This window comes from Propionivibrio sp. (assembly GCF_049316945.1).
Lineage (GTDB): Bacteria > Pseudomonadota > Gammaproteobacteria > Burkholderiales > Rhodocyclaceae > Propionivibrio.
This window is the reverse complement of the sequence record NZ_JBMOJE010000027.1, coordinates 1-46,769: the sequence shown is the minus strand read 5'-3', so window position 1 is coordinate 46,769 and position 46,769 is coordinate 1. Positions and strand designations below refer to the sequence as shown.

The following is a 46,769-nucleotide window of genomic DNA, read 5'->3' as shown; positions in this document are numbered from 1 at the left end:
TCATGGAAGAGGCTTGCGAGATCGCCAAGCTGCGCCTGTTTCTGGCCATGGTGTCGTCGGTGCGCAAGGTTGAGGACCTGGAGCCGCTGCCCAACATCGATTTCAATATCGTGCCAGGCAATTCGCTGGTGGGCTTGATGCGGGTGGACGAACACGAATTCAACAGCAAACAGGACGACCTCTTCAAGCCGCCTTTTCGCGAACTCCTGGCCAACAAAAACCGCAAGCTCGATACCTATCGCCACGCAACGGAAGTGCTCGGAAAACAGGTCAATCTGCAATCACTGCGCGACGATATCGACAGCGAAATGCAGTACGCCACGAGTGTGATGAACGAGCTGCTGCGCGACCAGTTCGAAGCGCTTGGCGTCAAGTACGAAGAAGCCCAGTGGGACGCAAAAAAGAAAGACCTGGGCAAGCCCAAAAAGCGCCAGATCGAACGCCGGGACATCGATGCCCAGACCCCTTTCCACTGGGGCTACGTGTTCGACGACATCGTGCAACGGCGTGGTGGCTTTGACATTGTGCTGGCCAACCCGCCGTGGGAAGTGTTCAAGCCGCAGGCTAAAGAGTTTTTCGCCGAATACTCCGCCGTGGTCACCAAGAACAAGATGAGCATCAAGGAGTTTGAGAAGGAGCGGGGCAAACTGCTTCAGAACGTGGAGGTGCGGGATGCCTGGCTGGCCTATGAGAGTCGGTTTCCGTATCTGAACCAATATTTCCGTTCGGCTCCTGAGTACCAGAGTCAGTTCGCCATTGTGGCCGGGCGCAAGGTAGGAGCCGATCTGAACCTTTACAAGTTGTTTACCGAGCGCTGTTTTGCATTGCTACGTTCGTGCGGCCATTGTGGCATTGTCATTCCCAGCGGCATCTATACGGATTTGGGAGCCAAGGGTTTACGAGATTTGCTGTTCGAGCAAACGCAGATCGAAGGCTTGTTCTGCTTCGAAAATCGGAAGACGATCTTTGAAGGGGTGGACAGTCGCTTCAAGTTCATCGTGCTGACTTTTGAGAAATCGGCTAAACCGCGTTTGCAGCAGATTGGGGAACTCAACGCCAGCGCCCCCCCAGATGACCTGCTGGCTCCGCAGACTGTGGAAGAAGCTAATGGTGGCGGGACGCTACGTTTTCCTGCCGCCTTCATGCGGCATGATGTCGCGGAACTAGCCCGCTTTCCTGCCGAGGGCGCGCTCTGGCTTGATGTGGAACTGATTAAGCGCTTGTCCCCCGACAGTCATTCTGTGATGGAATTCAAGTCTGCTGTGGACGTGACTATTGCTCAAAAGTTGTTGCGGTTTCCGTTGCTCGGCGAACACGTAAATGATGCCTGGAATCTCAAGCTACACCGCGAATTGCACATGACGGACGACGCGCCGTTGTTCAGAACGCAGCCCGAGACGGGCGCTTTGCCGTTGGTCGAAGGAAAAATGATTCACCAGTTCGAGTTTGCTCGGCAGGCCTTCAAGTACTGGGTGCCTGAGTGCGGTGGGCGTCAATCATTGATCGGGCGCGGCGATGACGAAGGACAGGCGCTGTCCTACCACCGCTATCGGTTTGCTCATCGTTCCATCGCGCGGTCAACTGATGAGCGCACAATGATTGCCGCCATCTTGCCGCCATGTGTATTCAGCGGGCATTCACTAAATGTTGCATTTGAGCCGGAGAGCGTTACCGAACAGCTCTTCCTGCTGGCGTTCATGAACAGTTTTGTGCTCGATTACTACCTGCGCCAGCAGGTCTCGGCCAATCTGACGATGTTTTTCATCTACCAGTGCCCGATGCCGCGCTTGGACAAATTGGTCCCAAGCTTTGCGGTTATTGTCCAGCGCGCCGCCCGCCTCATCTGCACCACACCCGAATTCGACGACCTCGCCAAAGCCGTGGGTTTGCAAAGTCACCACGAAGGTGCCACCGACCCCACTGAGCGCGCCCGCCTGCGCGCCGAACTCGACGGCCTGGTGGCGCATCTGTATGGACTTACGGAAGAAGAGTTCGCCCATATTCTTTCCACCTTCCCGCTGGTGGCTGATGCCGTCAAGGTGGATGCACATAACGCCTATCGCCGTGTTGCCAACCAACTGATTCAATAAGACTTCGCCAGGATCTTCGTCATGCAAATCAAGTCCATTGCCGTAAATAACTTCAAGGCGCTAAGAACTTCAGGAGCAGTGCGCCTCAAGCCATTGACCGTGATCATTGGCAACAACGGTAGCGGCAAGTCCAGTTTGCTGGAAGCAGTTGAAACCTATGTGCGCATTCTGGACGAAGGGGTGGAAGGCGCCATGAGGCATTGGCAGGGGTTTGAGCACATCTGGCATAAGAGTGCCCAGGCAAAAAAAGCTGGCAACGCACCGCTTGCCAGGCAAGCCAGCCCTATGGAACTGTCGCTGACCCTCAAAGTTGACACGGCCAATGCAAAGCTTTCGCTAGCAGTCAACACAGCAGATAACGGAAACTTTCTTTATATCCAGCAAGAGCGTGGACAGGTAGGTACCACCCGCTTTGAACGCAGTGCTGTTGATCTGAGCGCCAACCAAAGCTCAGGCATCGAGTACTCCAACGATTTGCAGGCCAGTATGGAGGCCGCGCTGAAGAGTGTTGGCAGCGCGAATAGTCTACTTCCCTTTTTGGGAGCCTTCGATCGGGTAACGCGCAGTTTGCGTAGCTCGCTTTTTTTGCGACTCAACCCTGACGCCATTGGTCAATTGCAATCCGTCAATCGCAGTGGGCAGCGAATCCGGTTGGCGAGTGATGGTTCGAATGTAGCCGAGTATTTAATCGACCTGCGCGAACGCTCTCCGTCTGCTTTTGAGCAAATCACCAACGCGTTGCGCTATGTGCTGCCCTACGCTACCGATGTAGAGCCCAAGGTGCTTGACGCGGGCATCATCCGGCGCAGCTATGTGCAGTTGCTAGAGAGCAAGTACGAAATTCCGGGGTGGTTGATGTCCTCCGGCTCGCTGCGCGCGTTGCCACTTATCGCTACGCTGTTGGACCCCGATCCACCTCCGGTGGTGTTTGTCGAAGAAATCGAAAACGGCCTGGATCCCCGCACTGTGGGGCTGGTGGTGGACTTGATGCGCGAAGCAGCCAATAGTGGTCGCTCGCAAATTATTGCCACTACACACTCGCCTTATTTGTTGGACATGCTGGACCTGGACGATGTGCTGCTGTGCGAGCGTGGTAATAAGGGGCCAGAATTTACCTGGCCCGGTAGTCGCTCGGAGATGCAGGCCTGGCGCCAAAATTTCATGCCGGGGCGGCTTTACACCATGAATGCTTTGCAGCGTGAGCCGGAACCCCCTGCTGATGCGCCTGCCGCGACTGTCGGTGAAGCCCCGGCGGGTGGCTGGGGAGGTGACGAATGAAAGTAGCCATTGTGTGCGAGGGCCGCTTGGCCGGGGAAGACGCGCAGGTGTATGAACACTTTGCCAGGCGCATAGTGCCCGGCGCTGCGGTCAAGGCCTTTCCGCAAGGCACTAAGCCTGAGTTGTTCGCCAATGCGGGTGATGTGGCGAAGACCTTGTTTGCCTCGGGCTATTGTCGAGTGCTGATCATTTGGGATATTGAGCCGCGCTGGGGAAAGCCAGATGGCGAATTGCAAGACCGGCAAGACCTGCAGGTGTCTTTGACCAATGCAGGTGTGGATGCCCACCCGTGCTTGTATTTGGTGGCTATTCACAAAGAACTGGAGGCCTGGCTGTTGGCTGATGGTTCTGCACTGTCAGCCGTGCTGTCGCGTCCTGCACACCCGGTCACCATCAAAGACAACAAAAAAGCGGATACAGAAGCCAACCCCAAGAAGAAACTGGAACAACTGTTTGAGAAACACAATGTTCCTTTTGGTCCGCAGCCCGCGCAAGGCGCGTACCAGCCCAAACTGGCTGCAGTACGTATTGCGGAGAAGGTGCCAGCCAACTTCGGTCAGTTGGGAAAGTTGAAGTCTTTTCAGCAGTTTGGTCGTTCGTTAACTCAGGCTTGTTAGACGTGCTGTTATTCCTTTATCCGGTGGCTCTGGATAAAGGAATTAAATATGTCGAAAAATATAATTGAATCAATAAGTTGTCACGAAGTTCTTTATCCGGACAGGGCGATTTGGCATGTTGATCTGGCATCAAACCCTCAAGCGAGTCTTGGCGGCTCTCTGGAGGGCTTGTGTGCGCAATGGCAGGCACAGGGGCGGTTGATCATTGTGCTGGTGCTTGATTGCAGAAACTGAAATCGGCAGTTTCGCAAAGCACATTTTTATCTGCTGAAGGTTTCAGTACAATGGCAGCCTTTTATCGCCTTGCCATTCTGGTAAGGCGGCTGGGAGAGAACAAGTGGCAAGAAAATATTTTGGTACCGATGGTATTCGTGGCCGGGTGGGGCAGTCTCCGATTACGCCGGATTTTGTAATGCGCCTCGGCTATTCGGCGGGCAAGGTGCTGGTCGAAGACGAGTTGGCCCGTGGTCACCTCAAGGCCGGCGAACGCCCGGCGGTGTTGATCGGCAAGGACACCCGAGTCTCCGGTTATATGCTGGAGGCTGCGCTGGAAGCCGGTTTCGCTGCTGCAGGGGTTGATGTTTGCCTGGTTGGGCCGATGCCGACGCCCGCCGTGGCCTACCTGACGCGAGCGCTGCGCTTGACGGCCGGGATCGTCATCTCGGCTTCGCACAATCCCTTCTACGATAACGGAATCAAGTTCTTTTCTGCTTATGGCACCAAGCTGGAGGATGCGCTGGAAGCGAAAATCGAGGCCGGGATCGATGCGCCGCTAGTCTGCGTTCAGTCGGCAGAACTTGGACGCGCACGCCGCATCGATGATGCCGCCGGGCGTTACATCGAGTTTTGCAAGAGCACCTTTCCGAACGATCTGGATCTGCGCGGACTGAAAATCGTCGTCGATTGCGCGCATGGCGCGGCCTACCACATTGCGCCACACGTCTTTCATGAGTTGGGTGCCGAGGTGATAGCCATTGGCGCCGAGCCCAATGGTCTGAATATCAACAAGGAGGTTGGTGCGACGGCTACCGCCGCGTTGAGCAAGGCGGTGCTGGCACACCAGGCTGATCTCGGCATCGCGCTCGATGGCGATGCGGATCGCGTGATGATGGTCGATGCCGAAGGCAGGGTTTATGACGGCGATCAACTGCTCCTGGCGGTGGTGCATAGCCGACTGCGGCATGGGTCGGTGACCGGGGTGGCAGGAACGCTGATGACCAATCTGGCCTTTGAACACGCCTTGGCCGGGCTGGATATTCCTTTTGCACGGGCCGCCGTCGGCGACCGTTATGTGATGGAAATGCTGCGCGACAAGGGCTGGATGTTCGGCGGGGAAAATTCGGGCCACATCCTCTGTCTCGACAAACACACCACCGGTGATGGCATCGTGTCGGCCTTGCAGGTGCTTTCTGCACTGCGCGAGGAGGGCGGCGATTTGAGTTCCTTGCTAAACAAGCTGGTGCTGTATCCGCAGTTATTGATCAATGTGCCGCTGGTCAAGGGCTTTCCATGGAAAGAGAATCCGCTGATTGCCACCGTTCTTCAGGAGGTTGAATTGGCACTGGTGGGTGAGGGCCGGGTGCTGTTGCGCGCCTCGGGAACCGAGCCGCTATTGCGCGTCATGGTCGAAGGCCAGGATGCGGAGAAAGTACGGGCGGCAGCAGAGAAACTCGCGGCGGCTGTGCGTGAAGCCGTTTTATCGTGATGTAACAGAGTTGTAACATTCACCGGATAAACTTGTTTTGTTGTACCTGATTATTCAGACTACCAAGGAGAATGTTGCATGAAGATTTCGAAATTTGCTGCCGTTGCGGCCCTGGCACTGGCTGGTGTTTCTGCCTCCGGACTTGTTCAGGCGCAGGCGCTGGTCAAGGTTGACGGCTCTTCCACTGTATATCCGATTACCGAGGCGGTAGCCGAGGACTTTCAAAAGTCCAAGAAGAACAGCATTCGCGTGACGGTGGGCATTTCCGGCACCGGCGGAGGTTTCAAGAAGTTCTGCCGTGGCGAGACTGACGTTTCCGACGCCTCGCGCCCGATCCTCAAGCAGGAAATTGAGGCTTGCAAGGCGGCAGGTATCGAATATATCGAACTTCCGGTGGCTTACGATGCGCTGACCGTGGTCGTCAATCCGAAAAATGACTGGATCAAGTCATTGACCGTCGCCGAGCTCAAGGCCATGTGGGAGCCGGGCGCGCAGGGCAAGATTACCAGTTGGAAGCAGATCAACCCGGCCTGGCCGGATCGTCCCCTGAAACTGTTCGGCGCCGGCGCCGACTCGGGTACCTTCGATTACTTTACTGAAGCCATCAACGGCAAGTCAAAGTCCAGTCGCGGCGACTTCACTGCCTCAGAAGACGACAACGTTCTGGTTCAGGGCGTGTCGCGCGACATCGGCGCGCTTGGCTTCTTCGGGTTTTCCTACTACGAGGAAAACAAGGACAAGCTGAAGGCCGTGCCGATCGTCGACAAGGAAGGCAAGCCGGCGGTTCTCCCATCGCTCAAGACGGTTATCGACGGCTCATACCAGCCACTGGCCCGCCCGATCTTCATTTATGTCAATGCCAAGTCGGCTGACAAGCCTGAAGTCAAGGAGTTCGTCGAGTATTACATGAAGCACGGCGAGAAACTGACCAAGGAAGTGAAGATCGTTCCGCTACCGGCCAAGGCTTACACCTACAACTTGGAGCACTTTGCCAAACGTGCCAAGGGCAGCAAGTTCGGTGGCGAGAACAAGGTCGGTATCACCATTGAAGAATTGATGAAGCTGGAAGCCAAGTAACAAGACTCCCTGAATGCATCCCCCGGCCAGGCCGGGGGCTCTTCATGCCAGTTACAGGCTATTCTTGAGGGTTTGTTGGTGAATTCATACGCAATAACTGCTGGAAGACTTGACGTTATGCCTGAACCCAGTGATCGACTAAAAAAAGACCTTACACGCCATGTCAAGGAACGGGTGATCGAATCGATCCTCTTTCTCGCGGCGTTTCTTTCGGTTTTTACAACCACGGCGATTGTTTATATTCTGGTCAGAGAATCCTGGGTGTTCTTCCAGCATGTTCCGCTGACTGATTTCCTGTTCGATACGCAGTGGACCCCGCTTTTTGATGATGCCCACTACGGCATCATGGTTCTGCTTTCCGGCACCATTACGAGTTCGATGGTGGCCTTGCTGGTGGCGATCCCTTTGGGCACGATCATCGCCATTTATCTTTCCGAATTCGCACCATTCAGCATTCGGGAAATTGCCAAGCCATTTCTTGAATTGCTCGGGGGAATTCCGACGATCATTTATGGCTACTTTGCCTTGCTGTTCGTGACCCCTTTGCTACAAGAAATATTTCCCGGCCTGCCCGGTTTCAATCTGCTTTCCGCGGGGCTCGTCATGGGGGTGATGATCATTCCCTATGTTGCTTCGCTCTCCGAGGATGCCATGCGCGCCGTGCCCATGGCGTTGCGCGAGGGCTCCTATGCCACCGGCGCCACGCGTTTGCAGACCGCCTTGCGGGTTGTGGTGCCATCGGCCACCTCGGGGATCGCCGCAGCTTACATTCTCGGCATCTCGCGTGCGGTCGGCGAGACGATGATTCTGGCGGTGGCGGCCGGTATGCAGCCCAATCTGACATTCAATCCGTCCGAGCCCGGTGCAACGATTACTTCATTCATTGTTCAGGTGGCGCTCGGTGATCTGCCGCACGGCAGCATCGGCTATCAGACGATCTTTGCTGCCGGTCTGTCGTTGATGCTGCTGACGCTGGTATTCAATCTGATCGGCTTTTACATGCGCAAGAAGTATCGCGAGGTGTATTGATATGAATCAACAGGAATTGCAGGCTCTGCGCTCGATGATTGTTGCGCACAAGCGCTGGGACTTGATGTTCGGTTTGCTCGGCATCCTGGCGCTGATGCTCGCCCTGATGACCTTCGCCGCACTGTTCGCCGATATGGCGATCAATGGTCTGGGGCGAATCAGTATTGATTTCCTGACCTCTTTTCCCTCGCGGCGTGCCGAAAATGCCGGGATACTCTCGGCCTGGGTAGGGTCGGTTTTGGTGATGCTGGTGACCGGATTTGCTGCCGTGCCCTTGGGGGTAGCCGCTGGCGTATATCTCGAAGAGTACGCGCCAAAGAACTGGATCACCGACATCATCGAGATCAACGTCAGCAATCTGGCCGGTGTGCCGTCGATCATTTATGGCTTGCTTGCGCTCGGTCTGTTTGTGTACACCTTCGGCCTCGGGCAAAGCATCCTTACCGCCGGCCTAACCCTGGCGCTACTGATTTTGCCCGTGGTCATTGTTGCCACCCGGGAAGCGATCCGCTCCATTCCCCAGATTATCCGGGAGGGAGCCTACGCCTGTGGAGCAACTACCTGGCAGGTGGTCAGCGACCATATCGTGCCTTATTCCAGCGCCGGTATTCTGACCGGTGTGATTATTGGTATGGCGCGGGCGATTGGTGAAACGGCACCGATCATTACCGTGGGTGCATTGACCTTTATTGCCTTTCTGCCCACGGCCCCTTTTACGGGAGATCCGCCGGCAGGTTTGTTTGACTGGCTGTTTGCTCCTTTTACGGTGATGCCGATCCAGATGTTCAACTGGACGTCACGTCCAGAGGCGGCCTTCTTGAATAACGCGGCAGCAGCCGGTTTCATTCTTGTTCTTATGACATTGGCCATGAACGGCCTGGCCATCTGGTTGCGCTATCGATTGCGCAAGAATATCAATTGGTAAGCATCCAAAGGTGAATTTAATGACTGAGAACAGCATGCACGATACCCATTTACCGCTCAAGGCAGAAGCCAGAAACCTGAGTTTTCATTACGGTAATTTCCAGGCGCTCAAGAACGTGAATATGCCGATCTATGAGAGAAAAGTTACGTCTTTGATCGGGCCGTCAGGGTGCGGAAAATCGACCTATCTTCGCTGCTTTAACCGCATGCACGACCTGTATCCGGGAAATCGCTACGAGGGCGCCATCGATTTTCATCCGGATCGCACTAACCTGCTTTCGCCAAAAGTCGACCCGATCGAAGTTCGTATGCGTATCAGCATGGTCTTTCAGAAACCCAATCCATTTCCGAAATCGATCTACGAAAACGTAGCCTACGGTTTGCGGGTTCGGGGTGAAAGTTCGCGTTCAGTGATCGATGACAAGGTCGAGGCTGCATTGCGTAGCGCGGCCCTGTGGGTTGAGGTCAAAGATCGTCTCAAGGAACTGGGTGCCAACCTTTCGGGTGGTCAGCAGCAACGCCTGTGCATCGCAAGGGCTTTGGCGACTGATCCGGAATTGATGCTGTTCGACGAGCCGACATCGGCACTCGATCCGATCGCCACAGCCAGTATCGAGGAACTCATCACCGAGTTGAAGGAAAAGGTGACGATTCTGATCGTGACGCACAATATGCAGCAAGCCGCCCGCATATCGGACTATACCGCGTACATGTATATCGGTGAGATGGTCGAGTTTGGTGTGACCGATCAGGTGTTCATCAAGCCCAAGAAAAAAGAGACAGAGGACTATATTACCGGTCGTTTTGGGTAGTCAGAACTGGCTGGATTCCTTGCGTGACTACGTGTAACGGCCGGTTCTCTCCGGCCGTTGCTTTATGCTCCCGGAAAAACGCACGCAGGCTTTTTATTGACCGGAGGGGCTCTGTTTGACTATAATTTCGACTTTTTTGGAGGAGGGTGCTATGCGTCAGAAGCTGGTAGCAGGTAATTGGAAGATGCACGGTGGGCTTAAGACCAACTTGCAGTTGCTTCAGGATGTCGTTAATGGCGTTGCTGAATTGCGTGGTATGACGGCAGCGGTTTGCGTCCCTTTCCCCTATTTGGCACAGGCTCAGTCCGTTTTGACTGGAACGTCCCTGGCTTGGGGCGCTCAGAATATGAGCGAGCAGGTACAAGGTGCCTTCACTGGCGAAGTCAGCGCTGCGATGCTGCAGGATTTCGCCTGTCGCTATGTCCTAGTTGGCCACTCAGAGCGTCGTGCAATCTACGGTGAGTCGGATGCCCTGGTGGCTGAGAAGTTTGCCGCTGCACTGGCCGCCGGTTTGTGTCCGGTTCTTTGCGTCGGTGAAACACTGGCCCAGCGTGAAGCCGAGCAGACCGTCGAAGTGGTTTCGGCTCAAATTGATGCTGTTCTGAAGCGCGTTGGCGTTGCCGCCTTCGCTGGTGCAGTGGTTGCCTATGAACCGGTTTGGGCCATTGGTACCGGTCGTACAGCGACATCGGAACAGGCACAGGAAGTACATGCCGCCATTCGTGCGCAGATTGCCCGTGCTGACGCCAAGGTGGCTGAAGGCCTGCAAATTCTGTACGGTGGCAGTGTCAAACCGTCCAATGCGGTTGAGTTGTTTGGCATGCCTGATATCGATGGCGGCCTGATTGGTGGCGCGTCTTTGGTTGCGGCTGACTTCCTCGCCATTTGTCGTGCAGCGGTTCAATAAAGAGGCACCATGGAATATCTGTTACCAACTGTTTTGGTGATTCACATTCTGGCCGCGATCGGTGTCATCGGTCTGGTGCTGGTTCAACACGGCAAGGGCGCTGACATGGGCGCGGCTTTCGGTAGCGGAGCCTCGGGCAGCCTGTTTGGTGCCACGGGGTCGGCCAACTTCCTTAGCCGGACGACAGCTGTTCTGGCCGCCGTGTTTTTTGTGACCAGCCTTTCATTGGCCTACATAGCCTCCAATAAGCCAAAAACGACTGGCAGTGTCATGCAGGATGCGGTAACATCGCAACCTCTTTCAGCACCGGCTGCGGCTGGCTCTGAAAAGGCTGGAAGCCCTGCGAATTCTGGCTCGAAGACAAAAGATATTCCGAAGTAGATTGACTGCAAGAAAGCGGCGAGGGTGTGTTTTCCTCCTTTGAATACCTCGCCGTCTGACCAAGAAGTGCCGACGTGGTGAAATTGGTAGACACGCTATCTTGAGGGGGTAGTGACTTAGGTCGTATGAGTTCGAGTCTCATCGTCGGCACCAAGTGGAGTTATCCGGAATGGATAGCTCTGATCTGAATCTTAGCGATAGCGTGGCGGATTATGCTGGAAAACTATTTCCCGGTATTTGTCTTCATCCTGATTGGTATCGTATTCGGTATCGCTCCGGTCATCAGCGGTCTGGTGGTGGCTCCCCATCGCCCGGATAGCGAAAAGCTTTCGCCTTACGAATGCGGGTTCGAGGCCTTTGAAGATGCCCGCATGAAGTTCGATGTGCGTTATTACCTGATCGCCATCCTGTTTATCCTGTTTGATCTTGAAGTAGCCTTTCTTGTGCCTTGGGCGACGATCTTCAAAGAGATTGTCCTGACCGATTCGGTCAAGTGGTTCGGTTTTTTCGAGATGCTGGTTTTTGTCGCCATATTGGTCGTTGGCTATATCTATGCCTGGGCCAAAGGTGCGCTGGATTGGGAGTGAACAATGGGTATTGATGGCATTCTCCAGGAAGGCTTTATTACAACGACGGCTGACAAGCTGATCAACTACGTTCGCACCGGTTCAATGTGGCCGATGACTTTTGGTCTGGCCTGCTGTGCGATCGAGATGATTCATGCCGGTTGCTCGCGTTACGATCTTGATCGTTTCGGCATTGTTTTTCGCCCCAGTCCGCGACAGTCCGACGTCATCATCGTTGCCGGCACCCTGACCAATAAAATGGCTCCGGCCATGCGCAAGGTATATGACCAGATGGCCGAGCCACGCTGGGTGATTTCCATGGGTTCTTGCGCCAATGGGGGAGGTTACTATCACTACTCGTATTCGGTTGTCCGTGGCTGTGACCGCATCATTCCTGTCGATATCTATGTTCCCGGTTGTCCGCCAACTGCAGAGGCCCTGATTTATGGCCTGATCCAGTTGCAGAACAAGATTCGCCGTACCAGCACTATCGCCCGTTAAACCAACCGAGAGCTCGTCATGTCCGCCAAGCTTGAAGTGCTTAGCCAGAACCTGCAAAAACACCTCGGAGAGCGAATCCGTTCACAGCAGGTCGCCCTTGGCGAAATAACCATCGATGTCGATGTGGCAGATTATCTCGATGTGATGACGATGCTTCGTGATGAGCCAGAATTGCGTTTCGAGCAATTGATGGATCTCTGCGGAGTTGATTTCTCGACCTATGGTAATGGTGATTGGGCCGGCAAGCGTTTCGCTGTTGTCAATCACCTGATTTCAATTACGCACAACTGGCGTGTTCGCGTTTGTTGTTTTGCGCTCGAAGATGATTTCCCCTCGATTCCCTCAATTGTTTCGATCTGGAATTCTGTTAACTGGTTCGAGCGAGAAGCCTTTGATCTGTATGGCATTGTATTCCCGGGGCATACCGATCTGCGCAGGATTCTTACCGACTATGGTTTCATTGGGCATCCCTTCCGCAAGGATTTTCCTATTTCCGGTTATGTCGAAATGCGCTACGACCCCGATCAACGGCGTGTGATTTACCAACCTGTGACCATCGAGCCGCGTGAGATCACTCCGCGAATCGTTCGGGAACAGGGCTACGGGGACGTTGATAATGCCTGATATCCAGAACTACACCCTTAACTTCGGGCCGCAGCATCCAGCCGCGCACGGTGTTTTGCGCATGGTGCTCGAACTTGACGGTGAAGTCGTCATGCGTGCCGATCCGCACATCGGATTGCTGCATCGCGCGACTGAAAAACTCGCAGAAACAAAGACCTGGGTGCAGTCAGTTCCCTACATGGATCGTCTTGATTACATGTCGATGATGTGCAGTGAGCACGCCTACTGCATGGCAATCGAAAAAATGGTCGGTATTGAAGTGCCTATTCGCGCTCAGTACATCCGCGTGATGTTTGATGAAATAACGCGAGTTCTGAACCACTTGTTGTGGATTGGTGCGCACGGGCTTGATGTCGGAGCGATGACCATGGTTCTTTACGCTTTCCGTGAGCGTGAGGATCTGATTGACTGCTATGAAGCCGTATCGGGCGCCCGGATGCATGCCGCTTACTATCGGCCGGGTGGTGTCTATCGTGATCTGCCTGACCGCATGCCGCAATATCGCGAGTCGAAGTGGAAAAGTGCGGCTGAAGTCAGGAAGATCAATGAGGTACGCAGCGGCTCGTTCCTGGATTTTCTTGAAGATTTTGTCAGCCGGTTTCCGAAGCTTCTCGACGAGTACGAAACCTTGCTCACCGATAACCGTATCTGGAAACAGCGTCTTGTTGACGTGGGCATCGTTACTCCTGAACGCGCCCTGCAATTGGGCTTTACCGGCCCGATGCTGCGTGGTTCCGGGATTGCCTGGGATCTGCGCAAGAAGCAGCCCTACGAAGTTTATGACCGGATCGATTTCGACATTCCGGTTGGCGTGACCGGTGACTGTTATGACCGTTACCTGGTTCGTGTCGAAGAAATGCGCCAGTCGAATCGCATCATCAAGCAGTGTATCGACTGGCTGCGTGTCAATCCTGGTCCGGTTATCAGCGACAACCACAAGGTAGCGCCACCGTCGCGTGCAAACATGAAGTCGAACATGGAGGAGTTGATCCACCACTTCAAGTTGTGCACCGAAGGAATTCACGTGCCTGAAGGCCAGTTCTACTCCGCTGTTGAGCACCCGAAAGGTGAGTTTGGTATCTACGCAATTTCGGATGGCGCGAACAAGCCTTACCGCCTGAAGATCCGTTCGCCAGGTTACGTCCATCTATCAGCAATGGATGAACTGACGCGTGGCCACATGATTGCCGACGTGGTAACAATGGTCGGCACAATAGACATCGTTTTTGGCGAGATTGACCGCTGATGCTCACTACAGAATCCCTGAAGAGAATTGATCGAGAGATCGCCAAGTATCCGGCTGAGCAGAAACAGTCGGCGGTGATGGCGGCGCTGGCGATTGCCCAGGAAGAGCAGGGCTGGTTGCCGAGTGAGGCGATCGAGTTTGTCGCCAACTATCTTGGCATGGCGCCGATGGCAGCCTACGAGGTAGCCAGCTTTTACAATATGTATGACCTGAAGCCGGTTGGGAGATACAAGCTGACAGTCTGTACCAACCTGCCGTGCATGCTATCCGGCGGTGTTGATGCAGGTGAGTACCTCAAGCAGAAACTGGGTGTCGGTTTCAATGAGACGACCCCCGATGGCAAGATCACCCTCAAGGAGGGCGAGTGCATGGGCGCTTGCGGCGATGCACCGGTGATGCTGGTCAATAACCGTCGCATGTGCAGTTGCATGCTGCCTGAGCAAATCGACAAACTGCTGGCGGAGCTCGAATAATGGCGATCCTCGGTGCAATCAATCCGATGCTCTCCATCGGCCTCAACGGGGATAGCGCATGGCGGCTGGAAGACTACGTCAAGCGTGGCGGCTATGCGGCCCTGAAAAAAATTATCGCCGAGAAAACACCCCAGGAAGTGGTGATCAACGAAGTCAAAAAATCGGTACTGCGCGGTCGTGGCGGTGCTGGCTTTCCGACCGGGCTGAAGTGGAGTTTCATGCCACGCTCATTTCCTGGCGACAAATATGTTGTCTGCAATTCCGACGAAGGCGAGCCTGGTACCTTCAAGGATCGTGACATCCTGCTTTTCAATCCGCACTCGGTCATCGAGGGCATGACCATCGCCGCCTATGCCATGGGTGCCTCACGCGGCTACAACTACATTCACGGCGAAATCTGGGAAGTCTACACACGCTTTGAAGAAGCTTTGGATGAGGCGCGAGCGGCCGGTCTGCTTGGCAAGAACATCCTGGGTTCCGACTTCGACTTCGATCTTTTTGCACATCACGGTTACGGCGCCTATATCTGCGGCGAAGAAACCGCGCTCCTCGAATCGATTGAAGGTAAAAAGGGACAGCCACGATTCAAACCGCCATTTCCGGCCAGCTTCGGCCTTTATGGCAAGCCAACAACAATCAACAACACCGAGACCTTCAGCGCCATTCCGTTCATCATGAACCTGGGCGGCGAAGCCTACCTTGAAGCCGGCAAGGCCAATAACGGCGGCACCAAGCTGTTCTCGATTTCCGGTCATGTTAACAAGCCGGGTAACTATGAAATTCCGCTGGGTACGCCATTTTCGACATTGCTTGAAATGGCCGGCGGCATGCGCGGCGGTCGCAAGCTCAAGGGCTGCATCCCCGGCGGTTCGTCTTCACCGGTGCTGCCTGGCGACATCATCATGGACTGCACGCTGGACTATGATTCCATCAGCAAGGCCGGATCGATGCTCGGTTCTGGTGCAGTCATCGTCATGGATGAGTCGACCTGCATGGTGAAGGCGCTAGAGCGGCTTTCCTTCTTCTACTACGAAGAGTCCTGCGGGCAATGCACGCCATGTCGCGAAGGTACCAACTGGCTGTACAAGATTGTCCATCGCATCGAGAACGGGCAGGGACGTCCGGATGATCTGGATCTGCTCAGCAGTGTCACCACCAACATCATGGGCCGCACCATTTGCGCGCTTGGCGATGCCGCATCGATGCCAGTGCAGAGCTTCGTCAAGCATTTCCGTGACGAGTTTGCGTACCACATTGAACATAAGAAGTGTCTGGTTCCGCCCGATGTTCAGCGCGCGGGCAGTGGCTTCTTCAAGGCAACGGTCTAAGGTAGCCATATGCTAGATATTGAAATCGACGGCAAACAGGCGCAGGTGCCAGCGGGTAGCACCATCATGGATGCTGCCCAGCTTGTTGGCGCTTATATTCCTCATTTTTGTTACCACAAGAAACTTTCGATCTCCGCCAACTGCCGGATGTGCCTGGTGCAGGTCGAAAAGGCACCAAAGCCATTACCCGCTTGCGCGACGCCAGTCACCAGCGGCATGAAAGTTTTCACCCACTCGGAACTTGCCATCACTGCCCAGAAGGGTGTGATGGAATTTCTCCTGATCAACCACCCGCTTGACTGCCCGATCTGCGACCAGGGCGGTGAGTGTCAGTTGCAGGATCTGGCGGTGGGCTACGGTGGCAGTGCTTCACGCTACCAGGAAGCAAAGCGCGTCGTTTTTCACAAGGATATTGGTCCGCTGGTTTCAATGCAGGAAATGTCGCGTTGCATCCATTGCACACGTTGCGTCCGTTTTGGTCAGGAAATCGCCGGCGTGATGGAACTTGGCATGGCCAACCGCAATATGCATTCAGAGATTCAGACCTTCGTTGGCCGAACGGTTGATTCCGAACTGTCTGGCAACATGATTGACCTTTGCCCGGTTGGTGCACTGACTTCGAAACCGTTCCGTTACTCCGCACGCAGTTGGGAGCTTTCGCGTCGCAAGTCGGTTAGCCCGCACGACAGCATTGGCTCGAATCTGACGGTTCAGGTCAAGAACAACCGCGTCATGCGCGTTCTGCCACGCGAGAATGAAGATGTAAACGAGTGCTGGATATCGGACAAGGATCGTTTCTCCTATGAAGCGCTGAATTCCAGCGAGCGTTTGCAGAAACCGATGATCCGTGTCGACGGTGCCTTGCGTGAAGTCGAATGGAATGTCGCGTTGGACTATGTCTCGCACGCACTCAAGGATATTGCCAAGACGCATGGTGGTGAGGCCATCGCTGCGCTGGGCTCGCCGCACGCAACGCTTGAAGAACTCTATCTGCTCCAGAAACTGACCCGTGGCCTGGGTTCAGGCAGCGTTGATTTTCGTCCACGCCGCCGTGATTTTTCGTCCGATGGCAAACTGGCGGGTACGCCGTGGCTTGGTCTCAAGCTTTCGGAAATCAAGGATCTTGACGCGGTCCTGGTGGTTGGCAGTTTCCTGCGCAAGGATCATCCGCTGTTTACCCAACGGCTGCGTCAGCTTGCCAAGAAGTCGGGCGAGGTCAGCCTGATCTCTGTAACCGGTGACGATCCGCTGATCAGACTGCACGCACGAGTTACGGTTTCTCCGGCTGATCTGACTGTTGCACTGGCTGGTATTGTAAAAGCTGCGGCTCAGATCAAGAACGTCGAGCTTCCCGCAGGTCTGGAATCAGTCGAACCCTGCGCAACGAGCCAGGCGATTGCCCAAAGTCTACTGGCTGGTGAGAAGCGCGCTATCTTCCTCGGCAATGTTGCCGAGCAAAATGCTCAAGCTACGCAGCTTCATGCTTTGGCTGCTGAACTCGCCAGGCTTACAGGTGCCAGCTTCGGCTTCATCGGAGAAGCGGCAAACAGCGTCGGTGGCTATGTTGCCAAGGCTTTGCCGACGGCTCTCAACGCGTACGAAATGTTCGGACAACCGCGCAAGGCCTATGTCCTGCTTGGTGTCGAGCCAGAGCTTGACTGCTATAACCCGCAACAGGCAGTTTCTGCACTCAAGCAGGCGGCACTGGTTGTCATGCTGACGCCGTTCAAGCACGAGGCAGCCCTTGATTACGCAGATGTTTTGTTGCCAGTTGCGCCTTTTACCGAGACCTCTGGTTCCTTTGTGAATACAGAAGGTCGTATCCAGAGTTTTAATGGCGTCTGTCGACCGCTTGGCGATGCACGCCCAAGTTGGAAGGTGCTACGTGTTCTGGGTAATATGCTGGCGATTCCTGGCTTTGATTACGAATCGAGCGAGCAGGTACGTGACGAGATCGTTCAGCCGGACACCTGCTTTGTTGAAGGCCTTGATAATGGCATCAGCGGTCAGTCATTTTCCTTCGGCGTTGCCGATAGCAGCCTGCAGCGAATCGCAGATGTGCCGATTTACTCTGCCGATCTACTGGTGCGTCGCGCCGCAGCCTTGCAGCAGACCCACGATGCAGCGACACCGACCGCGCGCATGAATGCTTCAACGCTGGCGTTGGCGGGTATCGCAGACGGTTCCCAAGTGCGTGTCAAACAGGGAGCGGGTGAAGCATTATTGACGGCCAGGGTAGATGAGAGCGTGCCGGCGGGTTGTGTTCGGGTTGCGGCAGCCCACGCTGCGACTGCCGCTCTCGGTGACATGTTCGGTACGATTAACGTGGAGCGTGCATGATGGTGGATGCGCTGCAGCAACTGTTGCCGGGCTTTTTGATCCCGTATCTTAATATTCTGATGCAATTTGGGCAGGACACCTTTGGTTCGGCGTGGCAGGACATTCTGACCGTGGTGTGGACTGTGGTCAAAGTGATGCTCATCATTGCGCCACTGCTGCTCATTGTTGCCTACCTGACTTTCTGGGAACGAAAAGTCATTGGCTGGATGCAAGTGCGGATTGGCCCGAATCGCGTTGGTCCGTGGGGCCTGATTCAGCCGATTGCGGACGGCCTCAAACTGCTGTTCAAAGAGATTGTCATTCCGTCTGGAGCGGATAAATCTGTATTCCTGCTGGCCCCTGCCTTTGCCTTTGCTCCCGCGCTGATTGCTTGGGCAGTCATCCCATTCAACGACACGATGGTGCTGGCCAATGTCAACGCCAGCCTGCTCTACATAATGGCAGTTACCTCAATCGGTGTTTACGGCATCATCCTTGCAGGCTGGGCTTCCAACTCCAAATATGCATTTCTGGGCGGCATGCGCTCTGCCGCGCAGTTGATTTCCTATGAAATTGCAATGGGTCTTGCTTTGGTAGTCGTGTTGATGGTCTCGAACAGTCTTAATCTGGGCGATATTGTCAGAGGCCAGGGGCAGGGCAGGTTTGCCGAGATGGGGTTGGGATTTTTGTCATGGAACTGGTTGCCGCTGTTGCCGATGTTCGTGGTCTATCTGGTTTCCATCGTTGCCGAAACCAACCGCGCACCTTTTGACATGGCCGAAGGCGAATCCGAGATTGTCGGCTTCCATGTCGAGTATTCAGGGATGGCCTTCGCGGTATTCTCTCTTGCCGAATACTCCGCCATGATCTTGTGTGCGACCTTGACATCACTGCTATTCCTTGGTGGCTGGTTGTCGCCGGTCTGGTTCTTGCCGGACAGCATTTTCTGGTTGTTCGCGAAAATATCAGCGATATTGTTCTTCTTCCTGTGGATCCGCGCCACCTTCCCGCGTTATCGCTACGACCAGATCATGCGTCTTGGCTGGAAAGTGTTCATACCTGTGTGTCTCATCTGGTTGGTGTTTGTCGCTTGCTGGATGATGTCGCCTTGGAACATCTGGAAGTGAAAGGCTAATCATGGGAACAATGAAAGATATTTTTAACAGTCTCCTGCTCAAGGAGTTGTTCAAGGGAATGTCGGTAACCGGGCGCTATATGTTTGCCCGCAAGATCACCGTCCAGTATCCCGAAGAAAAGACGCCACAAAGCTTCCGTTTTCGTGGTTTGCATGCCTTGCGCCGTTATCCGAACGGTGAGGAACGGTGTATTGGCTGCAAACTCTGTGAGGCTGTTTGCCCGGCGATGGCCATTGTTATCGAATCCGAGCAACGTGATGATGGTTCGCGCCGCACGACACGTTACGATATTGATTTGACCAAGTGTATCTTCTGCGGTTTTTGTGAAGAAGCCTGTCCGGTTGATGCAATTGTCGAGACGCGTATTTTCGAGTATCACGGCGAGAAGCGCGGTGATCTTTACTACACCAAGCCAATGTTGCTGGCCAACGGCGATCAGTATGAATCACAGATCGCCGAAGACCGTGAACTTGACTCGAAATACCGCTAACAGGCGCTGATACGATGGAATTCAAGACCTTCGTTTTTTATTTTCTTTCCACGATACTGGTTTACGCCAGTTTGCGTGTCGTGACCTTGCGCAATCCGGTTCACGCCGCGCTCCATCTCATCCTTGCCTTTGTCAGTGCGAGCGGTGTGTGGGTGTTGTTGCAGGCAGAATTTCTCGCCATTGCACTGGTCCTCGTCTATGTTGGCGCGGTGATGGTTCTCTTCCTGTTTGTTGTCATGATGCTCGATATCAACATTGATCGACTGCGTGAAGGTTTCTGGAGTTACCTGCCACTGGGTTCGATCGTCGCGCTGCTGATGGTTGCTGAAATGAGCCTGGTTCTTGGGGGCAGCTATTTCGATCTGTTCGAGAACAACGTTCCGCAAGCGGCGGCTGGATACAGCAATGTCCAGGCGGTAGCCCGCCTGTTGTTTACCGAGTACGTTTATCCGTTTGAGTTGGCTTCGGTCATCCTCCTTGTAGCTATTGTTGCTGCATCGGCGCTTACACTGCGCGGCAAGCGGAAGAGCAAATCGGTTGATCCGTCGCAGCAAGTTTTTGTAAAGGCGAAAGATCGCGTACGCGTGCTGAAAATGCCCTCCGAAAAGCCTGGCTGACAGCGGTGTGCATTGAGTAATTGAATTCGAGTTTTAAGAATACGACGTGGTGGTGCATGGCACCACCATTTGCAGAAGGAACCAGGGAGGCACCTTGCTTACACTGTCCCATTTTTTGATATTAGGCGCGATTCTGTTTGCCATCAGCATCGTCGGCATTTTCCTTAACCGGAAAAATCTGATCATCATCCTGATGTCGATCGAGTTGATGCTGCTCGCGGTGAACATGAATTTCATCGCCTTCTCGCATTACATGCAGGATCTGGCCGGGCAGATTTTCGTCTTCTTCATTTTGACCGTTGCCGCTGCAGAATCTGCGATTGGCCTGGCGATACTCGTCGTGCTGTTCCGTAACCTGAAGACCATCCACGTGGATGATCTGGACAGCCTGAAGGGTTGAACATGGAAATGCAAAATCTCTACTTGCTGGTTCCCTTGGCACCGCTCTTCGGGGCGGCTATTGCCGGGCTTTTCTGCCGCGTCATCCCGCGCTGGGTAGCGCATACCGCTGCCATTTCGGGCGTGGCGATTGCCTTCATCGCTTCGGTAATCATCTTCAAGGATGTGATGGCCGGCAACACCTTCAACGGGTCGGTATATCAATGGCTGGCCTCCGGTGACTACACTTTTGAAGTTGGCTTCCTGATCGACCAGCTTACGGTAACGATGATGCTGGTCGTTACCTTCGTTTCGCTGATGGTGCACATTTATACCATCGGCTACATGCAGGACGATCCAGGCTACAACCGCTTTTTCAGCTACATCGCCTTGTTCACCTTCTCGATGCTGATGCTGGTAATGAGCAACAATTTCATGCAGTTGTTCTTTGGCTGGGAGGCAGTGGGCCTGGTCTCCTACCTGCTGATCGGATTCTGGTACACCCGCCCGACCGCTATTCTTGCCAACATGAAGGCATTTCTGGTCAACCGTGTTGGTGACTTCGGTTTCATTCTCGGTATCGGTCTGGTTCTGGCCCACTTCGGATCGCTCGATTACAAGACGGTGTTCGAGAATGCTCCCGCGCTGGCCGATGCCACAATCACGCTGGTTTCCGGTTATGACTGGGGCACGGTTTCACTGATGAGTGCCACCTGCATCCTGCTGTTCATCGGTGCGATGGGCAAGTCGGCACAGGTTCCATTGCATGTCTGGTTGCCGGATTCGATGGAAGGTCCGACGCCAATCTCTGCACTGATCCACGCAGCGACCATGGTTACCGCCGGTATTTTCATGGTCGCGCGCATGTCGCCGCTGTTTGAACTCTCTGATACGGCGCTTTCTTTCGTCATAATTATCGGATCAATCACTGCATTGTTCATGGGCTTTCTCGGTGTTATCCAGAACGATATCAAGCGTGTGGTGGCCTATTCGACGCTTTCTCAACTCGGTTACATGACGGTTGCTTTGGGGGTTTCGGCCTATTCGGTGGCCATCTTCCACCTGATGACCCACGCTTTCTTCAAGGCGTTGCTGTTCCTCGGGGCCGGCTCGGTGATTATCGGCATGCATCATGACCAGGACATCCGCAACATGGGCGGCCTGCGCAAATACATGCCGATTACCTGGCTCACTTCGCTGATTGGCTCGCTGGCTCTGATTGGAACTCCCTTCTTTGCCGGTTTCTACTCGAAAGACTCGATCATTGAAGCGGTAGCCCTGTCACACATTACCGGGTCCGGCTTTGCTTACTTCTCGGTCATGGCCGGCGTATTCATTACCGCCTTCTATTCGTTCCGTATGTATTTTCTGGTGTTCCATGGTGAGGAGCGTTTTGGCAAGACGCATGAAGTTGCCCATGAGGTCCATGCCAAGCACGATGACCAGACCGTCCATGACGATCACCACACTGACGATACTCATGAAGAGCACCATGGGCTAGCGCCTGGCCAGAAGCCGCATGAGACACCCTGGGTTGTGACCCTGCCGCTGGTGTTGCTGGCGATCCCCTCGGTCATTATTGGCTACATGACTATCGAGCCGATGTTGTATGGCAATTACTTCAAGAACGCCATTTTCGTCAATGCTGAAGCGCATCCGGTTATGGAAGAATTGGCGCATCATTTCCATGGTGCCTTGGCCATGGCCCTCCACTCCGTCAATACGCCGGTATTCTGGCTGGCCTTTGCCGGTGTCGCCTTGTCGTGGATCTTCTATCTGAAGCTTCCAGCCATTCCGACAGCGATCAAGGCGGCTTGCGGACCTATCTACACCTTGCTCGAAAACAAGTACTACTTTGACAAGTTCAACGAGGTGGTTTTTGCCGGAGGCGCACGTCTGCTTGGCAGGGGGCTTTGGAAAGGCGGCGATGTCGCTGTGATCGATGGCCTTATCGTCGGAGGTTCTGTACGTCTGGTTGGCTTGATCTCGATGATGGCTCGCCTGTTCCAGTCGGGACACATTTACCACTACGCCTTCACGATGATCTTCGGTGTTTGCGCGTTACTTTCTTTCTGGCTCTTGCGCGCCTGAACTGGATAAAGACTAGGAACGATATGTCAGGTATGCCGCTTCTCTCACTCGCCATCTGGGTCCCGATTCTTTCCGGCTTCGTCGTGCTGGCTACCGGATCGGATCGTAATGCCCCGCTGGCTCGAATGCTCGCCTTGCTTGGCGCGGTTGCCGGGTTGCTGGTCACGATTCCGCTCTATACCGGTTTTGACATGACTACACCGGCGATGCAGTTCGTCGAGCTGTCGCCATGGATTCCACGCTTCAACATCAACTACAACTTGGGCGTTGACGGAATCTCGATGCTGTTCGTGATGCTCAACAGTTTCATCACGGTCATTGTTGTGCTCGCCGGATGGCAAGTCATAAACAACAAGATTGCCCAGTACAACGCCGCGTTCCTGATCATGTCAGGTCTGTTGAACGGCATCTTTGCCTCGCTCGACGGAATGTTGTTCTACGTGTTCTTCGAGGCTTCTCTGATACCGCTCTACCTGATCATCGGTGTCTGGGGTGGGCCAAATCGCGTTTATGCGGCATTCAAGTTTTTCCTCTTTACGCTGATGGGTTCGCTGCTTTTCCTGATTTCCTTGATCTATCTGTTTGTTCAGTCGGGCGGGAGTTTCTCGATTCTTGATTGGCATCAGATGCCGATCGGCTTGGTCCCACAGATCTGGATCTTCTTTGCCTTCCTGGTGGCCTTTGCCGTCAAGGTGCCGATGTGGCCGGTGCATACCTGGTTGCCGGATGCGCACGTAGAGGCACCGACCGGTGGTTCGATCGTGCTGGCTGCCATTGCGCTGAAGCTTGGTGCCTACGGCTTTCTGCGTTTTTCGCTGCCGATCGCACCCGATGCGTCGCATGAACTTTCCGGCCTGATTGTCGGCATGTCGCTGATCGCCATTGTCTACATCGGTCTGGTTGCACTGGTTCAGGAAGACATGAAAAAGTTGGTGGCCTACTCGTCGATTGCCCACATGGGCTTTGTGACACTCGGCTTCTTCATGTTCAGCGCGCTTGGTCTTGAAGGCGCCCTGGTGCAGATGATCTCGCACGGTTTTATTGCCGGCGCCATGTTCTATTGCATCGGGGTCATGTATGACCGTGTGCATTCGCGACAGATTGTCGATTATGGTGGCGTGGTCAATACCATGCCCAAGTTCGCTGCTTTCTTCATGCTGTTCGCCATGGCTAACGCCGGTCTGCCGGGGACTTCCGGCTTCGTTGGCGAGTTCATGGTCATTCTGGCAGCCGTCAAGTTCAACTTCTGGGTGGCGTTCGCCGCAGCCTCGACGATGATTGTTGGCGCCGCCTACACGCTGTGGATGTATAAGCGCGTGGTGTTTGGTGCAGTAGCCAATCACCATGTGGCGGAGCTCACCGATATCAATGCGCGTGAGTTCCTGATTCTGGCTCTGCTCGCCATTGGCGCGCTGGGCATGGGCATCTACCCGCAACCATTCACTGAAGTCATGCACAGCTCGGTCAACGAGTTGCTGCGTCACATCGCCGTAAGCAAGATCCTATAATTGGTATCCGCTATGACGCTTGCCGAAATGCAATTTGTACTGCCCGATCTGCGCCTTGCCAGCGCGGAGATATTCTTGCTGGCGATGGCCTGCGTGATCCTGATCGTTGATCTATTCGTCAAGGACAAGAAGCGCACGGTGACCTTCGTGCTGACTCAGTTGACGCTGGTCGGAGCGGCAATTGCCACGTTTTTCATGAGTACCGGTCAGATCCTCTATACCTTCAGCAATATGTACGTCTCCGACTTGATGGGAGACATGCTGAAGCTCCTGCTTTATCTTACCGTGATGGTTGTGCTGTTCTACTCGCGTAGTTACATCCAGGATCGTCCGCAGATGGCCAAGGGCGAGTATTACACCCTGACCTTGTTTGCCACGCTGGGCATGATGGTGATGATTTCAGCGAATCATTTCCTGACGGTTTATATCGGTATTGAACTGCTGTCGTTGTCGCTCTACGCCATGGTAGCGCTGAATCGCGATTCGATTCCCGCGACCGAGGCCGCGATGAAGTATTTTGTTCTCGGTGCGCTGGCTTCAGGTTTGTTGCTCTACGGCATGTCGATGATCTATGGCGCGACTGGCACTCTTGAGATCACGGCGGTCGCTGAGCGCCTGTTCAACGGTCAGGCCGACAAGACAATCCTCGGTTTCGGTGTCGTTTTCCTGGTTTCCGGTATTGCCTTCAAGCTGGGCGTCGTGCCTTTCCACATGTGGATTCCTGATGTCTATCATGGTGCCCCGACGTCGGTTACGCTGTTCATCGCCAGCGCGCCCAAGCTTGCTGCTTTTGCTATAGTCATCCGCATGCTGGTCAACGGGCTGATCGTTGTCTCGCAAGACTGGCAGACGATGCTGATCATTCTTTCAGTCCTATCCATGGCTGTTGGTAATTTTGCCGCCATCGCACAAACCAATCTCAAACGCATGCTTGCCTATTCAGCCATATCGCACATGGGCTTCATGCTGCTTGGCCTGGTGACCGGTGTCGTGGGTGGCGATGCACGCTTCGCACTCAATGCCTACAGCTCGTCGATGTTCTACGTCATCACCTACGTGCTGACCAGTGCCGGCACTTTCGGAATGATTCTGCTGCTTTCCCGATCCGGCTTCGAATCGGACGAAATCAGTGACTTCGCGGGTCTGAACAAGCGCAGTCCGTGGTTTGCCGCCATGATGATGATGATGATGTTCTCCATGGCCGGTGTGCCGTTCTTTGTCGGTTTCTTTGCCAAGTTCTCGGTCTTGCAGGCCGTCGTGGTCGCCGGGCATCTGTGGCTGGCCATCGCCGCCGTGTTTTTCTCGCTGGTCGGTGCCTATTACTACCTGCGCGTGGTCAAGGTCATGTATTTCGATCCGCCGGCAAACATGGCGCGCATCCAGATGCCGATCGACGTGAAGGTTCTCTTGTCGGCCAATGGTTTGGCGGTAGCGCTGATCGGCATTTTCCCTAACACCTTGATGTGGCTGTGCGCGGTTTCATTGTCGCGTTCGATCTCGTTCTAAACGGTAGTAATTTGATGCATTGGACGCCCCGCTGGTCGGGGCGTTTGCATTGGGGGCCAGGATGAAAAACAAACAAACGCACGACCATGCACACCTGCAAGAGACTCAGATCGATAGCACGCAGGTGTATCGCGGAAAGTTGCTTGACGTCCGCTTTGACCGTATTCAGTTACCTGATGGGCACGAAAGTACGCGGGAGTATGTTCTGCACCAGGGTGCGGTGGTCATCATTCCTCTGCTTGATAGTGGCGAATTGATTTTCGAAAGACAGTTTCGTTATCCGCTAGGCAAGGCTTTTCTTGAGTTGCCGGCCGGGAAGATCGAACCAGGTGAAGACATCCTCAATACCGCTACCAGGGAATTGCTTGAGGAGACGGGGCACAGTGCAAGCGAGTGGCGCTATCTGGGGGTGATGCATCCTTGCATCGGCTATTCCAACGAGCGTATCGAGATCTACCTCGCACGAGGACTGCAACTCGAATCAGGCCAGCAACTTGATCATGGTGAGTTTCTTGATGTGTTGAACCTGAGCCTGGATGATGCTTTGCATGCGATTCGTAGTGGCGAAATCACTGACGGCAAGACCATCACCGCCCTGTTCTGGGCAGAAAAGGTATTGTCTTCCGGCTGGTAATCCCGAGTTGTTATCACCCTGGAAAAAGCAGTTCGTCCACGAAAAACACCAAAAGCACGAAAAAAATCAAGGAGATAATAAGCTGAAGATCGCCACCCAAAGGGTGAATAGAGAAAATACATCAAGCTGTTGTTTTTGTTCGTGTCTTTCGTGATTTTCGTGGATAGACTGAAATTGTTAGGATTACAGATCCTGATTGTGGCAAGAATCATGGCAAGTGAGAGCGGCCACCTTACCGACTGTGCAATTCAACGATGTTTGCCGCTTCGCCAAAGACGGCCCTCACCGTCGGCACCAGATGTTCGTGGTGCGTCAGAAAAATCACTTGAGTCGTTTCTGACAGTTTAGCCAAGGCTTCGATCCCGGCTCGGGCGCGGTCGTCGTCGTAGTTGATGAACAGGTCGTCGGCGATGAAGGGCAGCGCGTGCGCTTGGCCAATGTGCATCTCAAGGGCAGCCAGGCGTAATGCCAAATACAGCTGGTCGCGCGTACCGTCGCTCATGCCGGCGATGCCGACTGTCTTGCCGCCCGGGCGCATGCCATCGAGGGTTGGCGGATCACATTCGAAATCGACGACCAGTTTGATGAAGGAGCCGCGAGTGAGCCCGGAGAATATCTCACTCGCCCGCGCCAGCATTGGACCCTGTCTGGTTTCGCGGTAGCGGTCGATAGCCCAGCGTAACAACCGGCCTGCGGTATGCACCTTGATGTAGCGCTCGACGGCGTCGGCCATCCTGGCCAGTGCGTCCTGGCGGGCCGATTCGGCGCGAGCGGCGTCGTCCTTGCCAGCAATCTTGCCGAGTGCTGCCTTGGCCGTCGCCAGGTTGGCTGCGAGTTCGGCCTGATGATTGCGGGCGGATTCGAGTTCTCTGGTAATTTCGCCAAGCTGCACGGCGATCTGCGGGATGTCGGCGCTCTCGATTTCAGTGTTCAGTTGAGTCAGGCTGAGTCCATCACCGCCGGCTTCGGCCGCACGCCGCGCCGCCTCGGCAGCTGTTGTCAGCGATCGGTGTGAATCGGAGCGCACAATCGCTTCGTGCAGTTCCCCGCGCGTCGTGGAGCCAGATGTGCTCAGCAGCGCAGCAATACTGGCTTCGGCCGCGTCGATGCGCTCCTGCCCTTCGGCCACCTGTTTCTCGAAGCGGCGGCAGTCATTGGTCAGGCGCTCGGCTTCCTTCTTGTCATCGCGCGCCTTTGCCAGTCGGTTCGACAGTTCCAGCGCGACATCGGCTGCGCCTCGGCCATGAAGTTCAAGGGCCATGACCTGGACGAGAGCCAGCGCCTCTCGCTCGAAATCTTCGAGATCCTGGCGCATCGTTTCTATGCGCGTTTTGCGGATTTCGCGGATAGTCTTCAGCTTGTCATCGATCACTTCGAACAGCGTCAGCGCCCCTTCGGTGGCGCCGACCTCGGCGTCGGCCGCAAGGCCGGCTTTGGTGAGCAGTGCGGTCCATGACGCTTGCCATGTGTTTCGTGCCAACTGAGCATTTGAAGATTTCTCGCTGAGGCCGGCCAGCGCTGCTTCGGCATGGTCGCGTTGCCGGTGCAGTTCTTCCCGGCGAGCCTCGGTCGTCGTCGCGCCATCAATGAGTGTGCGGGCGGTTTTGATCAGCACATCCAGTCCGGCGCCTTCGGCCGGGGGGCGACCGGCAATGATCAGGGCACCATGCAGCCTGCTTCTCGCGGCCTCAATTGTGGCATTGAGATGCGCGGACTCGGCGAGTGTCTGTTCGGCTGTTTCAATGGCGGTGATTACCTCGGCGTGAGCCAGGCGCCATTCTTCATAGGCCAGTAGCGGCATATCCGGGAATCCGAGAGCAACTGCCTGGGCGGCCCAGTCACGCTCAACAGCGGCGATTTCATCGTCAATGGTCGAAAGTTGCTTGCCGGTAGTGTCGAGTTGCAGGCGCTGGCGTGCCAGCGTGTCGATTCTGGCTTGCAGATCGGCGGCTTCCTGGGCCATGTCGTGGCGCTTGTCGGACAAGCCATCGGCGTTGCGAACATGGTTTTCGTAATCCGCAGAGCAGTTGACAATCGTTGTTGCACCGCTCTTGATCGCCGTCCATACGCCATCGCGTACATTCCGGGCAGCCGCTAGATCATCCTGTGTAACTGCCTGGCGGGAGTGCCGGAACTGTTCGATTTCCAGTTCCAGCGCGGCGATTTCGGTCGTGAGCTCTGCCTTCCTTGCGACCAGAGCACGGCGATCCAGAACCAGCCGGTCAAAATCATTACGCTGTTGCCGGACAGATTCTGCCGCTGGCAACACCAACGTTCGCAGAGCAGATAGATCGAGTCGCCACTGGCCCAGCCTCCTCTCGGCCGAGCGCAGTTGGCGCTGCGCCTTGGTCGTGCGGGTGGCTTCGCGTTCGCGATTCGCTTCGAAATCGCCCAAGCCTTGCGCCGCATCGAGCGCGGCATGCAATTCGGGCGCGGCGTTGAACCGGGTCAGCCCGTCAAGTTGCATCGTGATCCCGGCAATCTCGTGTTTCTTCGCATGCTCGACTTCAGTTGCGGCGGCCAGCGTCTGTTCAATGACTCCATGGCGCTTGATCAGGGCAGCGATGGCGCTGCGTGCTGGCAGGGGCGGCAGACGGGTTTCGATCGTTGCGTCATCGGTAACGGGCCAGCCCAGTTGTCTTGCCGCATCGGCAAGCCCTTTTTGGTGCCCCTCGATTTCGATTTGACGCCGGCCGATGTCGCGCTCGTGAAAACGGGTCTGCTGTGCGCGTTGCGCTAAAGAGATGATCGCCTCGGCATGGTGCAACGCGGCTTCATCGACTGCGAGCTGCCCGAGTGCCACCCGCGCTTCATCGGCAAGCTCGCGGGCAAGCCTCTGTTGCGAGGCTGCAGAGGCAATCCCTGTTTCTGCCGTAGCGAGGGACTGTGCGGCGTCCTGGGGGAGAATCGGCACTTCGCCAAGTGCCGCCAGTTCCTGCGAACTCTCGGCGAACGCATGCACTGAAAGTGCCACGCGACGGATACGTTCAAGGCGGGTTCGTTCGGTTTCCAGGGTATGAAATGCCTGTTTCAGATCGGCCAATTCACGCTCGATGGCCTCGACGCTGCCCCGGGCTTCGGCCCAGTCTTTGGTTTTGACCACCGCCAGCTTAAGCGCGCTATCGGCGGCGGCCAGTTCAGCGGCTGCGGCGTAATAGGCACGTTCGCCGGACTTCCGGCGAGCCCACAGCTTGTCGGCCTCGTTCTCCAGAGCGTCACGCACCGCGCCGAGGCTGCCGATTCCGGCGGCCGACTGAAAGAGTATTCGGCCGACGTCGTTTGACGCTTTGAGTATCTCGTTGCCGCCCGATACCAGCCGGTCGTGGTCGAGGCCGAACATGTGGTCGAAAAAATTGCGGTCGGCATTGCCGAGAAAGCTCGCCAGCGCGGTGTCGGCAAGGACCGCCCCCTGGGCATCGAGCAAGGAGCGGGCCTTCTTTACACGCTGGAAATCGAGCACGTCGCCGGCGTGGGAGATTGCCGCGCCGAGCCGCAGCTCGGCTTTCGGATGCAGAAAGTCATAAGTTGAACGTACTTCGATGCCGAACAGCAGATCGAGAATGGCGTCGCGGATGGTGGACTTGCCAGCCTCGTTAGCGCCGACCAGGAGATGGAAATCACGCTTGGCCACCGGCAAATCGATGCTTGCATCGGTGAATTTTCCGTAGCGGGGCAGGTCAAGTCGATCGATGCGCATGATGTCAGCCGGCCTTGATCAGATAGGCGATAAGGCCTGGCACGACGGACTCGATGATTGCTCCGACCTCGCCGTTGCGGATCGCCTTGAGTTGTGGCAGCGCGTCGCTCAGTTCGTGCGGAGTGATGTCGGCCAGGTAGCGCAGTTCCTCAGTCAGTGCGGCCAGCAGTGCCGGGTCGGCAGGTGCGAGGTCAAGCAGCGATTGAAGATCGGCGATTGCGTCGGCACGAGCGCGGACGGCGGCGGCGTCGAATACCGGGGTGGTTTCCACGCGAACCTTTTCAATCCAGGCGCGGTCGCCGGCCAGCGACGCAGCAAGGGACAATATCTCGGCGCGCAACTGTGCCTCGTTTCCGAACAGATCGCCATGCGCCGTGCTTCGCCCATTGAGAACCACGCGGACTGCCATCGGACGACCATCTTGAGCCGTTTCGAGCAGCGTCGAGAACTTGCGGCTCACACATCTCACGGCCGTGGCGAGATCGTCCGCCGCGCTCACGTCGACCTCGAGGCGATGCCAGCGCAGGACATCGGTGCAGATGCGTTCAACCGAGACGATGCGGTCTTCGTCTGCCGTGACCAGAATTGCGCCCCGTGCACCGGTTTCGCGGATGTGCCGACCCTGCAGATTGCCGGGGAAGACGATCCATGGCTCGGTGTGCAGCACGGCGTGCTCGTGGACGTGACCGAGTGCCCAATAGTCGTAACCCTTGGCCAGTAACTCGGCCAGCGAGCAGGGCGCGTAACTGGCATGCGCGGCGTAACCTTCGAGGGCGGTGTGCAGAACGCCGATATTGAGCCAGCCATCTACTCGCGGCGGATAGTCGGCAGCCAGGTTATCGGTGGTCGCCGCATGCTTGAAACTCTGGCCATGCAGCGCGACCTTGAGATGATCGAGGCGAAGGGTATGTGCCCGATTCGAAGCGAAGGCGGTGACGTTCGCTGGCAGCGACAGTTTCCTGGTCATCTCGCTTTCGGCATCGTGGTTTCCGTAGATGAGGAAGACGGGGATGCTGGCCGCATGCAGTCGGCCCATCTCTCGCGAAAAGAAGACGCCGGTGTTGTAATCCTTCCAGTTGCCGTCATAGAGATCGCCGGCAATGATCACGAAATCGACGGCCTCGTCGATGGCTTCGCCCACCAGATTCGAGAAGGCATCGCGCGTTGCTGTCCGCAACAGGTCGGTCGGCGCATCCTGGTAGGCCGAGAGCCCCGATAACGGGCTGTCGAGATGGATATCGGCAGCATGGATGAACTTCATCGGGCTTCCTTGTTGAGGGCAATAGCAAGCTTGTTGACGCGTATCCACCGGATCAAGGCACACACCGCACTTGACCATCCGATCACAGACCGCCAAATTATTATAGAATTATTCAATCAGATGGGATGAGTCGACAGAACAAGCGCTTCAGGTTTTTTTCAATAATATTCGGCGCTCACAAAAAGCCCCTTCGGCATGATTTCCTGACGTTATGTGGTTGCTGATGCACCATCAGCTTCTTCAGCCCTGGAATGTCAAGAATCCTGATGTGCTTGTGTTGCACCTCGATCAGTCCGCTTTCCTGGAAATGCGAAAAAGCACGACTGACGGTTTCCAGTTTGAGGCCGAGGTAACTACCAATTTCCACGCGGGTCATGCGCAGGTTGAATTCGGCAGGTGAGTAGCCGCGAGCCGTGAAGCGTTGGGAAAGATTGAGCAGGAATGCGGCCAGCCTTTCTTCAGCACGCATGGTTCCGAGCAGAAGCATGACGCCGTGATCGCGGATGATTTCCCGGCTCATTACCTTGTGAAAATGCTTTTGAAGGGTGTGAATTTCCCTTGAAAGATCTTCAAGGTGGGAGAAAGGAATGGTGCACACCTCGCTGTCTACAAGGGCGACTGCATTACAGCTATGTGTCTCGGTGCTGATGCCATCAAGACCAAGCAGTTCGCCTGTCATGTGCAGTCCGGTGACCTGCTCACGGCCGGCCTCATCGAGTACGCAGGTCTTGAAGAACCCGCTACGCACCGCATAGATTGAGTCGAACGATTGATCCGTATGATATAAATGGTCGCCGCGCATGATACGTTTGCGCGTTGATACCAAGTCATCAAACTTGGCCAGTTCCTCTTTTTTCAGCCCGAGAGGCAGGCACAACTCCCTCAAGTTGCAGTTGGAGCAAGCTGTCTTGATCAACTCGAGGTGAACCCGGTCACTTGCACTGATTGGGGGCATGTGAATCCTTTAGTCGACTTTAGTACCTTTGATCCACGTCAACACGCAGGATTCGAACAAACCGGATAATCTGCATGTCTTGAAATGCATAAATAACATGACCTCTTCTACTGATAACTTTGTTTTTGATCCGGAAATCATCCGTCGCTTCGATATCAACGGCCCACGTTACACGTCTTATCCAACGGCAGATCGATTCGTTGAAGCCTTCGACTCTGATGCCTGCAAGCTCTGGCTGGGTAAGCGCAATATTGGTGCCGTCCGTCGACAGCTTTCATTGTACTTCCACATTCCGTTTTGCAACACCATCTGCTACTACTGCGCCTGCAATAAGATCATTACCAAGGATCACGGGCGCTCGGCTAAATACCTGAAATATCTGGCCAAGGAACTGGCTCTGCAGAGCAGTTATCTTGAGGGTGATGATAACGAAGTAGCGCAACTGCACTGGGGTGGTGGGACACCGACCTTCCTCTCGCACGACGAGATGCGCCAGTTGATGGCGGCCACACGCAAGCACTTCCGGTTGGTCGAGGGCGGCGAATACTCGATCGAAGTCGATCCGCGCAAGGTGGATCGCGCCACCGTCGAACTGCTCGGCGAACTTGGTTTCAACCGTATGAGCGTTGGTATTCAGGACTTTGACGAGAGCGTTCAGCGGGCGGTTAACCGCGTCCAGAGCGAGGAAGAGACCTTTGCCGTGATTGATGCCGCACGCGCCAATGGTTTCAAGTCGATCAGCGTCGATCTGATCTACGGCCTGCCCAAACAGACGGTAATTGGATTCAACCGCACGCTGGATCGGGTGATTGCCGCCAGCCCGGATCGTCTGTCAATTTACAACTACGCGCATCTGCCGAGCCTCTTCAAGCCGCAGCGGCGGATTCTTGAATCCGACATGCCGACGGCTGACAGCCGCCTGCAGATTCTCTCGCTGGCTATTCGCAAGCTCACCGACGCAGGTTACGTTTTTATTGGCATGGATCACTTCGCCAAGCCCGACGACGAGTTGGCCATTGCTCAGCGGCAAGGTCGTCTGCACCGCAATTTCCAAGGGTATTCCACACACTCGGATTGCGACATGCTGTCCTTCGGCATCTCGTCAATCAGCAAAGTGGGGCCGACCTACAGCCAGAACGTCAAGACGCTTGATGAATATTATGATCGCCTCGATAGCGGCATCCTGCCCGTCTATCGTGGCATCGAGCTGGACGCCGACGATATCCTGCGGCGTTCGATCATTCAGTCGCTGATGTGCCACTTCGAGTTATCGCTGGAGTCAATTGAAATTTCTCACCTGATTGATTTCAATGAGTATTTTGCGACCGAGCTAGAGAGTCTTCACGAGATGGTGCAGGCCGGTCTGCTGCGCATCGAGGACAAGTGGATCACGGTTTTGCCACCGGGCCGCATGCTGGTGCGCGCCATCTCGATGGTCTTCGACAAGTACCTGCGCGCCGACCAGCAGCGCACTCGCTATTCGAAGGTTATTTAGAGCGAGGCAATAAACGGGGCAAGGAACACGTTGAATCTGGCGTGCCACTTCTTGTCAGGGTTTACCCGTCAGCGCCGACTTAAGCGCCAATAGCAGATTCGGGCTCATCTTGCAGTTGCCTTTGATCAACTAAAGGGGGCAGCTTTGGTTTGTTTTTCTTGTGGAAATTAATGTGATGCTGACTCCTTTAGCCCGTTCAAGCTAACCGGCCGCCCGCTTGCGGGCGGTCTGCGTTGAGCGAGAAGTTAGAGGTGGTAGATCGTAGCTTTCCACGTAAGCATCAATAAGGCGGCGGATCATGCGCTGATACTGAGTGTGATGTTTCGCGGCCTCGGACTTGAAGAACTCAACGCTCTTCTTGCTCAACGCAAGCGTTACCTTTATGCCCTCTTCACGGAAAGCCAACTGTTCAGGAGGGGGGAGGAAGTCGCGGACAACCTTTACGTCGCCAAGTGGCTCATCTGTGTATTTGATTTTCGCGCTCATAAATTGCCTTGCCTTTCCGCCAGTAACCAGCGCCAAAGATACGTATGACACCGCCACGATAGGTAAAACGAACGGTGAGAATACCGCCCTCGACCTCGCCGAAACAGAAATGACGAGTTTCGTCTTCACTGTGCGCGAGATCTTCAGCGATTACACGGTGCGGGTCGGCGAATGCAAATTGCGCCAAAGAAAAAGCCACGCCGTGCTTTTCTTGGTTTTCAGCATCCTTGTTTTCGTCCCACTCGAACCGGACTTTATTCATGAACTTACATTAGCACAGTGGTGCGGTAAAAGCCATATAAACGTATGGCCTGTAATATGGCAAATTCTAACGAGTTCATAGCAGATTCGGGCTCATCTACCAGTTGCCTTTGATCAACTAAAGGGTTCAGCTTTGGTTTGTTTTTCTTGTGGAAAATAATGTGATGCTGACCCCTTTAGCTGCGCTGCTGATTGCCGGCTTCGATAACGCTCTTGTTGGGGCGAACTGTCAGGTAGCTTATGACGGATGTTTCGATGTAAACCTTACGTTTCATGAATTCAACCTTGGCTTAGGAAACCGTGGTTTGTCCCCTATTTCCCAATATCCCACTCTGACTCAGGGTGAAGCGAATACCTTATTGAAAATCCGCTCTCAATCGGGCCAGAGCTTCGGTGCCAGGAAGTAACGACACAACACCACTTTCGATTTCGGCGTGGCGCCTCTCAACCTCTATCGCCCATTCGTTTTCGACGTCAGGCTCAGAATCGAGGCTTGCGATAAGTTTTTCAACAAGGCGAGCACGCAGGTCGGTTGGCAAGCCAAGAGCTTTGGCTTCAAGTTCTTCAACGGTCGTAGGCATAACTTCCTCCGGATGCGGCGAATAGTAAGTAATAGGTTGCCATAAGGGATGGGGCTGAATCAACAACCCTGAGTGTTCGGGCTCTAGATTTGGGGTGCCCAACGTTTGAATTCAGCGGTGCGCGAAGCGAGTCCGCTGCAATGCCAGGTCAGTCTCAGGTGGCGGACTGTCTGGAGCGGGAATGATCGTCCACCCCTCGGCTGCATGCTTGATCTGGCGGGCCTGAAGGTCGGCAAAAATACGGTCGAGATCGAAGCCAAAACTGGCGGCGTGCTGCTCGCGAATTGCACGTACTTCGTGAATGATGCTGTCAGTCATTTTCATCTCCCAAGAACTCGTCAGGTGTGCAAATGAAAGGCAGGAACAAGCCCTGCCGCTGAAAATGTTCTGCGATACGGGCCTGAATTTCCGGGTTGGCAATATGCCGACAGTTCCACGTCAGCAGGTAATCAACGAAATGAACTGTGGCAATCGAAATATGCAAGGCATCCTCACTTGCACTTGCCGGGACGATTCCAGCGACAACCAGACCCTTTGCCAGTTCAAGACTGCGGGTCGTCATGTCGAGCAGCGGTATCGCCAACAGTGCGTCAAGCCGTTTTCTCGCCGCAGAGGCATCTCCAGCGCCGCATTCAGCGACAACAAGTTCCGACGCCACCAGATCGAATTCGTTTCGCCGATCCCAGAAAAGGTAAGTGCTCTGCTGATGGCCAGCTTCGATAACGCTCTTGCTGGGGCGAGCTGTCAGGTAGCTGATGACGGATGTTTCAATGTAAACCCTACGTTTCATGATTTCAACCTTGGCTTAGAAAACCGTGGGTTCCCCTATTTCCCGCTCTTTGTAGGGTGTGAAACGCGAAGCGTTGCGCACCTTCAGGCGGGTCAAGTACGTCGATGCACGAGGGGATTCCGCGTGCGCAAAGAAAAGAATTTGCGCACCCTACCGGGCTGTTTCCCGATTTTGCATGGCAAACAAAAAAACAAGAAATCGTGGTCTGTCCCCTATTTGATGTCGAGCAGCGGTATCGCCAACAGTGCGTCAAGCCGTTTTCTCGCCGCAGAGGCATCTCCAGCGCCGCATTCAGCGACAACAAGTTCCGACGCCACCAGATCGAATTCGTTTCGCCGATCCCAGAAAAGGTAAGTGCTCTGCTGATGGCCAGCTTCGATAACGCTCTTGCTGGGGCGAGCTGTCAGGTAGCTGATGACGGATGTTTCAATGTAAACCCTACGTTTCATGATTTCAACCTTGGCTTAGAAAACCGTGGTCTGTCCCCTATTTACCCTATTTACCGTGTCCCCTATTTTCTGAGCGTGTTTTTGACAATAGACGCAGGAAAGTTGTTTCAAATTTTTCTGCCCGAGCGCATTAAGTGCGGCTTCAAGCTTCTCTTCATCGTACTCATCCGAAGGCGCTAGCGCTGAAGCGAAGGCATGGGCGACGGTAGTCTTCCTCTTTGAGAAGATCGAGTATGGAGCCAGATGCGAACGAATACTTTTGGGAGTCATCTGAATGCCCAACATAAAATATGGTGCGTATTTGAGGCAAATCATTCCGTCTTCGATTCGGTCGTATTCCGATTTGCTGCGTCGCTGTCAGCCCCCAGGTTTCTATAGAGTGAAACCGGCAAGAATCAAGGTTCCCGAAATTCATAAGACGAGTGCCACTGTATTGCTTGTCCTGAACACTGTCCACCGGAATACCGCATCCTGCCTGCCTCTCAACCATGTGTCTAGCCAAGACGCCCTGTTTACGGGCGTCTCCAGCCTGCCTTGTTTTGGTTTTGTTGAGTGTCCTCAGGCGAAAGCGGCAAGTAGGTTAAACTCTCTCCTTCCTGTTTTCCCATGCTCCCCAATGCCTGAATCCAGCTATCTCGCCCTGTTCCTGATCGGTCTGCTCGGTGGAACGCATTGCATCGGAATGTGCGGCGGTATCGTCGGCGCGCTTTCAATGGGAGCCGATTCGCGTCCGTCGCTACATCTGGCTTATAACGCCGGGCGCGTCATCAGTTATGCGCTGGCCGGTGCCATTGCCGGCGCACTGGGTGGCGCGAGTCTGGTGCTCTCCGATCAGTTGCCGGTGCGCGTCATTCTCTTCGTGCTGGCTAATCTGATGCTGGTGGCGCTGGGTTTGTATCTCATTGGCGTTACCCGGGCTTTGGCTTTCACCGAAAGCCTGGGGCAGAAACTGTGGCGGCACCTGCAACCGCTGAGCCGCCGCTTTCTGCCGGCGCGCAGTGTGGCGCAGGCTTTTCCCCTCGGTTTGTTGTGGGGCTGGTTGCCCTGCGGGCTGGTTTATAGTGCATTGGTAACGGCTATGACCAGTGGCTCCGCCGTGCAGGGTGCCGGGATGATGCTGGCCTTTGGTGCCGGTACGCTGCCCAACCTGCTGCTCGCCGGCCTGCTGGCTGTCCGCCTCAAGGCCTATGCGGCCAATCGGGTGCTGCGGACGGTGGCTGGACTGCTGGTTATTTCCTTCGGTCTTTGGGGCTTGTATGAAGCAATACGGCTGATTGTTCAGGTCTAATACAAACCATGTCGGAACCCTCTGAAACCACTCGCCGTCTTGATCTTCCGCTCAGCGGCATGACCTGCGCCGCTTGTGCCGCGCGGATCGAGAAAGTGCTGAATCGTTTGCCCGGTGTCGAAGCCAGCGTCAATCTGGCCACCGAGCGGGCACGGGTTGAACTTAACTCACTGGAAACGACGCCGCAGCAGATTGTCGCCAGCATCGAGAAAGCCGGTTTCAGCGTTCCGCAACAGACCCTGGAACTGGGCATCGAAGGCATGACCTGCGCGGCCTGTTCGGCGCGTATCGAGAAGGTGCTGAACCGTTTGCCGGGGGTCGACGCGGTGGTCAATCTGGCCGCCGAACGGGCGCGTATCCGTTACCTGCCGGGCGTGGCCGATCCGGCCGCGCTGATGGCGGCGATCAGTAAAGCCGGATTTACGGCCCGGCTGGCCGACGACAGTTCGCGTGCCGAGGAGAAGGCGAGAAAGCTCGCTATTTATCAAGCCGAACTGCGCCGCTTCTGGATTTCCGCCGTGCTGACGCTGCCGTTGCTGGCGCAGATGGTGACCATGTTTTCCGGCGGCGATGCTCACCATCATCAGGATCTGCTGCCACGCTGGCTTCAATTCATACTGGCTACGCCGGTGCAGTTCTGGATTGGCTGGCGTTTCTACGATGGCGGCTGGAAAGCGCTGCGTGGTGGCGGCGCCAACATGGACGTGCTGGTCGCGCTTGGCACCAGCGCCGCCTATTTTTTCAGCCTGATCGTTACGTTCGGCGGGCTTGACGGCCTGCCGGTGTATTTCGAGGCCTCGGCGGCAGTCATCACTCTGGTTTTGCTCGGCAAGCTGCTCGAAGCGCGAGCCAAGGCCAAAACCACGGCAGCCATCGAGGCGCTTGTTCGCCTGCAACCGAAAACCGCTCGTGTCGAGCGGGACGGACAACTGATCGAGCTCGATGCCGCCTTGCTGGTTCCCGGCGACATTTTCATCGTGCGTCCCGGCGAAAGTCTGCCGGTCGATGGCGAAGTGCTGGACGGTTCTTCCAGCGTCAATGAGGCGATGCTTACCGGCGAGAGCATGCCGGTGGCCAAGCATGCCGGAGACCGCGTGTTTGCGGCTACGGCCAACAGCGAGGGAATGCTGCGCTGTCGTGCCACTGGTGTTGGTGAACACACCTTGCTCGCTGGCATCATCCGCATGGTCGCCGAGGCACAGGGTTCGAAAGCACCGGTTCAACGTTTGGCCGATCGCATCTCGGCGATCTTTGTTCCGGTCGTTTGCGTGATTGCCTTGTTCACCTTTACCGGATGGTGGTTTTTTGGTGGCATGTTCTCCGATGCGCTGGTCAATGCCGTCGCCGTGCTGGTCATTGCCTGCCCTTGCGCGCTCGGGTTGGCGACACCGACGGCGATCATGGTCGGAACCGGGCAGGGCGCCCGGGCCGGGATTCTGGTCAAGAACGCCGAGGCGCTTGAACGAGCCGAAAAAATCCGTGTGCTGGTTGTCGACAAGACCGGCACGCTGACGCGCGGCGAACCGGTCGTCACCGATCTCTTGCCGCTGGCGCTCGATTCCGACTCGGCCCTGAGTTTAGCGGCGGCACTGGAACAAGGCTCCGAGCATCCTCTGGCGCGCGCCATCCTGCAACGCGCGCAAGCCACCGTAACGACGTTGCCGAAGCTGAGCGAATTCCAGGCGATTCCCGGTAAAGGCGTTGCAGGCCGTGTTGACGGACGATTCCTGCGCCTCGGTGCGCCCGACTGGTTTGCCGACATCGAGCTACCGACCGCACAGATCAGCGCGCTGCAAAGTTCGGGCAAGACCGTGGTAGTGCTCGCTGAAAACGATGTGGCGCTGGCTTTGCTGGCCATTGCCGATCCGCTGCGCGAAACTTCCCGCGCCGCCGTGGCGCGGCTGAAGGCCATGGGTATCCGCGTGGTGATGCTGACCGGCGACAACCAGGCAACCGCAGCGGCGATTGCGGCTGAAGCCGGGATCGACGATTTTCGTGCCGGCATTCTGCCCGGCGACAAAGCTGCTGCGCTCGCTGCACTCAAGGTCGGTGGTCAAATCGTGGCGATGGTCGGTGACGGCATCAACGATGCACCGGCGCTGGCGGCTGCCGACGTCAGTTTCGCCATGGGTGCCGGTTCCGATGCCGCCATCGAGGTGGCCGACGTTACTTTGGTGCGCAGCGATCTGCAGGCGGTCGCCGATGCCATCCTGCTGTCAAAGGCGACGCTCGGAAAAATCCGGCAGAACCTGTTCTTTGCCTTCATTTACAATGTGTTGGGAATCCCGTTGGCGGCGCTGGGAATGCTCAATCCGGTGCTTGCCGGTGCGGCCATGGCCATGAGCTCAGTATCCGTGGTTTCCAATTCCCTGCTGCTCAAGCGCTGGCGCGCGAGCAAAACCTGACTGATTCTGGAGTCTTGAAATGGAAAATATTGTTGTCGGTATTGGCGGCATGAGCTGCCAGGGTTGCGTGAAAAATATCACCGGTATCTTGCAGGCCTTGCCGGGTGTCGAACGAGTGGAGGTTTCTCTCGAAGCAGGGCAAGCTACTATTGCCTATGATCCGGATAAAGTCACTGTGCCGCAGTTCAAGGGTGCAATCGAGGACGCCGGTTTTGATGTGCTCTGATATGTTTTACCTCTTTTTCCAACAAGCCAGAAATCATGCCTAAAAAAACTAGCACCACGCCTCCCGTAACGCCGGTTGAACCGATCAAACTTACCTCGCTTTCGCACGGTGGCGGTTGCGGCTGCAAGATAGCCCCAGGTGTGCTGGAGAAAATACTCGCCAAGTCCGTTCCGGGGTTCGTGCCACCGCAACTGCTGGTGGGCATCGAAACGAGCGACGATGCGGCGGTTTATCAGATCAATGAAAATCAGGCGATTGTCGCGACGACCGATTTTTTCATGCCGATTGTCGATGATCCCTTCGACTTTGGCCGCATCGCTGCAACCAACGCCATCTCCGATATCTACGCCATGGGTGGCACGCCGCTGTTTGCCCTGGCGATTGTCGGCATGCCGGTGAATACGCTGCCGCTGGATACCATCCGGCTGATTCTTGAAGGCGGCGAGTCGGTCTGTGCCAAAGCCGGCATCCCGATTGCCGGCGGCCACACCATTGATTCGGTGGAGCCGATCTACGGCCTGGTGGCCATAGGTCTGGTGCACCCTGGAAATATCCGGCGCAATACCGGTGCGCAAGCGGGCGACAAGCTGATTCTCGGCAAGGGTCTGGGGGTCGGGTTGTATAGCGCCGCCTTCAAGAAGGGCCTGCTGGCGTCGCACGATTACGACGCGATGATTGCTTCGACAACGCAACTCAATACGCCGGGGTCGACCTTTGGATGTCTCGCCGGCGTGCATGCCATGACCGATGTAACCGGTTTCGGTCTGCTCGGTCATCTGGTTGAGATCTGCAAGGCTTCCAGCGTGACGGCCGTGCTTGACTATGCCGCACTGCCCATCCTGCCCAACGCCCTTGATTACGCCGCACGTGGTTGCGTTACCGGAGCTTCTGCCCGCAACTGGACTGGTTATGGCGAATTTGTTGAGCTTGATCCCAAACGTTTCGGCGACATCGAACGCGCCTTGCTCACCGATCCGCAAACCAGCGGTGGCCTGCTCATTGCCTGTGCCCCGGAAGTCGTCACCGAGGTGCTCTCGGTCTTCCTGCAGCAGGGCTTCGAACACGCCACCGTGATCGGTGAAATCGTTGAAGGCAAAGCGAAGGTCAAATTCGCCAAGCCGCCGAAGAACAAATCTAAATTCTCACTATTTTAGATCTGCTGGAAATGGTCCTCTGCAAGCCACTATTCATGGGCATCCCGGAAGTAAAGGCTCTGTGATTGAGTGGCCATGCGCCTTCCGAAGGTATGGCTTGTGGAAGCAAGTAAGCATGCGGCTTCCAGGGCAGGCCAAAGATCAATGGACGGTATTCAACTAGGCGACTTGTCGAATGACTTCCGCCAGTGCCTTCAAGTCTGCCAGCCGTGATGTGGATCGCCTTGCCACGAGGGCGATCGTGCGTTTCGGACTGGGCTTGGTCATTGAGCGCGCGATCAGTCTGGGGCTTTGCGTCAAGCCTTTATTTATCGCCATTTCCGGAACCAGCCCAATGCCGAATCCGGACTCGATCATCATTACCAGGGTCAAGAGACTGGTGGCCTCCACCCCCTCGGCAGAGCGGCGAGTCGGCGACCCGCAGGCATACAGCGAATGTTCGCGCAAGCAATGTCCTTCTTCGAGGAGCAACAGTCGGTCGGCTAACGACGGGGTGACATTGACCGTTTCCGCCTTGACGTCCGGATCGCCTTTCAGTCCGACAACCCACAGGTTGTCGTCGAACAGTGGCTCGGTCAGGAAGTTATCCGTGTCGTAGGGCAAGGCGATCAGCGCAAAATCGAGCTGACCGTCATCCAGTCGCGAAAGCAGATTGGCCGTCAGATCCTCGCGCAGAACCAGACGCAGCGCCGGGTAGTGCTCCTGAAGATGGTGCAGTAATCCGGGCAGCAGGAAAGGCGCAATGGTCGGGATGACGCCGAGGCGAAGCAGTCCGGTCATCGGCGCTGCCGCCCCGGCGACGATTTCCACCAGATCCTGCGTTGCCGCCAGTATCGTTCGTGCCCGTTTAGTGATTTCCAGTCCGAGCGGTGTCATCAGCACCTTCTGCCTGTCCCGCTCCACCAAGCGCGCGCCCAGCACCTCCTCCAACTCCTTCAAGCCGGCGCTCAAACTCGATTGAGTGACAAAACAGGATTCTGCCGCACGCGTGAAATTGAGTTGTTCGGAAAGGGCAACAAGGTAATGAAGCTGTTTGAGTGATGGCAAGGCAGTCATGGTTATGAGTCCTGAATATCGATAGAGTCGATTATAAATCCGGAAAATATTCGTTAGCCAATAACCAAGGCCCTGTCGAAAGTAAAGGCGTCACAAACGACACCTGGAGGCTACCAAGTCCAGGACGAAACCCTGGCAGCCTGAAGGGACGGTCACATAACCAAACGTCGTCATTCATGCACCGTGAATTCACGCCATGCAGTAGGCAAACATCAAGCCTTGTAAGCTATAAGCTAATAACGAAAAATTCGTTTTCAATCAACATCGCATTTCATAGACTATCAATCTCCTGAACCAAAACCATTGGAGTCACAATGAAACACAAGTCCTTGATTGCCGTCCTGCTTGCTTCGGCGTTATTTTCCGGGGTCGCGGCGGCGGCTGATATATCCTTGCTCAATGTTTCCTATGACCCGACTCGCGAGTTGTACCAGGACTTCAATGCAGCGTTTGCCAAACACTGGAAAAGCAAGACCGGTGACACCGTTACGGTGAACGCTTCACACGGTGGTTCCGGCAAGCAGGCGCGCGCTGTGATTGACGGTTTGGAAGCTGACGTGGTGACACTTGCACTGGCCTATGATATCGATGCCATTGCTGACAAAGGAGCGCTCGCTGCGGACTGGCAAAAGAAGTTGCCACAGAACGCTTCACCCTACACCTCGACCATCGTCCTGCTGGTGCGCAAGGGTAATCCGAAGGGCATCAAGGACTGGAATGATCTGGCCAAACCTGGCGTCGAGGTGATCACGCCCAATCCGAAGACTTCCGGTGGCGCACGCTGGAATTATCTGGCGGCTTGGGGATACAACCTCAAGCAACCCGGTGCCACTGAAGCCACGGCCAAGGAATTCGTCAGCAAGATTTTCCACAACGTAAAAGTTCTTGATTCCGGCGCACGGGGTTCGACCACGACCTTCGTAGAACGCGGCATCGGTGATGTGCTGATTTCCTGGGAAAATGAAGCCTATCTGGCTGTCAAGGAACTGGGCCCGGACAAGTTCGAAATCATTACGCCGTCGTTGTCGATTCTCGCCGAACCTCCGGTAGCCGTAATCGATAAAGTGGTGGACAAGCGTGGCACGCGCAAGGTGGCGCAGGCCTACCTGGAATATCTCTATACCCCCGAAGGCCAGGAGTTAGCTGCCAAGCATTACTACCGTCCGCGTGACGCCAAAGTGGCTGCCAAGTATGCCAAACAGTTCGCCAAGGTCAATCTGATTACCATCGACGGCGCCTTCGGTGGTTGGCGCAATGCCCAGAAGGTGCACTTCTCTGATGGCGGCGTGTTTGACCAGATTTACCAGCCGGCTACCAAGTAAGGATTTGTTGTACCTGCGTTGAAATAACCTGCGCAATAAGGGTGGGCGAGGCTAATGCCTCGCCCACTTTACTTTTCTATATTCCGAATATGAATTAGCTAGTGAAAATACAGTAGTTAGTTTTATAAGCGCCATCATATAAACTGGCCTTTTGAGAGTTGGGTTGCAATAAGGGAGACTTATGTTTGCTGCTTTGTTTTTTGGCAAGAAACCTTCTGGGCGAAACAACGTCCTGCCAGGCTTTTCGCTATCGATGGGCTATACGTTGTTCTATCTGGGGCTGATCATCCTGATCCCGCTTTCCGCCATTTTCTTCAAGACCACGACGCTGGGCTGGGAAACTTTCTGGTCGGTGGTTACCAATCCCCGGGTCGTAGCCTCGTACAAGCTGAGTTTCGGCCTGTCACTGGTCGCCGCCAGCATCAATGTGTTTTTTGGTCTGATCTTCGCCTGGGTTCTTGTTCGTTACCGTTTCCCTGGCAAAGGGCTGGTCGACTCCCTGATTGATCTACCCTTCGCCTTGCCGACGGCGGTCGCCGGCATTGCCCTGGCAACGCTGTACTCTGAAAACGGGCTGGTTGGCAGTCTGCTTTCACCGCTTGGCATCAAGATCGCCTATACGCCGAACGGCATCCTGCTGGCCTTGGTGTTCATCGGTTTGCCGTTTGTCGTGCGCACCGTCCAGCCGGTGCTGGCCGATCTGGAAGTGGAGGTCGAAGAAGCCGCTGCCGCACTCGGGGCTTCGCGTTGGCAAACTTTTCGGCGGGTCATCTTTCCCCATGTTCTGCCAGCGCTGATGACCGGCTTTGCCATGGCCTTTGCTCGTGCGGTCGGTGAGTATGGCTCGGTGATTTTCATTGCCGGTAACGTGCCGATGGTTTCGGAGATCACGCCGTTGCTCATCATTACCAAACTGGAACAATATGACTATGCAGGTGCGACGGCGATCGCGACAGTCATGTTGCTCTTTTCCTTCATCATCCTCTGGGTAATCAATACCCTGCAGGGCTGGATGCAAGGTCGTCATTCTGGAGGTGCCTGAGATGGCTGGCAGTGTCGCATTACAACCGGGTAGTGGAAATGCAGGCCGCTGGGAGAGCGCCAGTCTGAGCGAACCGCCGTGGGTGAAGTGGGTGCTGATCAGCATTGCGCTGACGTTCTTTGGCATCTTCCTGCTCTTGCCGCTGGGCAGCGTCTTTTTCGAGGGCTTCAAGAAGGGCTGGCATGCCTATCTGGCGGCCCTGGTCCATCCGGATGCCGTCTCGGCGATCAAGCTGACTTTGCTGGTGGCCGGGATCGCCGTGCCGCTGAACCTGGTGTTCGGGGTGGCTGCTTCGTGGGCGATCGCCAAGTTTGATTTTCGCGGCAAGCAGTTTCTGATATCCCTGATCGACTTGCCTTTTTCGGTGTCGCCGGTCATTTCCGGCTTGATTTACGTCCTGCTCTTCGGCTCGCAGGGCTGGATCGGTCCCTGGCTGTACGAGCATGACATCAAGATTCTGTTCGCCGTTCCCGGTCTTGTTCTGGCGACCATCTTCGTTACGTTTCCCTTCGTCGCTCGCGAACTGATTCCCCTGATGCAGGCCCAGGGTTCGGATGAGGAGGAGGCGGCCATTGTCCTCGGCGCCACCGGCTGGCAGACCTTCCGCTACACCACTCTGCCCAACATCAAGTGGGGCCTGCTTTACGGTGTGATCCTGTGCAACGCCCGCGCGATGGGTGAATTCGGTGCGGTGTCGGTGGTTTCCGGGCATATCCGTGGCAAGACCAACACCATGCCGCTGCACGTTGAAATTCTTTACAACGAATACAACTATGCCGCTGCGTTTGCCGTGGCCTCGGTACTCGCTTTACTGGCCATTGTGACCCTGGTGCTCAAGTCGCTGGTGGAACGTCAGGTAAAGCAGCAGGTAATGGAAATCAAAGAACTGCAGGTGGAATGATCATGATCCCCAGTCGGACTTGACTTGTCCGACCGGTGGTTGGCAGATAAGTAATAGCGCATACCCTCCGATCGCTTGCTGAAGATCATTAGCCAGTTCCAGGCTACAGCCATCTGGAAGACGCCTTCCTACGCGTGCTACCTCGGCGAGATGGCGGTCAAGGAAGGCATCGACATCAGGAAGGAACTGAGCATCAAGCGTATTTTCGTCGCTGGCGAGCCCGGCGGCTCGATTCCCGAAACCCGCCAGCGCATCGAAGCGCTGTGGGGCGCCTCGATCTATGACTACTACGGTTTGTCCGATATCTTCGGTTCCTGCGCCGGCATGTGCGAAGAAAAGAACGGCCTGCACTGGGCCGAGGACCACATCCTGGTCGAAGTCATCGACCCGGAAAGCGGCGAACCTATCCCCGAAGGCGGGCGCGGCGAACTGGTGTTGACCACCCTGAAGAAATCCGCACGGCCGATGATCCGCTTCCGCACCGGCGATATCGTTTCCTTCACCTCCGACCCCTGCGCCTGCGGCCGAACCTCGATCCGCATACTCGGCGTGCATGGCCGCCTCGACGATATGCTGATCATCAAGGGCGTCAATGTCTTCCCCAGCGACATCGAAGCCATCGCCCGCAAGGATCACGACTTTACCGGCGAATACAAGCTGATCGTCGAGCGCGAAAACCACCTTGACCGATTGACCGTTGAAGTCGAACGCTCGGCCAGTTTCACTGGCAACGACGCCGAACTTTCCGCGCGCTTCGCCCGCCAGTTGCAGTCGGTTACCGGCGTATCGGCGAAAGTGGTTATCCTCCCTGCCGATACGCTGCCTCGGGCGACGCACAAGGCGAAGCGGGTAGAGGATCGAAGAACAGGCGTCTGGAGTTGATCCGTATCCATCCCGCTCGCCACGACACCACAAGAAAAAGCCGCATCCGGAGAATCAAGTGACTTACAAATTCGACACCCTCACGCTGCACGCCGGGCAGGTTCCGGATAGCCAGTTTGGCGCTCGCGCCCAGCCCATCTACCTGACTTCTTCGTTCGTCTTCAAGGATGCCGATCAGGCCGCTTCGCTGTTCAATATGGAGCGGGGAGGGCACGTTTATTCGCGCATTTCCAACCCCACGACGGCCGTGCTGGAGGAACGCATCGCCGCCCTCGAAGGCG

45 protein-coding genes and 1 tRNA gene are annotated in these 46,769 nt (G+C 55.5%); 36 read left to right on the top strand and 10 right to left on the bottom strand.

Annotated elements, in window-relative coordinates:
- The first annotated feature begins 2 nt into the window (after positions 1-2).
- From ACOYNV_RS08570 to ACOYNV_RS08445, 26 genes are all read left to right on the top strand, one after another.
- Positions 3-2,090 (top strand): Eco57I restriction-modification methylase domain-containing protein, encoded by a 2,088-nt coding sequence (locus ACOYNV_RS08570; protein WP_422899345.1) that lies wholly within the window; start codon positions 3-5, stop codon positions 2,088-2,090.
- 21 nt (positions 2,091-2,111) lie between these two features.
- Positions 2,112-3,368: an AAA family ATPase gene (locus ACOYNV_RS08565; protein WP_422899344.1), complete on the top strand. Its 1,257-nt coding sequence runs from the start codon at positions 2,112-2,114 to the stop codon at positions 3,366-3,368.
- The gene (locus tag ACOYNV_RS08560) at positions 3,365-3,985 is read left to right on the top strand and encodes a hypothetical protein (RefSeq protein WP_422899343.1); all 621 of its coding nucleotides are present in this window, start codon (positions 3,365-3,367) and stop codon (positions 3,983-3,985) included. The genes ACOYNV_RS08565 and ACOYNV_RS08560 overlap by 4 nt, the downstream gene beginning before the upstream one ends.
- Positions 3,986-4,322: 337 nt before the next feature.
- Positions 4,323-5,690 carry a phosphoglucosamine mutase gene (gene glmM, locus ACOYNV_RS08555; protein ID WP_422899342.1) on the top strand — a complete coding sequence of 456 codons (1,368 nt, stop codon included), beginning with the start codon at positions 4,323-4,325 and terminating at the stop codon, positions 5,688-5,690.
- A gap of 78 nt (positions 5,691-5,768) precedes the next feature.
- Positions 5,769-6,767 (top strand): PstS family phosphate ABC transporter substrate-binding protein, encoded by a 999-nt coding sequence (locus ACOYNV_RS08550; protein WP_422899341.1) that lies wholly within the window; start codon positions 5,769-5,771, stop codon positions 6,765-6,767.
- A 117-nt stretch (positions 6,768-6,884) separates the two neighbouring features.
- Entirely contained in the window at positions 6,885-7,796 is a 912-nt protein-coding gene (gene pstC / locus ACOYNV_RS08545) for a phosphate ABC transporter permease subunit PstC (RefSeq protein WP_422899340.1), read from the top strand.
- Position 7,797: 1 nt separating this feature from the next.
- The gene (pstA, locus tag ACOYNV_RS08540; protein WP_422899339.1) at positions 7,798-8,721 is read left to right on the top strand and encodes a phosphate ABC transporter permease PstA; all 924 of its coding nucleotides are present in this window, start codon (positions 7,798-7,800) and stop codon (positions 8,719-8,721) included.
- A 19-nt stretch (positions 8,722-8,740) separates the two neighbouring features.
- Positions 8,741-9,532 carry a phosphate ABC transporter ATP-binding protein PstB gene (gene pstB, locus ACOYNV_RS08535; protein WP_422899338.1) on the top strand — a complete coding sequence of 264 codons (792 nt, stop codon included), beginning with the start codon at positions 8,741-8,743 and terminating at the stop codon, positions 9,530-9,532.
- Positions 9,533-9,683: 151 nt separating this feature from the next.
- Positions 9,684-10,439, top strand: a complete 756-nt coding sequence (gene tpiA / locus ACOYNV_RS08530; protein ID WP_422899337.1) for a triose-phosphate isomerase — start codon at positions 9,684-9,686, stop codon at positions 10,437-10,439.
- A gap of 9 nt (positions 10,440-10,448) precedes the next feature.
- The gene (gene secG, locus ACOYNV_RS08525; RefSeq protein ID WP_422899336.1) at positions 10,449-10,820 is read left to right on the top strand and encodes a preprotein translocase subunit SecG; all 372 of its coding nucleotides are present in this window, start codon (positions 10,449-10,451) and stop codon (positions 10,818-10,820) included.
- Between the two features lie 68 nt (positions 10,821-10,888).
- Positions 10,889-10,973, top strand: a tRNA-Leu gene (locus ACOYNV_RS08520).
- 59 nt (positions 10,974-11,032) lie between these two features.
- Positions 11,033-11,407 (top strand): NADH-quinone oxidoreductase subunit A, encoded by a 375-nt coding sequence (locus tag ACOYNV_RS08515; protein ID WP_422899335.1) that lies wholly within the window; start codon positions 11,033-11,035, stop codon positions 11,405-11,407.
- A 3-nt stretch (positions 11,408-11,410) separates the two neighbouring features.
- On the top strand, positions 11,411-11,887 hold the full coding sequence (locus tag ACOYNV_RS08510; RefSeq protein WP_422899334.1) for a NuoB/complex I 20 kDa subunit family protein: 477 nt from the start codon (positions 11,411-11,413) through the stop codon (positions 11,885-11,887).
- Positions 11,888-11,905: 18 nt separating this feature from the next.
- Positions 11,906-12,511 (top strand): NADH-quinone oxidoreductase subunit C, encoded by a 606-nt coding sequence (locus ACOYNV_RS08505; protein WP_422899333.1) that lies wholly within the window; start codon positions 11,906-11,908, stop codon positions 12,509-12,511.
- Complete coding sequence (locus ACOYNV_RS08500) at positions 12,504-13,757, top strand: NADH-quinone oxidoreductase subunit D (RefSeq protein WP_422899332.1); 1,254 nt, start codon at positions 12,504-12,506, stop codon at positions 13,755-13,757. The genes ACOYNV_RS08505 and ACOYNV_RS08500 overlap by 8 nt, the downstream gene beginning before the upstream one ends.
- On the top strand, positions 13,757-14,230 hold the full coding sequence (nuoE, locus tag ACOYNV_RS08495; protein WP_422899331.1) for an NADH-quinone oxidoreductase subunit NuoE: 474 nt from the start codon (positions 13,757-13,759) through the stop codon (positions 14,228-14,230). The genes ACOYNV_RS08500 and nuoE overlap by 1 nt, the downstream gene beginning before the upstream one ends.
- Positions 14,230-15,558 (top strand): NADH-quinone oxidoreductase subunit NuoF, encoded by a 1,329-nt coding sequence (nuoF, locus tag ACOYNV_RS08490; RefSeq protein WP_422899330.1) that lies wholly within the window; start codon positions 14,230-14,232, stop codon positions 15,556-15,558. Before nuoE ends, nuoF begins: the two co-directional genes overlap by 1 nt.
- A gap of 9 nt (positions 15,559-15,567) precedes the next feature.
- A complete protein-coding gene (gene nuoG, locus ACOYNV_RS08485; protein WP_422899329.1) occupies positions 15,568-17,898 on the top strand; it encodes an NADH-quinone oxidoreductase subunit NuoG in 2,331 nt (776 codons plus the stop codon).
- Positions 17,899-17,957: 59 nt separating this feature from the next.
- Positions 17,958-19,004, top strand: a complete 1,047-nt coding sequence (gene nuoH, locus ACOYNV_RS08480) for an NADH-quinone oxidoreductase subunit NuoH (protein WP_422899347.1) — start codon at positions 17,958-17,960, stop codon at positions 19,002-19,004.
- A gap of 10 nt (positions 19,005-19,014) precedes the next feature.
- Positions 19,015-19,503, top strand: coding sequence for an NADH-quinone oxidoreductase subunit NuoI (gene nuoI / locus ACOYNV_RS08475; protein WP_422899328.1), 489 nt, complete (start codon positions 19,015-19,017; stop codon positions 19,501-19,503).
- Positions 19,504-19,517: 14 nt separating this feature from the next.
- The gene (locus ACOYNV_RS08470) at positions 19,518-20,120 is read left to right on the top strand and encodes an NADH-quinone oxidoreductase subunit J (RefSeq protein WP_422899327.1); all 603 of its coding nucleotides are present in this window, start codon (positions 19,518-19,520) and stop codon (positions 20,118-20,120) included.
- A 94-nt stretch (positions 20,121-20,214) separates the two neighbouring features.
- Positions 20,215-20,520 carry an NADH-quinone oxidoreductase subunit NuoK gene (nuoK, locus tag ACOYNV_RS08465; protein ID WP_422899326.1) on the top strand — a complete coding sequence of 102 codons (306 nt, stop codon included), beginning with the start codon at positions 20,215-20,217 and terminating at the stop codon, positions 20,518-20,520.
- A 2-nt stretch (positions 20,521-20,522) separates the two neighbouring features.
- Complete coding sequence (gene nuoL, locus ACOYNV_RS08460) at positions 20,523-22,589, top strand: NADH-quinone oxidoreductase subunit L (RefSeq protein WP_422899325.1); 2,067 nt, start codon at positions 20,523-20,525, stop codon at positions 22,587-22,589.
- A gap of 23 nt (positions 22,590-22,612) precedes the next feature.
- Positions 22,613-24,097 (top strand): NADH-quinone oxidoreductase subunit M, encoded by a 1,485-nt coding sequence (locus ACOYNV_RS08455; RefSeq protein ID WP_422899324.1) that lies wholly within the window; start codon positions 22,613-22,615, stop codon positions 24,095-24,097.
- Between the two features lie 27 nt (positions 24,098-24,124).
- Positions 24,125-25,603, top strand: a complete 1,479-nt coding sequence (gene nuoN / locus ACOYNV_RS08450; RefSeq protein WP_422899346.1) for an NADH-quinone oxidoreductase subunit NuoN — start codon at positions 24,125-24,127, stop codon at positions 25,601-25,603.
- 61 nt (positions 25,604-25,664) lie between these two features.
- Positions 25,665-26,237: an NUDIX domain-containing protein gene (locus ACOYNV_RS08445; RefSeq protein WP_422899323.1), complete on the top strand. Its 573-nt coding sequence runs from the start codon at positions 25,665-25,667 to the stop codon at positions 26,235-26,237.
- 232 nt (positions 26,238-26,469) lie between these two features.
- Here ACOYNV_RS08445 and ACOYNV_RS08440 read toward each other — a convergent pair whose 3' ends face one another.
- From ACOYNV_RS08440 to fnr, 3 genes are all read right to left on the bottom strand, one after another.
- Positions 26,470-29,934, bottom strand: a complete 3,465-nt coding sequence (locus tag ACOYNV_RS08440) for an AAA family ATPase (RefSeq protein ID WP_422899322.1) — start codon at positions 29,932-29,934, stop codon at positions 26,470-26,472.
- A 4-nt stretch (positions 29,935-29,938) separates the two neighbouring features.
- Positions 29,939-31,195 carry a metallophosphoesterase family protein gene (locus ACOYNV_RS08435; RefSeq protein ID WP_422899321.1) on the bottom strand — a complete coding sequence of 419 codons (1,257 nt, stop codon included), beginning with the start codon at positions 31,193-31,195 and terminating at the stop codon, positions 29,939-29,941.
- Between the two features lie 175 nt (positions 31,196-31,370).
- Positions 31,371-32,150 (bottom strand): fumarate/nitrate reduction transcriptional regulator Fnr, encoded by a 780-nt coding sequence (fnr, locus tag ACOYNV_RS08430; RefSeq protein ID WP_422899320.1) that lies wholly within the window; start codon positions 32,148-32,150, stop codon positions 31,371-31,373.
- A gap of 97 nt (positions 32,151-32,247) precedes the next feature.
- Here fnr and hemN point away from each other — a divergent pair, with 97 nt between their 5' ends.
- On the top strand, positions 32,248-33,645 hold the full coding sequence (gene hemN, locus ACOYNV_RS08425) for an oxygen-independent coproporphyrinogen III oxidase (RefSeq protein WP_422899319.1): 1,398 nt from the start codon (positions 32,248-32,250) through the stop codon (positions 33,643-33,645).
- A 201-nt stretch (positions 33,646-33,846) separates the two neighbouring features.
- Here the strand turns inward: hemN and ACOYNV_RS08420 are convergent, their stop codons facing one another.
- From ACOYNV_RS08420 to ACOYNV_RS08395, 6 genes are all read right to left on the bottom strand, one after another.
- Positions 33,847-34,131 carry a hypothetical protein gene (locus ACOYNV_RS08420; RefSeq protein ID WP_422899318.1) on the bottom strand — a complete coding sequence of 95 codons (285 nt, stop codon included), beginning with the start codon at positions 34,129-34,131 and terminating at the stop codon, positions 33,847-33,849.
- Positions 34,103-34,393 (bottom strand): BrnT family toxin, encoded by a 291-nt coding sequence (locus tag ACOYNV_RS08415; protein ID WP_422899317.1) that lies wholly within the window; start codon positions 34,391-34,393, stop codon positions 34,103-34,105. Before ACOYNV_RS08415 ends, ACOYNV_RS08420 begins: the two co-directional genes overlap by 29 nt.
- Positions 34,394-34,748: 355 nt before the next feature.
- The gene (locus tag ACOYNV_RS08410) at positions 34,749-34,973 is read right to left on the bottom strand and encodes an addiction module protein (RefSeq protein ID WP_422899316.1); all 225 of its coding nucleotides are present in this window, start codon (positions 34,971-34,973) and stop codon (positions 34,749-34,751) included.
- 111 nt (positions 34,974-35,084) lie between these two features.
- Positions 35,085-35,291, bottom strand: a complete 207-nt coding sequence (locus ACOYNV_RS08405; RefSeq protein ID WP_422899315.1) for a hypothetical protein — start codon at positions 35,289-35,291, stop codon at positions 35,085-35,087.
- The gene (locus ACOYNV_RS08400; protein WP_422899314.1) at positions 35,284-35,763 is read right to left on the bottom strand and encodes a type II toxin-antitoxin system VapC family toxin; all 480 of its coding nucleotides are present in this window, start codon (positions 35,761-35,763) and stop codon (positions 35,284-35,286) included. The genes ACOYNV_RS08405 and ACOYNV_RS08400 overlap by 8 nt, the downstream gene beginning before the upstream one ends.
- 212 nt (positions 35,764-35,975) lie before the next feature.
- The gene (locus ACOYNV_RS08395) at positions 35,976-36,212 is read right to left on the bottom strand and encodes a hypothetical protein (RefSeq protein WP_422899313.1); all 237 of its coding nucleotides are present in this window, start codon (positions 36,210-36,212) and stop codon (positions 35,976-35,978) included.
- Between the two features lie 616 nt (positions 36,213-36,828).
- Between ACOYNV_RS08395 and ACOYNV_RS08390 the strand changes: the two genes are divergently transcribed.
- The 4 genes from ACOYNV_RS08390 to selD are packed head-to-tail and all read left to right on the top strand — an operon-like array spanning position 36,829 to position 41,285.
- Positions 36,829-37,500 (top strand): sulfite exporter TauE/SafE family protein, encoded by a 672-nt coding sequence (locus tag ACOYNV_RS08390; protein ID WP_422899312.1) that lies wholly within the window; start codon positions 36,829-36,831, stop codon positions 37,498-37,500.
- A gap of 8 nt (positions 37,501-37,508) precedes the next feature.
- Positions 37,509-39,905, top strand: coding sequence for a heavy metal translocating P-type ATPase (locus ACOYNV_RS08385; protein ID WP_422899311.1), 2,397 nt, complete (start codon positions 37,509-37,511; stop codon positions 39,903-39,905).
- 19 nt (positions 39,906-39,924) lie between these two features.
- Positions 39,925-40,131, top strand: a complete 207-nt coding sequence (locus ACOYNV_RS08380; protein ID WP_422899310.1) for a heavy-metal-associated domain-containing protein — start codon at positions 39,925-39,927, stop codon at positions 40,129-40,131.
- A 35-nt stretch (positions 40,132-40,166) separates the two neighbouring features.
- The gene (gene selD, locus ACOYNV_RS08375) at positions 40,167-41,285 is read left to right on the top strand and encodes a selenide, water dikinase SelD (protein ID WP_422899309.1); all 1,119 of its coding nucleotides are present in this window, start codon (positions 40,167-40,169) and stop codon (positions 41,283-41,285) included.
- A 159-nt stretch (positions 41,286-41,444) separates the two neighbouring features.
- On the opposite strand, the gene ACOYNV_RS08370 is transcribed toward selD, so the two are convergent.
- Complete coding sequence (locus tag ACOYNV_RS08370) at positions 41,445-42,341, bottom strand: LysR substrate-binding domain-containing protein (RefSeq protein ID WP_422899308.1); 897 nt, start codon at positions 42,339-42,341, stop codon at positions 41,445-41,447.
- Positions 42,342-42,655: 314 nt separating this feature from the next.
- On the opposite strand from ACOYNV_RS08370, the gene ACOYNV_RS08365 reads away from it, so the two are divergent.
- The 5 genes from ACOYNV_RS08365 to ACOYNV_RS08345 form a co-directional block, all read left to right on the top strand.
- Positions 42,656-43,663: a sulfate ABC transporter substrate-binding protein gene (locus ACOYNV_RS08365; protein WP_422899307.1), complete on the top strand. Its 1,008-nt coding sequence runs from the start codon at positions 42,656-42,658 to the stop codon at positions 43,661-43,663.
- 181 nt (positions 43,664-43,844) lie between these two features.
- A complete protein-coding gene (gene cysT / locus ACOYNV_RS08360) occupies positions 43,845-44,705 on the top strand; it encodes a sulfate ABC transporter permease subunit CysT (protein WP_422899306.1) in 861 nt (286 codons plus the stop codon).
- 1 nt (position 44,706) lies between these two features.
- Positions 44,707-45,606 (top strand): sulfate ABC transporter permease subunit CysW, encoded by a 900-nt coding sequence (gene cysW, locus ACOYNV_RS08355; RefSeq protein ID WP_422899305.1) that lies wholly within the window; start codon positions 44,707-44,709, stop codon positions 45,604-45,606.
- 75 nt (positions 45,607-45,681) lie between these two features.
- Positions 45,682-46,488 carry a phenylacetate--CoA ligase family protein gene (locus ACOYNV_RS08350; protein ID WP_422899304.1) on the top strand — a complete coding sequence of 269 codons (807 nt, stop codon included), beginning with the start codon at positions 45,682-45,684 and terminating at the stop codon, positions 46,486-46,488.
- Positions 46,489-46,546: 58 nt separating this feature from the next.
- A partial coding sequence (locus tag ACOYNV_RS08345) for a PLP-dependent transferase (RefSeq protein ID WP_422899303.1) occupies positions 46,547-46,769 on the top strand: 223 nt, incomplete at its 3' end.

What these genes read in the sequence shown, in the direction of transcription:
- ACOYNV_RS08570 (WP_422899345.1), top strand. Translation starts at nt 3, where the DNA reads ATGGAAGAGGCTTGCGAGATCGCCAAGCTGCGCCTGTTTCTGGCCATG.
- ACOYNV_RS08565 (WP_422899344.1), top strand. Translation starts at nt 2,112, where the DNA reads ATGCAAATCAAGTCCATTGCCGTAAATAACTTCAAGGCGCTAAGAACT.
- ACOYNV_RS08560 (WP_422899343.1), top strand. Translation starts at nt 3,365, where the DNA reads ATGAAAGTAGCCATTGTGTGCGAGGGCCGCTTGGCCGGGGAAGACGCG.
- ACOYNV_RS08550 (WP_422899341.1), top strand. Translation starts at nt 5,769, where the DNA reads ATGAAGATTTCGAAATTTGCTGCCGTTGCGGCCCTGGCACTGGCTGGT.
- pstC (WP_422899340.1), top strand. Translation starts at nt 6,885, where the DNA reads ATGCCTGAACCCAGTGATCGACTAAAAAAAGACCTTACACGCCATGTC.
- pstA (WP_422899339.1), top strand. Translation starts at nt 7,798, where the DNA reads ATGAATCAACAGGAATTGCAGGCTCTGCGCTCGATGATTGTTGCGCAC.
- pstB (WP_422899338.1), top strand. Translation starts at nt 8,741, where the DNA reads ATGACTGAGAACAGCATGCACGATACCCATTTACCGCTCAAGGCAGAA.
- tpiA (WP_422899337.1), top strand. Translation starts at nt 9,684, where the DNA reads ATGCGTCAGAAGCTGGTAGCAGGTAATTGGAAGATGCACGGTGGGCTT.
- secG (WP_422899336.1), top strand. Translation starts at nt 10,449, where the DNA reads ATGGAATATCTGTTACCAACTGTTTTGGTGATTCACATTCTGGCCGCG.
- ACOYNV_RS08515 (WP_422899335.1), top strand. Translation starts at nt 11,033, where the DNA reads ATGCTGGAAAACTATTTCCCGGTATTTGTCTTCATCCTGATTGGTATC.
- ACOYNV_RS08510 (WP_422899334.1), top strand. Translation starts at nt 11,411, where the DNA reads ATGGGTATTGATGGCATTCTCCAGGAAGGCTTTATTACAACGACGGCT.
- ACOYNV_RS08505 (WP_422899333.1), top strand. Translation starts at nt 11,906, where the DNA reads ATGTCCGCCAAGCTTGAAGTGCTTAGCCAGAACCTGCAAAAACACCTC.
- ACOYNV_RS08500 (WP_422899332.1), top strand. Translation starts at nt 12,504, where the DNA reads ATGCCTGATATCCAGAACTACACCCTTAACTTCGGGCCGCAGCATCCA.
- nuoE (WP_422899331.1), top strand. Translation starts at nt 13,757, where the DNA reads ATGCTCACTACAGAATCCCTGAAGAGAATTGATCGAGAGATCGCCAAG.
- nuoF (WP_422899330.1), top strand. Translation starts at nt 14,230, where the DNA reads ATGGCGATCCTCGGTGCAATCAATCCGATGCTCTCCATCGGCCTCAAC.
- nuoG (WP_422899329.1), top strand. Translation starts at nt 15,568, where the DNA reads ATGCTAGATATTGAAATCGACGGCAAACAGGCGCAGGTGCCAGCGGGT.
- nuoH (WP_422899347.1), top strand. Translation starts at nt 17,958, where the DNA reads ATGCAATTTGGGCAGGACACCTTTGGTTCGGCGTGGCAGGACATTCTG.
- nuoI (WP_422899328.1), top strand. Translation starts at nt 19,015, where the DNA reads ATGGGAACAATGAAAGATATTTTTAACAGTCTCCTGCTCAAGGAGTTG.
- ACOYNV_RS08470 (WP_422899327.1), top strand. Translation starts at nt 19,518, where the DNA reads ATGGAATTCAAGACCTTCGTTTTTTATTTTCTTTCCACGATACTGGTT.
- nuoL (WP_422899325.1), top strand. Translation starts at nt 20,523, where the DNA reads ATGGAAATGCAAAATCTCTACTTGCTGGTTCCCTTGGCACCGCTCTTC.
- ACOYNV_RS08455 (WP_422899324.1), top strand. Translation starts at nt 22,613, where the DNA reads ATGTCAGGTATGCCGCTTCTCTCACTCGCCATCTGGGTCCCGATTCTT.
- nuoN (WP_422899346.1), top strand. Translation starts at nt 24,125, where the DNA reads ATGCAATTTGTACTGCCCGATCTGCGCCTTGCCAGCGCGGAGATATTC.
- ACOYNV_RS08445 (WP_422899323.1), top strand. Translation starts at nt 25,665, where the DNA reads ATGAAAAACAAACAAACGCACGACCATGCACACCTGCAAGAGACTCAG.
- ACOYNV_RS08440 (WP_422899322.1), bottom strand. Translation starts at nt 29,934, where the DNA reads ATGCGCATCGATCGACTTGACCTGCCCCGCTACGGAAAATTCACCGAT.
- ACOYNV_RS08435 (WP_422899321.1), bottom strand. Translation starts at nt 31,195, where the DNA reads ATGAAGTTCATCCATGCTGCCGATATCCATCTCGACAGCCCGTTATCG.
- fnr (WP_422899320.1), bottom strand. Translation starts at nt 32,150, where the DNA reads ATGCCCCCAATCAGTGCAAGTGACCGGGTTCACCTCGAGTTGATCAAG.
- hemN (WP_422899319.1), top strand. Translation starts at nt 32,248, where the DNA reads ATGACCTCTTCTACTGATAACTTTGTTTTTGATCCGGAAATCATCCGT.
- ACOYNV_RS08420 (WP_422899318.1), bottom strand. Translation starts at nt 34,131, where the DNA reads ATGAGCGCGAAAATCAAATACACAGATGAGCCACTTGGCGACGTAAAG.
- ACOYNV_RS08415 (WP_422899317.1), bottom strand. Translation starts at nt 34,393, where the DNA reads ATGAATAAAGTCCGGTTCGAGTGGGACGAAAACAAGGATGCTGAAAAC.
- ACOYNV_RS08410 (WP_422899316.1), bottom strand. Translation starts at nt 34,973, where the DNA reads ATGCCTACGACCGTTGAAGAACTTGAAGCCAAAGCTCTTGGCTTGCCA.
- ACOYNV_RS08405 (WP_422899315.1), bottom strand. Translation starts at nt 35,291, where the DNA reads ATGACTGACAGCATCATTCACGAAGTACGTGCAATTCGCGAGCAGCAC.
- ACOYNV_RS08400 (WP_422899314.1), bottom strand. Translation starts at nt 35,763, where the DNA reads ATGAAACGTAGGGTTTACATTGAAACATCCGTCATCAGCTACCTGACA.
- ACOYNV_RS08395 (WP_422899313.1), bottom strand. Translation starts at nt 36,212, where the DNA reads ATGAAACGTAGGGTTTACATTGAAACATCCGTCATCAGCTACCTGACA.
- ACOYNV_RS08390 (WP_422899312.1), top strand. Translation starts at nt 36,829, where the DNA reads ATGCCTGAATCCAGCTATCTCGCCCTGTTCCTGATCGGTCTGCTCGGT.
- ACOYNV_RS08385 (WP_422899311.1), top strand. Translation starts at nt 37,509, where the DNA reads ATGTCGGAACCCTCTGAAACCACTCGCCGTCTTGATCTTCCGCTCAGC.
- ACOYNV_RS08380 (WP_422899310.1), top strand. Translation starts at nt 39,925, where the DNA reads ATGGAAAATATTGTTGTCGGTATTGGCGGCATGAGCTGCCAGGGTTGC.
- selD (WP_422899309.1), top strand. Translation starts at nt 40,167, where the DNA reads ATGCCTAAAAAAACTAGCACCACGCCTCCCGTAACGCCGGTTGAACCG.
- ACOYNV_RS08370 (WP_422899308.1), bottom strand. Translation starts at nt 42,341, where the DNA reads ATGACTGCCTTGCCATCACTCAAACAGCTTCATTACCTTGTTGCCCTT.
- ACOYNV_RS08365 (WP_422899307.1), top strand. Translation starts at nt 42,656, where the DNA reads ATGAAACACAAGTCCTTGATTGCCGTCCTGCTTGCTTCGGCGTTATTT.
- cysT (WP_422899306.1), top strand. Translation starts at nt 43,845, where the DNA reads ATGTTTGCTGCTTTGTTTTTTGGCAAGAAACCTTCTGGGCGAAACAAC.
- cysW (WP_422899305.1), top strand. Translation starts at nt 44,707, where the DNA reads ATGGCTGGCAGTGTCGCATTACAACCGGGTAGTGGAAATGCAGGCCGC.